This window comes from Methylobacterium dankookense, from assembly GCF_902141855.1.
GTDB classification, from domain to species: domain Bacteria; phylum Pseudomonadota; class Alphaproteobacteria; order Rhizobiales; family Beijerinckiaceae; genus Methylobacterium; species Methylobacterium dankookense.
Genome location: NZ_CABFVH010000002.1, coordinates 165,250 through 221,929, shown reverse-complemented (window position 1 = coordinate 221,929; position 56,680 = coordinate 165,250). Strand labels below are relative to the sequence as shown.

Annotated in this window: 50 protein-coding genes (2 of these 50 running past the window's edge); 32 read left to right on the top strand and 18 right to left on the bottom strand. The window is 71.2% G+C overall.

Translation table 11 applies throughout. The features are described 5' to 3' along the window. The 13 genes from MTDSW087_RS03175 to MTDSW087_RS03110 form a co-directional block, all read left to right on the top strand. Positions 1-668 carry the 3' portion of an HD domain-containing protein gene (locus MTDSW087_RS03175; RefSeq protein WP_144760084.1) on the top strand. 265 nt of this gene lie to the left of the window's left edge, so only the last 668 of its 933 coding nucleotides appear in the window; its start codon lies off the left edge, out of view; its stop codon occupies positions 666-668. A gap of 107 nt (positions 669-775) precedes the next feature. Continuing rightward, positions 776-1,960, top strand: a complete 1,185-nt coding sequence (locus MTDSW087_RS03170) for a class I SAM-dependent methyltransferase (RefSeq protein WP_144760081.1) — start codon at positions 776-778, stop codon at positions 1,958-1,960. Continuing rightward, positions 1,960-2,964 carry a Gfo/Idh/MocA family protein gene (locus MTDSW087_RS03165; RefSeq protein ID WP_144760078.1) on the top strand — a complete coding sequence of 335 codons (1,005 nt, stop codon included), beginning with the start codon at positions 1,960-1,962 and terminating at the stop codon, positions 2,962-2,964. The genes MTDSW087_RS03170 and MTDSW087_RS03165 overlap by 1 nt, the downstream gene beginning before the upstream one ends. 17 nt (positions 2,965-2,981) lie before the next feature. Further along, positions 2,982-4,571 (top strand): YcaO-like family protein, encoded by a 1,590-nt coding sequence (locus MTDSW087_RS03160; protein ID WP_144760075.1) that lies wholly within the window; start codon positions 2,982-2,984, stop codon positions 4,569-4,571. Then, positions 4,568-5,434, top strand: coding sequence for a sugar phosphate isomerase/epimerase family protein (locus tag MTDSW087_RS03155; RefSeq protein WP_144760072.1), 867 nt, complete (start codon positions 4,568-4,570; stop codon positions 5,432-5,434). Before MTDSW087_RS03160 ends, MTDSW087_RS03155 begins: the two co-directional genes overlap by 4 nt. Continuing rightward, a complete protein-coding gene (locus MTDSW087_RS03150; protein WP_144760069.1) occupies positions 5,431-6,669 on the top strand; it encodes a glycosyltransferase family 4 protein in 1,239 nt (412 codons plus the stop codon). The genes MTDSW087_RS03155 and MTDSW087_RS03150 overlap by 4 nt, the downstream gene beginning before the upstream one ends. Before the next feature lie 178 nt (positions 6,670-6,847). Continuing rightward, positions 6,848-7,621: a PIG-L deacetylase family protein gene (locus MTDSW087_RS03140; protein WP_144760246.1), complete on the top strand. Its 774-nt coding sequence runs from the start codon at positions 6,848-6,850 to the stop codon at positions 7,619-7,621. Then, complete coding sequence (locus MTDSW087_RS03135) at positions 7,608-8,249, top strand: uracil-DNA glycosylase (RefSeq protein ID WP_144760066.1); 642 nt, start codon at positions 7,608-7,610, stop codon at positions 8,247-8,249. The genes MTDSW087_RS03140 and MTDSW087_RS03135 overlap by 14 nt, the downstream gene beginning before the upstream one ends. A gap of 257 nt (positions 8,250-8,506) precedes the next feature. Continuing rightward, positions 8,507-9,547, top strand: coding sequence for a putative bifunctional lysylphosphatidylglycerol flippase/synthetase (locus MTDSW087_RS03130; RefSeq protein ID WP_144760063.1), 1,041 nt, complete (start codon positions 8,507-8,509; stop codon positions 9,545-9,547). A gap of 9 nt (positions 9,548-9,556) precedes the next feature. Next, entirely contained in the window at positions 9,557-10,813 is a 1,257-nt protein-coding gene (locus MTDSW087_RS03125) for an ATP-binding protein (RefSeq protein ID WP_144760060.1), read from the top strand. Between the two features lie 63 nt (positions 10,814-10,876). Continuing rightward, positions 10,877-13,333: a heavy metal translocating P-type ATPase gene (locus MTDSW087_RS03120; protein ID WP_144760058.1), complete on the top strand. Its 2,457-nt coding sequence runs from the start codon at positions 10,877-10,879 to the stop codon at positions 13,331-13,333. Next, entirely contained in the window at positions 13,330-13,785 is a 456-nt protein-coding gene (gene cueR, locus MTDSW087_RS03115; protein WP_144760055.1) for a Cu(I)-responsive transcriptional regulator, read from the top strand. The genes MTDSW087_RS03120 and cueR overlap by 4 nt, the downstream gene beginning before the upstream one ends. Before the next feature lie 65 nt (positions 13,786-13,850). Further along, positions 13,851-15,026, top strand: a complete 1,176-nt coding sequence (locus MTDSW087_RS03110) for a M20 aminoacylase family protein (RefSeq protein WP_144760052.1) — start codon at positions 13,851-13,853, stop codon at positions 15,024-15,026. Positions 15,027-15,204: 178 nt separating this feature from the next. Here the strand turns inward: MTDSW087_RS03110 and MTDSW087_RS03105 are convergent, their stop codons facing one another. Both MTDSW087_RS03105 and MTDSW087_RS03100 read right to left on the bottom strand, forming a co-directional pair. Next, positions 15,205-15,621 (bottom strand): DUF1236 domain-containing protein, encoded by a 417-nt coding sequence (locus tag MTDSW087_RS03105; protein ID WP_144760049.1) that lies wholly within the window; start codon positions 15,619-15,621, stop codon positions 15,205-15,207. Between the two features lie 138 nt (positions 15,622-15,759). After that, positions 15,760-16,005, bottom strand: coding sequence for a hypothetical protein (locus MTDSW087_RS03100; RefSeq protein ID WP_144760046.1), 246 nt, complete (start codon positions 16,003-16,005; stop codon positions 15,760-15,762). A gap of 520 nt (positions 16,006-16,525) precedes the next feature. On the opposite strand from MTDSW087_RS03100, the gene MTDSW087_RS03095 reads away from it, so the two are divergent. After that, positions 16,526-17,509, top strand: coding sequence for a DctP family TRAP transporter solute-binding subunit (locus tag MTDSW087_RS03095; protein WP_238179025.1), 984 nt, complete (start codon positions 16,526-16,528; stop codon positions 17,507-17,509). 20 nt (positions 17,510-17,529) lie between these two features. Next, positions 17,530-19,521, top strand: coding sequence for a methyl-accepting chemotaxis protein (locus MTDSW087_RS03090; RefSeq protein WP_144760043.1), 1,992 nt, complete (start codon positions 17,530-17,532; stop codon positions 19,519-19,521). A 113-nt stretch (positions 19,522-19,634) separates the two neighbouring features. On the opposite strand, the gene MTDSW087_RS03085 is transcribed toward MTDSW087_RS03090, so the two are convergent. The 4 genes from MTDSW087_RS03085 to MTDSW087_RS03070 form a co-directional block, all read right to left on the bottom strand. Then, a complete protein-coding gene (locus tag MTDSW087_RS03085) occupies positions 19,635-20,321 on the bottom strand; it encodes a haloacid dehalogenase type II (protein ID WP_144760040.1) in 687 nt (228 codons plus the stop codon). A 20-nt stretch (positions 20,322-20,341) separates the two neighbouring features. After that, positions 20,342-21,406 carry a tryptophan--tRNA ligase gene (trpS, locus tag MTDSW087_RS03080; protein ID WP_144760038.1) on the bottom strand — a complete coding sequence of 355 codons (1,065 nt, stop codon included), beginning with the start codon at positions 21,404-21,406 and terminating at the stop codon, positions 20,342-20,344. 88 nt (positions 21,407-21,494) lie between these two features. After that, positions 21,495-22,253, bottom strand: a complete 759-nt coding sequence (locus MTDSW087_RS03075) for an endonuclease III domain-containing protein (protein ID WP_144760035.1) — start codon at positions 22,251-22,253, stop codon at positions 21,495-21,497. Between the two features lie 53 nt (positions 22,254-22,306). Next, positions 22,307-23,071: a GyrI-like domain-containing protein gene (locus MTDSW087_RS03070; protein WP_373321947.1), complete on the bottom strand. Its 765-nt coding sequence runs from the start codon at positions 23,069-23,071 to the stop codon at positions 22,307-22,309. Between the two features lie 241 nt (positions 23,072-23,312). Here MTDSW087_RS03070 and dapF point away from each other — a divergent pair, with 241 nt between their 5' ends. After that, positions 23,313-24,200 carry a diaminopimelate epimerase gene (gene dapF, locus MTDSW087_RS03065; protein WP_144760032.1) on the top strand — a complete coding sequence of 296 codons (888 nt, stop codon included), beginning with the start codon at positions 23,313-23,315 and terminating at the stop codon, positions 24,198-24,200. Further along, the gene (gene mtaB, locus MTDSW087_RS03060) at positions 24,200-25,417 is read left to right on the top strand and encodes a tRNA (N(6)-L-threonylcarbamoyladenosine(37)-C(2))-methylthiotransferase MtaB (RefSeq protein WP_144760029.1); all 1,218 of its coding nucleotides are present in this window, start codon (positions 24,200-24,202) and stop codon (positions 25,415-25,417) included. Before dapF ends, mtaB begins: the two co-directional genes overlap by 1 nt. Positions 25,418-25,421: 4 nt before the next feature. Here mtaB and MTDSW087_RS03055 read toward each other — a convergent pair whose 3' ends face one another. Further along, complete coding sequence (locus MTDSW087_RS03055; RefSeq protein ID WP_238178915.1) at positions 25,422-25,667, bottom strand: hypothetical protein; 246 nt, start codon at positions 25,665-25,667, stop codon at positions 25,422-25,424. Between the two features lie 184 nt (positions 25,668-25,851). Between MTDSW087_RS03055 and metC the strand changes: the two genes are divergently transcribed. Continuing rightward, positions 25,852-27,024, top strand: coding sequence for a cystathionine beta-lyase (metC, locus tag MTDSW087_RS03050; protein ID WP_144760023.1), 1,173 nt, complete (start codon positions 25,852-25,854; stop codon positions 27,022-27,024). Between the two features lie 106 nt (positions 27,025-27,130). On the opposite strand, the gene MTDSW087_RS03045 is transcribed toward metC, so the two are convergent. From MTDSW087_RS03045 to MTDSW087_RS03035, 3 genes are read right to left on the bottom strand one after another with little or no spacing between them, the layout of a single operon-like run. Next, positions 27,131-27,466 (bottom strand): lipid-A-disaccharide synthase N-terminal domain-containing protein, encoded by a 336-nt coding sequence (locus tag MTDSW087_RS03045; RefSeq protein ID WP_144760020.1) that lies wholly within the window; start codon positions 27,464-27,466, stop codon positions 27,131-27,133. Further along, positions 27,460-28,194 (bottom strand): glycosyltransferase family 2 protein, encoded by a 735-nt coding sequence (locus tag MTDSW087_RS03040; protein ID WP_144760017.1) that lies wholly within the window; start codon positions 28,192-28,194, stop codon positions 27,460-27,462. The genes MTDSW087_RS03045 and MTDSW087_RS03040 overlap by 7 nt, the downstream gene beginning before the upstream one ends. After that, positions 28,191-29,900: an ArnT family glycosyltransferase gene (locus MTDSW087_RS03035; RefSeq protein WP_144760014.1), complete on the bottom strand. Its 1,710-nt coding sequence runs from the start codon at positions 29,898-29,900 to the stop codon at positions 28,191-28,193. Before MTDSW087_RS03035 ends, MTDSW087_RS03040 begins: the two co-directional genes overlap by 4 nt. Before the next feature lie 389 nt (positions 29,901-30,289). Between MTDSW087_RS03035 and serS the strand changes: the two genes are divergently transcribed. The 4 genes from serS to MTDSW087_RS03015 all read left to right on the top strand — a co-directional run bounded on the left by serS (position 30,290) and on the right by MTDSW087_RS03015 (position 34,688). Further along, positions 30,290-31,576 carry a serine--tRNA ligase gene (serS, locus tag MTDSW087_RS03030; RefSeq protein ID WP_144760012.1) on the top strand — a complete coding sequence of 429 codons (1,287 nt, stop codon included), beginning with the start codon at positions 30,290-30,292 and terminating at the stop codon, positions 31,574-31,576. Then, positions 31,576-32,340 carry a 5'/3'-nucleotidase SurE gene (gene surE / locus MTDSW087_RS03025; protein WP_144760009.1) on the top strand — a complete coding sequence of 255 codons (765 nt, stop codon included), beginning with the start codon at positions 31,576-31,578 and terminating at the stop codon, positions 32,338-32,340. The genes serS and surE overlap by 1 nt, the downstream gene beginning before the upstream one ends. A gap of 4 nt (positions 32,341-32,344) precedes the next feature. Further along, positions 32,345-32,998 (top strand): protein-L-isoaspartate O-methyltransferase family protein, encoded by a 654-nt coding sequence (locus MTDSW087_RS03020; RefSeq protein ID WP_144760006.1) that lies wholly within the window; start codon positions 32,345-32,347, stop codon positions 32,996-32,998. A 196-nt stretch (positions 32,999-33,194) separates the two neighbouring features. Continuing rightward, positions 33,195-34,688, top strand: a complete 1,494-nt coding sequence (locus tag MTDSW087_RS03015) for a peptidoglycan DD-metalloendopeptidase family protein (RefSeq protein WP_144760004.1) — start codon at positions 33,195-33,197, stop codon at positions 34,686-34,688. A 59-nt stretch (positions 34,689-34,747) separates the two neighbouring features. On the opposite strand, the gene MTDSW087_RS03010 is transcribed toward MTDSW087_RS03015, so the two are convergent. Further along, on the bottom strand, positions 34,748-35,617 hold the full coding sequence (locus MTDSW087_RS03010; protein WP_144760001.1) for an ATP-binding protein: 870 nt from the start codon (positions 35,615-35,617) through the stop codon (positions 34,748-34,750). A 232-nt stretch (positions 35,618-35,849) separates the two neighbouring features. Here MTDSW087_RS03010 and yajC point away from each other — a divergent pair, with 232 nt between their 5' ends. From yajC to MTDSW087_RS02980, 6 genes are all read left to right on the top strand, one after another. Continuing rightward, on the top strand, positions 35,850-36,182 hold the full coding sequence (yajC, locus tag MTDSW087_RS03005) for a preprotein translocase subunit YajC (protein WP_144759998.1): 333 nt from the start codon (positions 35,850-35,852) through the stop codon (positions 36,180-36,182). Positions 36,183-36,247: 65 nt separating this feature from the next. After that, positions 36,248-37,855 carry a protein translocase subunit SecD gene (gene secD / locus MTDSW087_RS03000; protein ID WP_144759995.1) on the top strand — a complete coding sequence of 536 codons (1,608 nt, stop codon included), beginning with the start codon at positions 36,248-36,250 and terminating at the stop codon, positions 37,853-37,855. Positions 37,856-37,899: 44 nt separating this feature from the next. Next, positions 37,900-38,844, top strand: a complete 945-nt coding sequence (gene secF / locus MTDSW087_RS02995) for a protein translocase subunit SecF (RefSeq protein ID WP_144759992.1) — start codon at positions 37,900-37,902, stop codon at positions 38,842-38,844. A 10-nt stretch (positions 38,845-38,854) separates the two neighbouring features. After that, positions 38,855-39,235, top strand: coding sequence for an Mth938-like domain-containing protein (locus MTDSW087_RS02990; RefSeq protein ID WP_238178913.1), 381 nt, complete (start codon positions 38,855-38,857; stop codon positions 39,233-39,235). After that, entirely contained in the window at positions 39,232-40,110 is an 879-nt protein-coding gene (locus MTDSW087_RS02985) for a phytoene/squalene synthase family protein (protein WP_144759989.1), read from the top strand. Before MTDSW087_RS02990 ends, MTDSW087_RS02985 begins: the two co-directional genes overlap by 4 nt. Positions 40,111-40,438: 328 nt before the next feature. After that, entirely contained in the window at positions 40,439-40,732 is a 294-nt protein-coding gene (locus tag MTDSW087_RS02980) for a PbsX family transcriptional regulator (protein WP_144759986.1), read from the top strand. A gap of 23 nt (positions 40,733-40,755) precedes the next feature. Here the strand turns inward: MTDSW087_RS02980 and MTDSW087_RS02975 are convergent, their stop codons facing one another. Beyond that, positions 40,756-42,330, bottom strand: a complete 1,575-nt coding sequence (locus MTDSW087_RS02975) for a putative bifunctional diguanylate cyclase/phosphodiesterase (protein WP_144759983.1) — start codon at positions 42,328-42,330, stop codon at positions 40,756-40,758. Between the two features lie 256 nt (positions 42,331-42,586). On the opposite strand from MTDSW087_RS02975, the gene MTDSW087_RS02970 reads away from it, so the two are divergent. The 3 genes from MTDSW087_RS02970 to MTDSW087_RS02960 all read left to right on the top strand — a co-directional run bounded on the left by MTDSW087_RS02970 (position 42,587) and on the right by MTDSW087_RS02960 (position 46,297). Next, positions 42,587-44,302: an L-lactate permease gene (locus tag MTDSW087_RS02970; RefSeq protein WP_144759980.1), complete on the top strand. Its 1,716-nt coding sequence runs from the start codon at positions 42,587-42,589 to the stop codon at positions 44,300-44,302. 132 nt (positions 44,303-44,434) lie between these two features. After that, complete coding sequence (locus tag MTDSW087_RS02965; RefSeq protein ID WP_144759978.1) at positions 44,435-44,971, top strand: GNAT family N-acetyltransferase; 537 nt, start codon at positions 44,435-44,437, stop codon at positions 44,969-44,971. Positions 44,972-45,181: 210 nt separating this feature from the next. After that, entirely contained in the window at positions 45,182-46,297 is a 1,116-nt protein-coding gene (locus MTDSW087_RS02960) for a DUF3616 domain-containing protein (RefSeq protein ID WP_186383715.1), read from the top strand. A gap of 2 nt (positions 46,298-46,299) precedes the next feature. Here MTDSW087_RS02960 and trmFO read toward each other — a convergent pair whose 3' ends face one another. The 6 genes from trmFO to uvrA form a co-directional block, all read right to left on the bottom strand. Continuing rightward, on the bottom strand, positions 46,300-47,721 hold the full coding sequence (trmFO, locus tag MTDSW087_RS02955) for a methylenetetrahydrofolate--tRNA-(uracil(54)-C(5))-methyltransferase (FADH(2)-oxidizing) TrmFO (protein ID WP_144759972.1): 1,422 nt from the start codon (positions 47,719-47,721) through the stop codon (positions 46,300-46,302). Between the two features lie 80 nt (positions 47,722-47,801). Further along, a complete protein-coding gene (locus tag MTDSW087_RS02950) occupies positions 47,802-47,948 on the bottom strand; it encodes a DUF1127 domain-containing protein (protein ID WP_144759969.1) in 147 nt (48 codons plus the stop codon). Between the two features lie 292 nt (positions 47,949-48,240). Further along, positions 48,241-48,549, bottom strand: coding sequence for a GCG_CRPN prefix-to-repeats domain-containing protein (locus tag MTDSW087_RS02945; protein ID WP_144759966.1), 309 nt, complete (start codon positions 48,547-48,549; stop codon positions 48,241-48,243). Positions 48,550-48,663: 114 nt separating this feature from the next. Further along, positions 48,664-49,635 carry a S1C family serine protease gene (locus tag MTDSW087_RS02940; protein ID WP_144759963.1) on the bottom strand — a complete coding sequence of 324 codons (972 nt, stop codon included), beginning with the start codon at positions 49,633-49,635 and terminating at the stop codon, positions 48,664-48,666. A gap of 181 nt (positions 49,636-49,816) precedes the next feature. Beyond that, complete coding sequence (locus MTDSW087_RS02935) at positions 49,817-50,785, bottom strand: transporter (protein WP_144759960.1); 969 nt, start codon at positions 50,783-50,785, stop codon at positions 49,817-49,819. Between the two features lie 510 nt (positions 50,786-51,295). Beyond that, entirely contained in the window at positions 51,296-54,418 is a 3,123-nt protein-coding gene (gene uvrA, locus MTDSW087_RS02930; RefSeq protein ID WP_144759957.1) for an excinuclease ABC subunit UvrA, read from the bottom strand. 567 nt (positions 54,419-54,985) lie between these two features. On the opposite strand from uvrA, the gene MTDSW087_RS02925 reads away from it, so the two are divergent. Further along, positions 54,986-56,680, top strand: partial view of a methyl-accepting chemotaxis protein gene (locus MTDSW087_RS02925; protein ID WP_144759954.1) — the 5' portion only. It continues 360 nt past the right edge of the window; the window shows 1,695 of its 2,055 coding nt (coding positions 1-1,695); the start codon lies at positions 54,986-54,988; its stop codon lies beyond the right edge, outside the window.

Below are 56,680 nucleotides of genomic sequence, written 5' to 3'. Positions count from 1 at the left end.
TCTCGGATCAGGCGGTCTCGGAGGTGCTGGTCGCCGGGTTCGATGCGGTGACCGAGGCCTTCGATCCCGGCCTGCGGGAGCGGCTGCGCACGCGGCTGCGCACCCGCTCCGAGGCGGTGCCCGGCCCGCTGCCGGGCTTCGTCGGTGCGCTGGCGCAGCAGCCGCGGGCGGGCGTCACCTGCCCGGGCCGCGCCCGCATCCTGCTGGAGCCGCCGGAGAACCATGCCGAGCACTGTCTGATGGTGGCGGTCTACGGCGTCGCGCTGAGCCCGTTCTACCGGGCCGACCCGACCACCGTGTTCTTGGCGGCGATGGCGCACCATTTCCACAATGCCGCCATGCCGGATGCCGGCTTCACCGGCGAGATGCTGCTCGGCGACCATCTCGGGCCGATCATGGCGCGCACCGCGCAATGGGCGCTCGACGAGCTCGACGCCCTCTTGCGCGAGTCGGTGGTCCGCGCCCGCGCGGTGCTGCCCGACGACGCCACCGCGGAGGGCCGCGCCTTCCACGCCGCCGACTGCATCGACCGGGTGCTGCAGATCGCCCAGCACCTGCGCGCGGCCTCCCTGACCATGGAGACCGTGTTGAACGACATGGAACTCGTCCATGCCGGGCCTGTGAAGGGCTTCCACGATCGGGTGCTCGCCGATATGCGCATCCCGTGACCGCACTCGCGGTCGGGACCGGGCGGCGCCGCGCAACCCGGGCCGGGGTCCGGACTTGTTGTCCGGTACCCGGCGCGCGGGGCGCCCGTGAGGTGGCCTGAGGCTCGATGATCCCCTTCGATCTGCGCTCGCCCGAGACCGGCAATCCCCTGCGCGCCGACCGCCCGCATTCGCTGGCGGATACGGAGACCGGGGCGCGCTGGCCGGTCATCGACGGCATCCCCTACCTGCGCATCGACCGCGCCGACACGATCGAGCGGGTGCTCGCCCATCTCGACGGGGGCGAGCCCGACGAGGCGCTCTCCATCCTGCTCGCCGATCAGGATTCGTGGTGGAACGGTCCGCCGGCCGATACCGGCGACATCCGCACCCTGATCCGCGAGCGCTCCGCTGCGACCCTGCGCGACGCCGTGCGGCTCCTCGGCTGGGGCCGGGTGGGCGACTACTTCCTCAACCGCTGGAGCGACCCGACCTTCCTGGCCGGCCTCTCCCTGCTCGAAGCCCACTGGAACGAGCCGACCTGCGTGTTCGAGTTCGCCTGCGGCATCGGCCAGTACATGCGCGAGCTGAAACGCCGCGGCTGCAAGGTGTCCGGCGCCGACGTGGTCTTCGCCAAGCTCTGGGTCGCCCGCCACTGGGTGGTTGGCGACAAGGCGCAGTTCGTCTGCTTCGACGCCGCCTCGGAGCACTGGCCGATCGCGGGCGCGCCGGTCGATCTCGTGCTCTGCAACGACGCCTTCTACTTCCTCGACGACAAGCCGCGCCTGCTCGAAGCGCTCCGCCAGAACGCGGGCGACGACGGCTGGCTCGCGCTGAGCCACATCCACAACGCCGAGAGCCCCGGCTTCTCGGCCGGCCGCGCGGTCACCGCCGAGGAGATCGCCGAGCTGTTCCCCGACGCCCTGGTCTACGACGATGCCGAGCTGACCCGGGCCCTCGTCGAGACCCGCGCGCCGGGCCCGCGCGACCCCGGCGAGCTGCGCGCCTGCGAGGCCTTCTCCGTCGTGGCCGGACCGGGCATGCGCCCCGCGCCCCGCGCCGTGGTCGACGGCCTGACCCTGCCGCCCGCCGGGATGGAACTCGTCCTCAACCCGCTCTACCGGCCGGACCCGGCCGGGGGCTTCGCGATCCACTGGCCCTCCGAGCGCTACGAGGCGGAATATGCCCGCCTCGTCACCTATCCGATGCGCTCCGACGGCCCCGAGCGCCTGACCTTCTCGGGCGAGGCGGAGGGGCCGGATGCGGATCGCGTGCGGCGGCGCGAATTCGTCGACCTGCCGGAGCGCTGGTGATGGACGCGGTCCGCTGGGGCATCGTCGGCTATGGCTGGGTCGCCCGCGACTACATGGCGCCGGGCATCCGCGAGGCCGGGCACCGTCTGGTCGCGGTCTGCGATCCGGGCGAGCGGGCGCGGGCTGCGGCGGAGGCCGAGGGCGCGCGGGCCTATGCCGACCTCGCGGGGCTGATCGCCGACCCGGAGGTCGAGGCGGTCTATGTCGCCACCCCCAACCACCTGCATCGCGAGGCGGTCCAGGCGCTCGCCGCCGCCGGCAAGGCCGTGCTCTGCGAGAAGCCGATGGCGGCCCGGCTCGACGACGCCGAGGCCATGGCGGAGGCGGTTCGGGCGCACGGCATCGTCTACGGCACCGCCTTCGACCAGAGGCACCACCCGGCCCATCGCGCCATCCGCGACCAGATCCGCGCCGGCCGCCTCGGCACGGTGACGGCGATCCGCATCGTCTATGCCTGCTGGCTGCACCGCGAATGGGCGGCCCAGGCGGGTCAGGAGAACTGGCGCATCGACCCGGCCCGGGCCGGCGGCGGCGCGCTGATCGACCTCGCGCCGCACGGGCTCGACCTCGTGGACTTCCTCCTCGACGAATCGATCGCGGACATCGCCGCGCTGACCCAGGCGCGGGCCCAGGATTACAGCGTGGACGACGGCGCGCTCCTCATCGGCCGCACCGGCAGCGGCGTGCTGGCGAGCCTCAACGTCGCCTATAACTGCCCCGAGGCCCTGCCGCGCCGCCGCCTGGAGGTGGTCGGCACCAAGGGCCAGCTCGTCGCCGAGAATACGATGGGCCAGGTCGCCGGCGGGCGCCTCACGTTCACGGACGGTACAACCGGCGCGCCGGAGGATGTCGCCTTCGACCGGGCCGCCTCGCCCTTCACCGAACAGGTCCGCGCCTTCGGCTCGGCGCTGCGACGCCCGGCGGAGCGGGAGGCCTATTCGGCACTCCGCGACCTGCACACGATGCGGCTGATCGCCCGCGCCTATGCCGGGCGCATCCCTTGAACGAGAGTGGATCGGACGTGACCGAGAACGAGCAGGACGCCCGCGCCCGCCATGGCCGCCTCAAGGCGCCGCGTCCCTACAGCTACGGCGCGGCGCGGCAGATCGAGGGTCTGCCCGAGCGCCTGCCGGATCCCGTGCGGGCCTATCTCGACGTGCTGCCGCCCGGCCGGGTCGTCGGCTTCAACATCGCGCCCCTCGACCGCACCGGCGTGCCGGTCTGGTTCGTCTCGCTCTTCCTCGACGACCCGTTCTTCGTCGGCGCGATGCCGTCGGGCATCGGCTACGGCGCGACCGACGACGAGGCGCTGATCGGCGCGGTGGCCGAGATCGCCGAGAACCTGATGCCCTCCCTCGCGGTGATGCCGCGCCGGAAGGAGCGCGGCTCCTACGACGACCTCGTGAAGGTCTTCGGCCAGAAATCCGTCGCCGACCCGCTGACGCTCTGCCTGCCCGCGGGCTCCCCCGTCGGCCGCGGCACCGTGCTCGAATGGACCCAGGCCACCCGCCGCGGCACGGGCGAGACCGTGCTGATGCCCCTCGACATCGCCGCGACCGACTATTTCGAATTGTCGGAGGGCTACACGCCCTTCACCAACCTCATCACCAACGGCCTCGGCGCCGGGCCGGACGTGGACTTCGCGCTGGGCCACGGCGTGCTCGAACTCTTGCAGCGGGACGGCAACGGCCTGCTGTTCCGCGCCCTCGACCAGGGCGTGATGCTCGACTTCTCGGACGGACTCGCCCCCGAGAACGCCGCGATGCTGGCGCGGCTGGAGAGTCTCGGCATCCGGGCGCTGCCGAAATTCGCCACCGACCAGTTCGGCCTGACCAACCTCTACGTGGTCGGCTACGACATGAACGCCGCCGACGCGCCCGCGCCGATCGCGCTCTCGGCCTGCGGCGAGGCCTGCGACCCGGACCGCGACCGGGCCCTGCGCAAGGCGCTCCTCGAGTTCCAGGCCGCGCGGGTCCGCAAGAGCTTCGGCCACGGCCCCCTCGACTTCGCCCGCACGGTGACGCCGCCGGGCTATGTCGACGCCTTCATCCAGAAGGCGCTGCCGAGCCTCGACTTGGAAGAGAGCCGGGCGCTCAAGGCCATGCTCGACTGGATCGTGCTGCCGCCGGAGGGTCTGCGCGAGGTCTTCGCCCAGACGGTCTACGCCGAGCGCTCGACCAAGCGCTTCTCGGAGCTTCCGTCGACGCCGGCCGCGGACGGGCATACGCGGGGCAGGATCGCCTGCGACCGGCTGGAGGAGGCCGGGTTCGACGTCCTCTACATCGATTGCTCGCCCCCCGGCGGCGGGGTCGGCGTGGTCAAGGCGATCGTGCCGGGCCTCGAGGTCGAGACCATGAGCTATTACCGGATCGGCGAGCGCAACACGCGCAAGCTCATCGAGCGCGATCACCCGCTGATCCGCTTCGGCACCGAGAGCGAGACCCTGAGGCCGGTGCGCCTGACCCCGGAGGCGATCGCGCGCTTCGGCGGCCAGCCGCTCTTCGACACCGCGCTTGCGGAGACGATCGTCGGAGACCACTATCCGCTCTACCGCGAGCCGGAATCGCACCACGCGCCGTTCCGGCTGGAGCAGCGAGGGCGCGCCGCATGAGCCTGCGCTTCGCCTACAACACCAATGGGGCGGCCAACCATCGCCTCGACGACGCGCTCCGCCTGATCAAGGCAGCGGGCTATGACGGCGTGGCGCTCACCCTCGACATCCACCATCTCGACCCCTTCGCCGAGGGCTGGGCGGCGGAGGCGGGGCGCGTGTCGAGCCTGCTGCAGAAGCTGGAACTCGGCTCGGTGATCGAGACCGGCGCCCGCTTCCTGCTCGACCCCACCGCCAAGCACGAGCCGACCCTGGTGACGGCCGACGCCGCCGGCCGGGCCCGCCGCGTCGGCTTCCTCAAGCGGGCCGTCGACATCGGCGCGATGCTGCATTCGGAGGCCGTCTCGTTCTGGGCCGGCGTGCCGAAGCCCGGCGTGGACCGGGAGGCGGCGCGCGGCTGGCTGGTCGAGGGGCTGCACGAGGTGGTGGCCTACGCGGCCGAGCAGGGCGTCGTCCCCTGCCTGGAGCCCGAGCCCGGCATGCTGATCGAGACGCTCGACGATTTCGCCGCGCTCGGGGTCGAGGGCCTGAGCCTCGCCCTCGATACCGGCCATTGCCTCGTCACGGGCGAGCGCGACCCGGCCGACGCGGTGCACGAATTCGCCGGCCGCATCGGCACGGTGGCGATCGAGGACATGGCCCGCGGCATCCACGTGCACCTGCCCTTCGGCGAGGGCGACATGGACGTGCCGGGCGTCCTCAACGCCCTCGACGCCGTCGGCTACGACCGGCTCGTCTGCGTCGAGCTCTCCCGCGAGAGCCACCGGGCCGACATGATGATCCCGCAGGCGCTCGACTTCCTGCGCACCTGCCGCCGCCCGGGGCCGGAGCTGCCGCCGGGCCAGGAGACGCGCGTGCAATGAGGATCTGCTTCGTCAGCCGGCGCTACTTCCCGGCGATCTCGGGCATGAGCGTCTACGCGCAGAACCTGCTGCGCGAGCTGGTCCAGGCCGGGCACGACGTCACGATGATCTCGCAATATCGCGGCGACGCCTTCGGCACCCGCGTCTATGGCGGCGGCCCGCCCCCCGCGGTGCCGGGCGTCCGCGTGATCGGGCTCGAACAGCTCGGCGAGCAGGAGGGCGGCGATTTCGAGCGCGACATCGCAACGATGGTCGAGACCATCTGCGCCGAACACGCGCGGAAGCCCTTCGACATCCTGCACGCGCAATACGGCTACCCGACCGGCTGGGCGACGCTGATCGCCTCGAAGCGCCTCGGCGTGCCGAACGTGGTCTCGATCCAGGGCGGCGACGGCCACTGGGTCGGCTCCTGCTGCGAGACGCACCGCGTCGCCATGTGCGAGGTGCTGGCCCATGCCAACGCGCTGCTGATCGGCGGCAAGTCCTTCGTGGCCGAGGTCTGCGAGCGGCTCGGCTCGGATCCGGCCCGCTTCACCATCGTGCCCGGCGCCGTCGACACGGCGCGCTTCGCGCAAGGCACCCGCGATGGCCTGCCGGAGGAGCACGACGGGCCGGTGCGCCTGTTCTATCACGGCCGCGTCGACCGCCGGAAAGGCGTGCTCGACTTCATCGAGGCGCTGGCGTTGCTGCGCGAGCAGGATACCCATTTCGCGGCCGTGATCTCCGGCATCGGGCCGGACGTGGACCCGGCCCGCGAGCTTGCCGCGCGCCTGGAGTTCACGGAGCGGGACATCCGCTTCAGCGGCTATGCCGAGTACGCCACCGTGCCGGACCTCTACCGCCAGGCCGACGTCTTCGTCTCGCCGACCTATGCGGAGGGCTTCTCCAACACGATCCTGGAGGCGATGGCGGCGGGGCTCGCCTGCGTCTCGACCCACTCGGTCGGCGTTTCGGACTGCCTGCGCGACGAGGAGAACGGCCTGCTGGTCGATCCCGGCGACGTGCCGGCGCTCGCCCGCGCGCTCACCCGCACGGTGGAGGACGACGCCATGCGCCGCCGCATCGCCGCGGCGGGCCTTGAGGAATGTCGCCGGGTCTATTCCTGGACCGCCGTCGGCCGCCAGATCATGGGGGTCTACGCCGACGTACTGCGCGAGGCGCCGCACACGGGTTTCTCCGAGGCGCTGCCGCACGATCCCACCTGCCGCTTCCGGGCCGAGCCGCATCTGCTGTGAGGCGATCCGGAATCGACGTTCTTCCCATCCAACTCCCTCATCCTGAGGTGCCGGAGCGAAGCGCAGGCCTCGAAGGAGCCCCCCAGAAGCCTATGCGATCCCTGGAGCCCTCCTTCGAGGCCGCTCGCGCGGCACCTCAGGATGAGGGCGGTGGGGATCCACGAATCCGGTGAACCACTTGCCCCTGGCCCTCGCCCTCTCGCCCCATCTCGACGACGCCGCCTTCTCCTGCGGCGGCACGCTGGCGCGGCTCGCCGCGTCCGGCTGGCGGGTGGTGATGGCGACGCTGTTCACGGCGAGCGTGCCGGATCCGCAGGGCTTCGCGCTGGCCTGCCAGCTCGACAAGGGGCTGCCGCCGGAGGTCGACTACATGGCGCTGCGCCGCGCCGAGGACGTGGCGGCCGCCCGGGCGCTCGGCATCGCGCCGCCGGTCCATCTGCCCTTCCGCGAGGCGCCCCACCGGGGCTACGCCTCCGCGCCGGAGCTCTTCGCCGGAACGCGCGCGGACGACGCGATCGTCGCCGACCTCGTCCCGGCGCTCGCCGGCCTGATCGGGGCGCAGGCGCCCGATCTCGTCCTCGCGCCGCAGGCGATCGGCGGCCATGTCGACCATGTCCAGATGGTGGGGGCCTTCCGCGAGGCGGGCTCGGCAGTGCCGGTCCTGTGGTGGCGCGACTTCCCCTACACGGTGCGCAGCGCCGCGCCGAAGCAGCCCCTCGGCCACCTCTTCGCGGACCTGCCCGAAATGACAGTGGTGCTCACGGCCGAGGATGCGGCGCGCAAGCGCGACGCCTGCGCCGCCTACACCACGCAGATCGGCTTCCAGTTCGGCGGTCGCGCGGGGCTGGAGAGCCGCCTCGCGGAGGAGGGGGCCCGCGAGCGCTTCCGCCTCGCCCGCACCCTGCCGCCGGATTTCCCACGGGATGCCGTCGCCGCGCATGACGGCGCTTGAGCCGGACCAGCCGAAATCCCTGCGCGATCAGGGCGCGCTGGCGGCCCGCCGCGCCCTGGCCGAAGCGCCCCATATCGCGCCGATCCGCGCGCTCGCGCGGCGGATCGCGGTGGAGCGGGCCGCCCCGGTCCCCGATCCCGACCCGCTCGACGGCGGGGTCGCCGCGCGCCTGCTCCTGCTCCTCGAGACGCCGGGCCCGGCGATCTTCCGCACGGGCTTCGTCTCCCGCGACAACGCCACCGGCACCGCGGCCAACCTGTTCCGCTTCCTCGCCGAGGCCGGGATCGCGCGGGCCGACACGCTGATCTGGAACGCCGTGCCCTGGGTGATCCATGCCGAGGGCGCGCTGAACCGCGCGCCCCGCCGGGCCGAGCTGCGCGCCGCCGAGCCCTATCTCGCGCCGCTCCTCGATCTCCTGCCGGATCTCGCCGTCGTCGTGCTCGCCGGGCGATTCGCTGGGGAGGCCCGCGGCGCGATCGCGCATCTGCGCCCGGTGCTCCCGGCGATCGGCGTACCGCATCCGAGCCCGACCTATGTCTGCACCGCGCCCGCCGTGCCCGCCCGCATCCGCGCAGGGTTCGCCGAGGCCGCCGTCATCCTGCGGACATCTCGGCGAGGCACCACCTGACCGGTGCATCCTCCGCCGGCCGGTGGAAGACGCGCACCGTCGCTGGCCTTCCGAGGCCGTTGGTCCTACATGCGGGGCACGGGCCACGGGTCGGACGACCCGGCGTCGCCGCGGGGCCAGCGCCCGAATCGGTCACGCCACGGCTCATGACAGAACCAGCAGGCAGGTCTCCGGGCAGGTCCGCGGATGCCGGCCCGGCGCCGGATCCCGCATCCCGGGATGCCGGCGGATCCGGAGGAAGGCGGGCAGCCATCGGCATGAACTTCCAGGGCCAGCATCGCAGGACGATCGAGGAGGCCGACGCCATCGAGGCCGATGCGGAAGCGCGGGAGGCCGGCGTCCCCGAGGTCGCGCGCCACCGCGGGCGCAGGCGCTACGCCTGGATCGGCACCGGGGCCAGCATCGTGCTGTTCGTCGTCTCCGTCTTCGTGCTGTGGCACCTGTCGCAGGACATCACCTGGGCCCAGCTCAGCGCGGCGATGTCCGCGACCACCGGGCGCCAGTTCGCCGTGGCCTTCGGCTTCGTGGTGGTGAGCTACCTGTTCCTCACCGGCTACGACGCGCTGGCGCTGCGCCAGCTCCGGATCAAGGTGCCCTACAGCGTCACCGCGCTCGCCTCGTTCACGAGCTACGCGGTGAGCTTCACCCTCGGCTTCGCCCTCTTCACTGCGGGGACGATCCGCTACTGGATCTATTCCCGCCACGGGCTCACCGCCGCCAAGATCGCCGCGCTCACGGTGATCGCGGGCTTCACCTTCTGGCTCGGCATGGGCGTGGTGCTCGGCCTCAGCCTGATCATCGAGGCGGGCCAGCTCGCGGGCCTCGCCTTCACCTCGATCCGGATCAACCAGGGGGTCGGCCTCGCGGCCCTCGCCTCCGTGCTGGGCTACCTCGCCTGGGTCTCGGCCAAGCGCCGCAGCGTGACCGTGAAGCACTGGCGGCTGGAATTGCCCGGCGCCTCGGTCTCGATCGGGCAGATGATCGTCGGCATCGGCGACGTCTGCGCCGCGGCGGCGGTGCTCTACGTGCTGATGCCGCCGGAGATGAGCCTCGGCTTCACCACCTTCCTGGCGATCTACGTGCTCGCCGCCATGCTCGGCATCGCCTCGAACGTGCCGGGTGGCGCCGGCGTGTTCGAATCGACCGTGCTCATCGCGCTGTCCTACGTCCCGCGGGAGCACGTGCTCGGCTCGCTCCTGCTGTTCCGGGTCTGCTACTACCTCGTCCCCTTCGCGGTCGCCCTGCTGATGCTTGGCGCCCACGAGATCGCCAAGCGGCTGGACGGCCGGACCGGCTGAGCCGCGCGCATGGCCCGCGACCCCTCATCGAAGGCCGCCTGGACGGGGGCCGCAGCCGGTGCGGGCCTGACGCTCGCCGCCGCCGGCCTCCACATGGACGACCTGCCCCTCGTCCTCGCGGCGATCACCGCGACCGCCCTCGGCGGGTTCGTGGGCGGGCTGCGGCGGAGCGCCGCGGCGCCGGAGCCCGTGCGCACCGCCGACCGCTACGGGGTGGCCGAGGCGCTCCTCGCTCATGTCCCCGATCCGGTCATCCTGGTCGACCGCCGGGCTGTGGTGATCGAGGCGAACCCGGCCGCGCGGGCACTCCTGCCGGCCATGCGCCTGCGCCACCCGCTCTCCTTCGCCCTGCGCGCGCCGGACGTGCTGGACGGCATCGAGGAGGTGCTGCGCACCAGCGCGCCGCTCAAGGTCTCCTACGCCGTGCGGGTGCCCACCGAGCGGGCCTTCGAGGTGCAGATCGGGCCGATCGCCATGCCGGACGGCTCCGGCTCCAGCGTGGTCCTGTTCCTGCGCGACCTCACCTCGGCCCGGCGCCTCGAGGCGATGCGGGTCGATTTCGTGGCCAATGCCAGCCACGAGCTGCGCACGCCGCTCGCCTCGCTGCTCGGCTTCATCGAGACCCTGCAGGGACCGGCGCGCGACGACGCGCCCGCCCGCGAGCGCTTCCTCGCGATCATGCGCACCCAGGCCCTGCGCATGACGCGCCTCGTCGACGACCTGCTCTCGCTCTCGCGGATCGAGCTGCGCGAGCACATGCCGCCGACCCGGACCGTCGATCTCGGGGCCCTGACCCGCCAGATGGTCGACGCGCAGGTGCCGCTCGCCGCCGAGCGGGGCGTGGCCATCACCTGCGCGGGGGAGGGCGCGTACCCCGTGCTCGGCGAGGCCGACGAGTTGCAACGCGTGGTCGAGAACCTCGTCGAGAACGCCGTGAAGTATGGCGGCCCCAACGTCGCGGTGGCGCTCGCCCGGCGGGACGGGCGCCATGGCGGCGAGATCGTGCTCACCGTGCAGGATGACGGGCCGGGCATCGCGCCCGAGCACATCCCCCGCCTGACCGAGCGCTTCTACCGGGTCGACACCGCGTCGAGCCGCCAGCAGGGTGGCACCGGCCTCGGCCTCGCCATCGTGAAGCACAGCCTGAACCGCCATCGCGGACGCCTCGTCATCGAAAGCACCCTCGGCGAGGGCACCCGCGTCCGCGTGGTGCTGCCCGAGCGGGCCGAGCGGCCGGCGGCGGGCCATCCGCAGGTGAAGGCCTGAGGCGCGACGCCTCGAAAGCCGACCCCTTGACCTTCCCATGATGGGAAGCCCCACATCCGGTGTATGACCACCGGCATCTCCGTCACCTTCCCCGTTCACGGCCTGTCCTGCGCCTCCTGCGTCGGCCGGGTCGAGCGCGCCCTGAAGGCGCTGCCCGGCGCGAGCGCGGTCTCCGTCAACCTCGCCAGCGGCCGCGCCTCCCTGAGTCTCGGGCCGGGCGCCTCGCCGGCCGAGGCCGCGGAGGCCGTCGCCGGGGCCGGCTACGACGTGCCCGAGACCGAGACCGTGCTCGCGGTCGAGGGGATGAGCTGCGCCTCCTGCGTCAGCCGCGTCGAGCGGGCGCTCGCTGCCGTGCCGGGCGTGCGCGGGGCCAGCGTGAACCTCGCCACGGGCCGCGCGAGTGTGCGCCATCTCGATGGCATCGTGCCCCGGGCGAGCCTGGAGGCGGCGGTGGCGGAGGCGGGCTACGCGGTCGCCTCCGCGCAAGGGCCGGCGCCCGCCGACCGGCGGGAGGAGGAGGCGCGGATCCTGGGCCGCGAGGTCGTCGCCGCGGCCGTCCTCGCCCTGCCCATCCTCGTCCTCGACATGGGCGGCCATCTCGTGCCGGGCTTCCACCATGCGCTGGCCGGATGGATCGGCGAGACCGGCAACGCCGCGATCCAGGCCGTGCTGGCGACCCTGGTCCTGGCCGGGCCGGGCCGGCGCTTTTTCACGCGCGGCGTTCCGGGGCTGCTGCGCGGTCATCCGGACATGAACGCCCTCGTCGCCCTCGGCTCCGGCGCCGCCTATCTCTACTCCCTGGTCTCGACGCTCGCGCCGGGCATCCTGCCCGCGGGCAGCGCCCATCTCTATTTCGAGGCGAGCACCCTCATCGTCACTCTGATCCTGCTCGGGCGGCTCATGGAGGCCCGCGCCAAGGGCCGCACCGGCGCGGCCATCGCCCGGCTGATGGACCTCGCGCCGAAGATCGCCCGCGTGATCCGGGACGGCGCGGAGACCGAGGTGCCGCTCGCGGAGCTGCGCATCGGCGATGTGGTCCGCGTCCGGCCCGGCGAGCGCGTCGCCGCGGATGGGACCGTCATCGCGGGCGCGAGCTACGTGGACGAGAGCATGGTGACGGGCGAGCCGGCGCCGGTCCGCAAGGAGCCGGGCGCCGCCACGGTCGGCGGCACGGTGAACGGGCAGGGCAGCTTCGACCTCCGCGTCGGCTCGGTCGGCGCCGACACGGTGCTCGCGCAGAACGCCCGCATGGTCGAGGCGGCGCAGGGTGCCAAGCTGCCGATCCAGGCCCTGCTCGACCGCGTGACTGGCTGGTTCGTGCCGGCGGTGATGGCGCTCAGCCTCGCGACCTTCCTCGCCTGGCTCGCCTTCGGGCCCGAGCCGGCGCTCGGCCACGCCCTCGTCAACGCCATCGCCGTGCTCATCATCGCCTGCCCCTGCGCCATGGGCCTCGCCACGCCGACCTCGATCATGGTCGGCACGGGCCGCGCCGCGCGCGGCGGCGTGCTGTTCCGCGACGGTACGGCCCTCCAGCGCCTGCGCGAGGTCCGTGCGATCGCCCTCGACAAGACCGGCACGCTCACCGAGGGGCGCCCGCGCCTCACCGACATCGTGGCGCCCGACCGCGACGCGGCGGAGATCCTGTCCCTCGTGGCCACCGTCGAGACCCGCTCCGAGCACCCGCTCGCCGCCGCCCTCGTCGCGGCGGCACGGGAGCGCGGCCTGGCGCTGCCCGCTCTGGTGAATTTCGAGGCGGCCGCCGGCCACGGCGGCTCGGGCCGCGGCGCCCGCCGCGACGGCGCCGGGGGCGCCCGCCGCCATCTCGACCGGCTCGGCATCGCCCTCGATGCCGGCCTCCTTGCCGAGGCCGACCGCCTCGCCGGGGAGGGCAGGACCCCGCTCCACGTCGCCCTGGACGGGCGCCATGCCGCCGTGCTCGCCGTCGCCGACCCCATCAAGCCCGAGGCGCGGGAGGCCGTCGCGGCTTTGCGCGCCCGCGGCCTCGTCGTGGCGATGGTGACGGGCGACGACCGGCGCACCGCTGAGGGCGTCGCGCGTTCGCTCGGCATCACGGAGGTCTCGGCGGAGGTGCTGCCCGCGGGCAAGGTCGAGGCGGTGCGGGCATTGCGCGCGACCCACGGCGCGGTCGCCTTCGTCGGCGACGGCATCAACGACGCGCCCGCCCTCGCCGAGGCGGATGTCGGCCTCGCCATCGGCACGGGCACCGACATCGCGGTGGAGAGCGCCGACGTCGTGCTGATGGCGGGCTCGCTTGGCCCCCTCGTCGCGGCGGTGGACCTGTCGCGCGCGGTCATGCGCAACATCCGCCAGAACCTGTTCTGGGCCTTCGCCTACAACGTCGCCCTGATCCCGGTGGCGGCCGGCCTGCCCGCCGCCTTCGGCGGCCCGAGCCTGTCGCCGGTCCTGGCGGCCGGCGCCATGGCCCTGTCGAGCCTGTTCGTGCTGGGCAACGCCCTGCGGCTGAGCCGGGCCGGGACCGCGTCTGAGGGCATCGCATGAGCGCGGAGACGGTCACCATCGGCGAGGCGGCGCGGCGTAGCGGCGTCTCGGCCAAGATGATCCGCTGGTACGAGGAGACCGGCCTGCTGCCGCCGGCCACGCGCTCCGAATCGGGCTACCGACATTACGGCGAGGCCGATCTCCACACCCTGCGCTTCGTCCGGCGGGCGCGCGACCTCGGCTTCAGCGTGGAGGCCATCGCCGAGCTTCTCGCGCTCTGGCACGACCGGGCGCGGCCGAGCGCCAGCGTCAAGGCGATCGCCGAGGATCAGGTCGCGGACCTGCGCCGCCGCATCGCGGAGCTGGAGGGCATGGCCCGCACCCTGGAGCGGCTGGCCGATTCCTGCTGCGGCGATTCGCGGCCCGATTGCCCGATCCTCGACGACCTCGCGGCCGGCGACGCCGCCCCGTCGCCCCGAAGACGGCGTCGGCCGGGCCTGCCCACCCGTTGACGCGGGAACTGGCCTCCCGTTTGCTGGTCCGCCTTCGGCCAAGCTGCCGAGCCCAGCAGGGACCCATGCCCGTGATCGATCGGATCCAGGATTTCGCCGACGAGATCGTCGCGTGGCGGCACGACCTGCACGCCCATCCCGAGCTTCTCTACGACGTGCACCGTACGGCCGCCTTCGTGGCGGAGAAGCTCGTCGCCTTTGGCTGCGACGAGGTCGTCACCGGCATCGGCCGCACCGGCGTGGTCGGCGTCATCCGGGGGAAGGGGGGCCGCTCGAACCGGGCGATCGGCCTGCGCGCCGACATGGACGCGCTGCCGATCCAGGAGGTGCGCGACCTGGCCTACCGCTCGACCGTGCCCGGAACGATGCACGCCTGCGGCCATGACGGGCACACGGCGATGCTGCTCGGCGCCGCGCGCTACCTCGCCGAGACTCGCGGCTTCGACGGGCAGGCCGTGCTGATCTTCCAGCCCGCGGAGGAGGGCGGGGGCGGCGGCGAGGCGATGGTCGAGGACGGCCTGATGGAGCGCTTCGGCATCGAATCGGTCTACGGCATGCACAACATCCCGGGCCTGCCGCTCGGGCAGTTCGCCATCCGCCCCGGCCCGATCATGGCCTCCACCGATCGCTTCACCCTCACCATCGAGGGCCGCGGCGGTCACGCCGCCCTGCCGCATCACGCGGTGGACAGCGTCGTGGTGGCGAGCCACGTGATCATCGCCCTGCAATCGATCGTGTCGCGCAACCTCGACCCGCTGCAATCGGCGGTGGTCTCGGTCTGCGCGCTCGATGCGGGCGAGGCCTTCAACGTGCTGCCCCAGACGGTCACCATGCGCGGAACCATGCGGGCTCTGTCGCAGCCGGTGCGCGAGGCGATCAAGGAGCGGATCACGGCCCTGGTCGAGGGCGTCGCCCGCTCCTTCGGGGCGGTCGGCACCGTCGATTTCGGCTCGAGCTACCCGGTTACCGAGAACGACCCGGACGCGGCCAGCTTCATGGCCGACGTCGCCGCGGGCCTCGTCGGCGAGGACCGGGTCGAGCGCGCCGTGGCCCCGATGATGGCGGCCGAGGATTTCTCCTACATGCTCGGCCGCCGGCCGGGCGCCTACCTCTTCATCGGCAACGGCGACAGCGCGGCGCTGCACCACCCGCATTACGACTTCAACGACGAAGCCGCCCCCATCGGCGCCGCCTTCTGGGCACGCCTCGTGGAGACCGGGCTGGCGAAGCGGAGCGACTAAGCAGCCCGGATTGCTTCCGCAGGTCGCAGCGCCTCGCCCACCCCAGACCTCGACCTCATCCTGAGGTGGAACACCGGAGAAGCGTCGTTCGAACAGGCGACACATCAGACAGCGACGAGCCCGCCGCGGCGGGTGCCGGGCGGGCTCGCAGGGTCGGACGGCGCTGTATCGCCCCGGTCTAATCGACGATCTCGACGATGCGGTGCCCACGATCGACGAGGACCGGCTGCTCGTTCACGATGGTGTAGCGGTAGCCGGGCCGTACGCGATACTCGGTCGGCACATCGTAATAGGTTACGCCGTCATCCGGCAGCACGGTGCCGACGCGGACCGGGCCGCCCCAGCGATAGGAGTTGACGTTGCGCTCGCGCACATAGGTGCGGAAGCGCGGGCGGTCGTCGATACCGAGGATGCCCCCGACAGTGCCCGTGGCCGCACCCACCGCGCCGCCGACGATCCCGCCGATCGGACCGGCCGCGTCCGCACCAACCTCGGCACCTTCGGCCGCGCCGCGCAGGGTCCCTTGCGCCTGGGCGGCGGCGGGCAGGGCGAGGGCGGCGGCGGTGGCCAGGGTGAGAAGAAGCTTGTTCGTCATGATGGATCGGCTCCTCTTCAGAGCGGGCCCACGGGCCGGGCCGGATTCCGGCTCGGCGATCGAGGGCGTGTTAGGGCGAGGGTTCGCGCCTGCGCCGGCGTCCAAGTCGCGGCCAGGCGCTGCTCCGGGGGAGGCCGCTCAGTTGCAGCCTTCCTTGTGGACGGTCTTCGAATTGCCCATGCCGTCCTCCTTGTGGACGGTTTTCGAGCCGCAATCGACGGTGCCGGTGGTGATGTCGCGATGCTCGACGACGCCCTCGCGGCGCTCGACGGCGACGCTCGGGCCGCTGTCGCGGCGGACCACGGTCGTTTCCTCGGCACTCGAAGCGGTCGACAGTCCGGCGAGGCCCACGAGAGCGGCGCCGGCGATGAACAGCATGCGCATGAATGATCTCCTCTGATGGCGTCGCGATGGGTGCGACACAAGCTGCGGCAAGAACGCCATCCCGCTCGCTTCCGTTCCGCACTTTTTCTTCAAGCGACGCGAAGTCGATTTGCGCACAACTGAACCGCGCTGGACCTATTCGTGCGAGATCACGGATTCGTGTTCGTACACAATGAGCGCGGCTTCTTGCGCGGGCTGTCTGTGATGCGGCTGGACGACGGGCCGAATCCAGGGCGGGCGGACCGGCATCCGCATGGGGCGGGCCTCTCTACTGATTTCACGGCCCCGTGATCGAGAACGCACCCGCTCGGTCGTTTTGAATTTGTGCGAATGCTTCCGCAACATGCACCGCATTACGCAGCCCGATCCGACCATTTACTGGATCACATCCAGATGGGGCGGACATCCTGCAAGCAGCGCGGCGACCTCGCCCGCTATTGGCCGGCCCAAGCTCCGAACGACAACGCTCCCTTAATCAACGTCTGGCATTCAAAATGCGAAACACACAGAGGATCGCACGGTGTCCGGACGCTTGAGAGTTGCTGCCGCCATAATCGGGCTCTGCTCGATCCTTGCGGCACCCCAGGCCGAGGCACAGGAACGGGTCCTGCGGCTTGGCTACCTGTTCTCGCAGAGCTCGCAGCTCGGGGCGGGGGCGGAGCGGTTCGCCAGCGAGGTCGCCAAGCGCACCGGCGGCGGCTTCCGGATCGAGCTCTATCCGAACGGCACGGTGGGCGGCGAGGTCGAGACGGCCGAGGAGCTCCGCCAGGGCCATCTCGACATCGCCTTCATCACGAGCGCGCCGTTCTCCGGCATCATCCCGGAGTTCGGGGTGTTCGACATCCCGTTCCTGTTCCGCGACGCGCGCCACGCGCACGCGGTCTTCGACGGCCCGATCGGCCAGGACTACCTGAGGAAGTTCCAGCAGAAGGGGCTCGTCGCGCTCGCCTGGGGCGAGAACGGCATGCGCCACATCACCAACGGGAAGCGCGCCGTCACCGGGCCGGAAGACCTCAAGGGCCTCTCGATGCGGGTGCCCCAGTCCGACATCATGCTGGCGGGCTTCCGCGCCTTCGGCGTCAAGGCCGAGCCGCTCGCCTTCCCGGCCCTCTACGGCGCCCTGCAATCGGGCCGGTTCGACGGCCAGGAGAACCCGATCGCGGTGATCACGGCCTCGCATTTCGAGAAGGTCCAGACGCATCTGACCCTCAGCGGCCACGTCTATTCCTGGGCCGCGATGATCATGTCGAAATCCGCCTGGGAGGCGCTCGGCCCCGCCGAGCAGAAGGCCTTCGTGGAGGCGGCGAAGGCCGCGGGCCAGGTCTCCCGTGAGGTCGCCGGCCGCGCCGAGACCGAGGGCGTCGAGGCCCTGCGCAAGGCGGGGATGAGCGTGGTCGCCTCCGTCGACCGCGCCGCCTTCGAGCGTAGCCTCCAGGCCACCACGGCCGAGTTCAGCAAGACCTTCGGCGCCGAGACCATTCGGCAGATCAAGTCCGTCCGTTGAGACGCAAAGAGGCTTCGCCGATGACCATCGTCCGTCTCGACCGTCTCACGGTCGCGCAGCGCATCCTGGCCGGGTTCGGCGTGGTGCTGCTGCTCCTCACCGCCTCGGCCCTCCTGACCTTCCGCAGCGTCAGCGCGCTCAACGGCGAGATCGAGGGCGCAAATGCCCGCGTGCAGGCTGCCGAGAGCGCGAGCGCCTTCGAGCTGCAGCTGAACGGCGTGCGCCGCCTCGTGCTCAACTACATGCGCACCGAGCAGGGCGAGATGCTGGCCGACCTGAAGGCCGGCCTCGCCAAGCTCACCGCCGAGGGCGACCGCAACGCCGCCGCGGGCGGCGCGGAGGCCAAGGCGATCCAGGCCAAGGCCCACGAATACGCGCGCAGCGCCGAGGCGATGATGGCTGTGGTCCAGGCGCGCAAGACGGCGCTGTCGGACCTCGCCAAGCACGGGATCGCCCTCTCGAACGCGGGCTACGCCATGGCGACGCTCGCCGGGCGCGACCCGGCGCTGGCGGCGGCCGCCTTCCGTGCCGACCGCGCCCTGCAGAGCAGCCTCGTGGCCGTGCAGACCTTCCGCTCCAGCAGCAACCCGGCCGATGCCAACACCACCACCGTCGAGTTCGCCCGCTACGGGCGCGAGCTGGCGGCGCTCGCCCGGCTCGACGGCGAGGGCGTGCTCCAGGCCTCGCTCAAGGTGGCGAACGCCAAGCTCGGGCCGCTGAAGACGGCGCTCGACGGCGTCCTCAGCGGCGCGGGCGCCTTCGCCGCCGCCGACCAGAACCTGAAGCAGATCGGCGATTCCCTCGTCGGCATGGGCAGCGCCATGCGCGAGGCCGCGGTCGGCGAGCAGCGCCAGATCATGACCTCGATGACCGAGAATGCCGGCCGGCTGCGGGTTCTCGTGGTCGCCATCGGCGCGGTCGCCCTCGTCATCGGCGGCCTGCTCGCCTGGCGCGTCGGCCGCGGCGTCTCCCGCCCGCTCTCCGCCATGACGGCGACCATGGAGCGGCTCGCGGCGGGCGACTACGCCGTGGCGGTGCCCGGCGCCGACCGCGGCGACGAGCTCGGCGCCATGGCCCGGACCGTGACGGTGTTCAAGGAGGCGCTGATCGCCAAGGAGCGCGCCGACGCGGAGGCCGCCGGCGAGGCAGACGCCAAGATGCGGCGCGCCAACCATCTCGACGCCCTGACACGGGCCTTCGAGGCGAATGTCTCGGTGCTGACGCAGGGGCTTGCCGGCGCCGCCACCGAGATGGAGGCGACCGCCCAGGCGATGGCGAGCACGGCCGAGCAGACCACGCGCCAGTCGGCCACCGCCATGCGGGCGGCCGAGCACACCTCGGCCAACGTGCAGACGGTCGCCGCGGCGAGCGAGCAGATGTCGGCCTCGATCACCGAGATCACGCAGCAGGCCGGCCAGTCGGCCCGCATCGCCCAGCAGGCCGCGGATGCCGCGAGCCGCACCGACGGCCTCGTGCGCCAGCTCGCCATCGCGGCCGAGCGCATCGACACGGTGATCGCCCTGATCAACTCGATCGCCGGCCAGACCAACCTGCTCGCGCTCAACGCCACCATCGAGGCCGCCCGCGCCGGCGAGGCGGGCCGGGGCTTCGCCGTGGTCGCGGCCGAGGTGAAGGAACTCGCCGGCCAGACCACCCGGGCCACGGAGGAGATCGCCGGCCAGATCGGCGCGATCCAGCAGGCGAGCCACCAGTCGGTCGAGGCGATCCGCAGCATCGGCCAGACCATCGCGGAGATGGCCTCCGTCTCGAACGCCATCGCCGCCGCGATGGAGCAGCAGGGCGCCGCGACCCACGAGATCGCCCGCAACGTCCAGGAGGCCGCGAGCGGCACGGGCGAAGTCGCCGGCAGCATCGCCGACGTGCGCCACGGCGCGGGCTCGACGGGCGCCGCCGCGGCCCAGGTGCTCGGCGCCGCGCAGGAGCTGTCGCGCCACTCCGAGAACCTGCGCCAGGAGGTCGGGACCTTCCTGATGGGCGTGAAGGCCGCCTGATCCCGGGGATCCCGACGGGACAAGTCCCTTCGGTGGGGTGCCGGTGCGACGCCCCGGCGTCTTCCGGGCTCTGCCCGGACCCGCGAGAGGGATGACCCCTCTCGACACCCGGATCAGCGGGCGAGCTGGTCGGCCAGGTCTGCGAGATCGCCCGCCGCGTAGGTGACGGGGACGCGGGGCGCCGTCTCGCCGCCCGCCGGGCCGTGCTCGCGGGGGCGGGCGATATGGGCGGTTGAGAGGCCCTCCGCGGCGGCCGCGGCGAGGTCGCTCGAATGGGCCGCGACCATCAGCGTCTCGGCCGGCGCGAAGCCGAAGGCCGCGACCGCATCGCGATAGACCGCCGGCATCGGCTTGTAGGCACGGGAATAGCCGGCGCCGAGGATCGCGTCGAAGGGCAGGCGGTTGCGCCGGGCGAGGTCGACCGCAAGCCGCACATGCCCGTTCGAGGCCGGTGCGAGGAGATGGCGCTCGGCGAGCCGCGCCATCGCGGCGGGCACCTCCGGCCAGGCGTCGAGCCGGTGCCAGGCCTGGACCAGCTCCGCGGCCACCGGCTCCGACAGGGGCGGCAGGTTAAACTGCGCGACGACATCAGGCAGCGATTCGGCGTGCAGCACGTCGAGATCGACGTAAGGGCGCGCGCCCGAGCGCACGGTCTCCAGGGACGGCTGGTAGCGGGCCCGCCACGCATCGGCGAAGGCGCCCCCGTCGACACCGGGGATCAGACGCTCCGCCTCGCGCGCGACGCCGGAGCGCCAGTCCACCAGCGTTCCGAAGACGTCGAAGACGAGCGCCCTGATCATGGCTTCCTCCGGCAGGCTTCCTATCCGACCGCGCTCAGCCGCGGCCCGCGCCGCACGAAGCCAACGATGTCCTTCACAGCATCGAGCGTCGGGGCCGCGATGGCCTCGGCGCGCTCGGCCCCGTCCGCCAGCACCGCGTCGATATGGGCGGGGTCGGCGCTGAGCCGCTTCATCTCGGCGTTGATCGGCGCGAGCTTCTCCACCGCGAGATCGACGAGCGCGCCCTTGAAGGCCGAGAACTGCGCGCCGCCGTATTGCTGGAGCACGGCCTCGCGCGTCGTCTCGGAGAGCGCCGCGAAGATGCCCACGAGGTTGTCGGCCTCCGGGCGGCCCTTCAGACCCTCCGTCTCGGAGGGCAGGGCGTCCGGATCTGTCTTCGCCTTGCGCACCTTCTGGGCGATGAGGTCGGAATCGTCGGTGAGGTTGATGCGCGAATTGTCGGACGGGTCCGACTTCGACATCTTCTTCGAGCCGTCGCGCAGGGACATCACGCGCGCCGCGGGGCCGCCGATCAGCGGCTCGGTCAGCGGGAAGAAGCCGTCGCCATGGCCGTGGGCGCGGATGGAATCGCCGAAATCGGTGTTGAACTTCTGCGCGATGTCGCGGGTCAGCTCGAGATGCTGCTTCTGGTCCTCGCCCACGGGGACGTGCGTCGCCCGGTAGGCCAGGATGTCGGCGGCCATCAGCACCGGATAGTCGTACAGGCCGATGCTCGCGTTCTCGCGGTCCTTGCCGGCCTTGTCCTTGAACTGGGTCATGCGATTGAGCCAGCCGAGGCGGGCGACGCAATTGAAGATCCAGGCGAGTTCCGCGTGCTGCGGCACCTGGCTCTGGTTGAACACGATGCTCTTCTTCGGGTCGATGCCGGCGGCGAGGAAGGCGGCCGTGACCTCGCGGATCTGGCCGCGCAAAGCCTCCGGATCCTGCCACAGGGTGATCGCATGCATGTCGACCACGCAGTAGAGGCACTGCGCGTCACGCGCCTGCATCTCCACGAAGCGCTTGATGGCGCCGAGATAGTTGCCGAGATGCAGGTTCCCGGTCGGCTGGACGCCGGAGAACACCAGTTCCTTGAACGCGGCCATCGCGTGGCTTTCCCCGCCTGACAGGCCCGCGGATCGCCGCGGGATCCGGCTTCTGAACCGGCGGCGCCGGTGGGGTCAAGGCTGGGGCTCAGCCGGTGCGCGCACTGGGGCAGATGTCGGCCAGCACGCAGCGGGTGCAGGCCGGGTTGCGGAAGTGGCAGACCTTCTGCCCATGCAGCATCAGCACCTCGTGGTTGTCGTAGAGGTCCTGCGCGCTCCAGTCGGCAGGCAGCTGCGCCCGCAGGATCGGGTGGGCGGGGCCGACATCGACCTTCGGGCCGATCAGGCCGAGGCGTTGGGCGACGCGGTGATGGTGGCTGTCGACCGGCAGCGCCGGCATCCGCAGGGTCGAGAAGGAGAGCACCGCTGCGCTGGTCTTGGGGCCGATCCCGGGGATCGCCTGGAGCCAGGCGCGGGCCGCCTCCACCTCCATCCCGGCCAGGAAGCCGAGATCGAGGGAGCCCGCCCGCTCGGCCACCGCCGCGAGCACAGCCTGGATCCGCGGCGCCTTCAGCTCCGGCCAGGTGACGCCCGCGATCGCCGCCTCGATCTCCGGCGTCGGCGCCGCGATCACCGCCTCCCAGTCGGGGAAGAGGGCGCGCAGGCGCTTGAAGGCGCGGCCCGAATCGGCGTTGCGCGTCCGGTGGGAGAGCAGCGACGAGACCAGCTCGCTCACTGGGTCGAGCGCGTGGAAATACGGGATCGGGCAGCCATAGACCGGGCAGAGGCGCCGGTGCACGGCGAGCGCCTTCTCGGCGAGGTCGGGGGCCGCCTCGGAGGCGGCGTTCGGTGCGGGCCTGGACGGGCGCGCGGTCCCGGGGGCCTCGTTGCGGAGGGGAAGAGCCATGCGGGCTCGAATCCGCGGAGCGCCCCCGCGGTTCCGGGCCCGGCAGCGGCGCGTCAGCGCACCAGCGCGTAGATGTTCACGTCGAGCTTGTCGTCGGCGCCGTCCTTCAGGTCGGTGACGTATTCCTCGATGAAGCGGTCCTGGACCATGATGTCCTTGGCATCGAGATAGGCGGTCAGCGTCTCGTAGGTGCCGTCGATGCCCTCGTAGGACCCGTTATGGGCAAACCGCAGGGCCTTGCCGCTCGGCGTGGCGCCGAAGCGGATCTCGCCCTCCGGCTTCGGCTCGGGCGCCTGTGCCACGGGGATCATGGCCTCGTACTGGAAGCCGTCGTCGTCGGTGCGGGTGAAGACCGCGATCGGCCGGCCGGCGGGCGTGATGCCGGCCTTGGCGAGCTCGGATTCGATGCGGGCGAAGCTCTGGCGCAGGCTCGGCACCGCCTCCTCCCACTTCGCCTTGCCGGCGAGGATCGCGGCGGGCTTGGCCGGCAGCGAGACCTCGTCCACGTCGCTGGCGTCGCCCTTGGTCTCGACGAGGGTCGGGCGGGCGGTGGCCGCGTTGGGCTTGGCGTCGGCCGGCGGGACGGTCGGCGGGGTCAGCGCCTTGTCCGGCTGCGGCGCGCTCGATTTCTCCGGGTCCTGCGGCGGGTTCGGCGCGGTGGTGGTCGGCAGCGGGTTGGTCTGCGCGGGCGAGGGCGCGGTGGAGGGCGGCGGCGGGGGCTGCTGCTGCGCGAAGGCCGGGCCGGCGAGCGCGAGGCCGAGGGCGGCCAGCAGCGTGGGCGGCAACATGGCCGGCAACTTGGGACGAAGGCGGATCACGAAGTCGCTCCGGCAGGTTCTCGGGCCGGCCCGGGACGAATCGGCCGGGCGGGCGCGGCGCCAAGGTAGTGACGAACCCGGCCGCCTGCGAGGGCACGCGCGCCTCACACCAGCCCCGACATGCGGGGCCTCGCGCCTCGGGCGCGGGTTTGCCATATAGCCCCCGCGCAACCCCTCCGTCGCGGCCCGCCGGTCGGCACCCGGCCGCTTCCCCTTGAGAGAACCGCTAAGCCCCGAGCTGATGAGCCCCCTCACGAACCGACGTTTCCTGAAGATGCACGGCGCCGGCAACGCCATCGTCGTGCTGGACCTGCGCGGCACCGAGATCCGCGTGACGCCCGCGGAGGCCTGTGCCATCGCGGCCGATCCGGCCTCGCGCTTCGAACAGCTCATGGTCGTGCACGATCCCGTGAGCGTGGACACCGACGCCTATATGCGGATCTACAACACGGACGGCTCGGAATCCGGCGCCTGCGGCAACGGCACGCGCTGCGTCGCCTATGCCATGTTCGACGATCCGGCGATGGCGCGGCCCGCCGAGAACGGGCGCCTCACCCTGGAGACGATGGCCGGCCGCGTCGCCGTGCGGCGCGTGGCCGACCGCTCTTTCACCGTCGACATGGGCCAGCCGCGTCTGCTCTGGAACGAGATCCCGCTCGCCGAGCCCTTCCCCGACACGCGGCGGATCGAGCTTCAGATCGGCCCGATCGACGATCCCATCCTGCACTCGCCGGGCGCGGTCAGCATGGGCAACCCGCATGCGGTGTTCTTCACCGAGCGCGACCCGGACACGTTCGACCTCGCCCGGATCGGGCCGCTCCTCGAGAACCATCCGATCTTCCCGGAGCGGGCCAACATCTCCGTGGCGCAGATCACCGGCCGCGAGGCGATCAAGCTCCGGGTCTGGGAGCGCGGCGCGGGCCTGACGCTCGCCTGCGGCACCGCCGCCTGCGCCACGGTGGTGGCGGCCTCGCGGCTCCGGATGATCGGCCGGCAGGCCACGGTGAGCCTGCCCGGCGGCGACCTCTTCATCGAGTGGCGCGCCGACGACCATGTGCTGATGACCGGCCCCGTCTTCCTGGAGGCGGAGGGCACCTTCGCGCCGGAGCTGTTCGCCGGTTCCGACTGATGGCGGTCGAGACCCTCACCTTCGGCTGCCGCCTCAACACCGTCGAATCGGAGGTGATGCGCGAGGCCGCCGCCGGGGCGGAGGGCGATCTCGTCATCGTGAACACCTGCGCGGTGACGGCAGAGGCCGGGCGGCAGGCCCGCAAGGCGATCCGCCGCCTGCACCGGGAGCGGCCGCACGCGACGATCGCGGTGACGGGCTGCGGCGCGCAGGTGGAGACGGCGGCCTATGCCGCGATGCCCGAGGTCGCCCGCCTCGTCGGCAATGCCGAGAAGACCGAAGCGGCGGCATGGCGCGCAGCGCCCGCCCGGAGCGTGCCCGACGTGATGGCGGCGCGCACCGCGCCGGGTACGCGCATCGGCGGCATGACGGGCCATACCCGGGCCTTCGTGCCGGTGCAGAACGGCTGCGACCACCGCTGCACCTTCTGTGTCATCCCGTTCGGGCGTGGGAACTCGCGCTCGGTGCCCGTCGCCGCAGTCGTGGCGCAGGTGGCGCGGATCGTGGAGCAGGGCGGGCGCGAGGTCGTGCTGACCGGAGTCGACCTCACCGCCTACGGGCGCGACCTCGGCGCGCCGACGCTCGGCACCCTGGTGCGGACGATCCTGCGGGCGGTGCCGAACCTTCCGCGGCTCAGGCTCTCCTCGATCGATTCCGTCGAGGCCGATCCGGATCTGGTCCGCGCGCTCGCCGAGGAGACGCGGCTGATGCCGCATCTCCACCTGTCGCTGCAGGCCGGCGACGACCTCGTCCTCAAGCGGATGAAGCGGCGCCACGCCCGCGCCGACGCCATCCGCTTCTGCGCCGAGATCCGGCATCTCCGCCCGGACATCGTGTTCGGGGCCGACCTGATCGCAGGCTTTCCCACCGAGACCGAGGCGCAGTTCGCCCGCAGCCTCGACCTCGTGGCGGAATGCGGGCTGACGCATCTCCACGTCTTCCCCTATTCGGCCCGCCCCGGCACGCCGGCCGCACGGATGCCGCCGGTTCCGCAGGAGGCGATCCGCGAGCGGGCGGCAGCCTTACGCGCGGCGGGGGAGGCGGCGCTCGTCCGCCATCTCGACGGGGAGGTCGGCCGTACCCACCGGGTCCTCTCCGAGCGCGGCGGCACCGGCCGCACCGAGGGCTTCACAGCCGTACGCCTCGACGCGGAGCCCGGCACGATCCGCACGGTGCGGATCGCCGGCCATGACGGGCGCGTGCTGCTGACGGCCTGAACTGCTACCGCTTGCTCGGCGGCAGGATCGGGTCGCCGCGCATCAGGGCGTTGAGGCGCTCGGTGTCGAAGCCGTTCGGGATCTTGGGCGGAGCCTTCACCGCGGCGACGGGCGCCACCGGCTTCGGCACGGCGATGGAGCCGGTGGCCGAGGGCTCGGGCATCACCTTCGCGACGACGGGCGGCGGGGCCAGATGGCTCAGCCGGTCGGCGGCGACGAAACCGATGGTGAGGATGCTGAGGCCGGCCACCGAGGCTCCGGCCAGAAAACGCAGGATACGCAACGCGACGGACCCGGTGACGCGACAGTACCGTGTCAGGATAGGCCGAGGCCCGTTAACGAAGCGGAACCCGTGATCCGGCTCGCTTGACCTTGCCTCCACCCTTGGGCTTCGTGCGGCGCGACCATTCCCCGAACAATCCGAGCGAGCGACGTTGAGGAAGAACCCGAACCACGGCCCCGCCACGCGCCTCGTCCATGCCGGGCGCGACCCGTCCGAGCAGCACGGCTTCGTCAACACGCCGATCTATCGCGGCTCGACGGTGCTCTACCCGACCTATGACGCGATCAAGCACCGGCGCGGGCGCTACAATTACGGCACCTCGGCGACGCCGACCATGGACGCGCTCACCGAGGCCTGGACCGAGCTCGCGGGCGCGGCCGGCACCGTCGTGACGCCCTCGGGCCTCGCCGCGCTCACCGTGGCGCTGATGGCCGCGGTCTCGGCCGGCGACCACCTCCTCGTCACCGATTCCGCCTACCGACCGACGCGCCAGTTCTGCGACGGCGTGCTCAAGCGTTTCGGCGTCGAGACCACCTATTACGACCCGACCGTCGGCGCTGGCATCGCCGAGCTGATGCGCGAGAACACCCGCGCCGTGCTGGTCGAGGCACCGGGTTCGCAGAGCTTCGAGATGCAGGACATCCCGGCCATCGCCGAGATCGTGCATGCGCGCGGCGGCACCGTGATCATGGACAACACCTGGGCGACGCCGCTGCTGTTCCCGCCCCACGAGCGCGGAGTCGACATCGCGGTGGAGGCCGGCACCAAGTATCTCAGCGGCGGCTCGGACCTGCTCCTCGGGCTCACCTCGGCCAACGCGAAGCACTTCCCGGCGGTGCGGCGGACCTTCGACCATTTCGCCATGTGCGCCGGGCCGGAGGACATCTTCCTGGCGCTGCGCGGCCTGCGCACCATGAACCTGCGATTGCGCGAGCACGGCCGCGCCGGCCTGGAGATGGCGCGCTGGCTCCAGAAGCGGCCCGAGGTGCTGCGCGTGCTGCATCCGGCGCTCCCCGAGGATCCCGGCCACGCCATCTGGAAGCGCGACTTCTCAGGCGCGTCCGGCCTGTTCGGCGTCATCCTGAAGCCCTGCCCGGAGCCCGCGCTCGCCGCCATGCTCGACGGGCTGGAGCTGTTCGGGATGGGCTTCTCCTGGGGCGGCTTCGAGAGCCTCGTGATCCCCTTCGACTGCGCGCCCTACCGCACGGCCACCACCTGGGCGCCGGGCGGCTGGGGATTGCGCTTCCATATCGGCCTGGAGGAGGTCGCCGACCTCAAGGCCGACCTGGAGGCCGGATTCGCGCGGCTCCGGTCGGCGAGCTGACGGCTTTGTCCGAGTGTGCCGATCCCGACCACGGGTCGGGATCGGCACGTCCGGCGGACGACCGCCGCCGCGCAGTCGCGCGGCCGAACCGCAGCGCGGTTCGGTCTTATCGCCCCGCCTGCCGGGTCTTCCGCCGCTCGCGGAAGATCAGGGCGAGGTTGCGCAGGTAGATCCCCGTCGAGAGGCCCTGGCCGATGATGATCACCGGCTCCTTGCGCACGAAGCCGTAGACCAGGGTCATCAACCCGCCGAGGATCGACAGGAACCAGAACGAGAGCGGCATCACGCTGCGCCCGGCCCGCTCGCTGGCGAGCCATTGCAGGATGAAGCGCGAGCCGAAGACGAGCTGCGCGACGATGCCGAAGACCAGCCAGAAATCGAAGCGGGTGACGAAGACGTCGTAGAAATAGGCCGGCAGGTCCTCGGCGAGCTGGATCAGCACGGTTCCACCTCCGCCACCTCGGGCGTCGCGCGCTTGCGCCGGATCAGCCACCACACCCCGGCGAGGTCGAGGATGCCGACCCAGAGCCGGTCGAACAGGCCGTAATTCGAGGTGCCCGAGAAGCGCGGGCGGTCGACCACGTCGCGGTGGACGACGACGTAGCCCTCGCGGGCGACGAGGGCCGGCATGAAGCGGTGCAGCGCGTCGAAATAGGGCAGCCGCAGGTAGACCGCGCGGCGGAACACCTTGAGGCCGCAGCCGGTGTCGCGGGTCGAATCGTTCAGGATGCGCCCGCGCACCCCGTTGGCGATGCGCGATTGCAGCATCTTGAAGGCGCCGTCCTTGCGGCCCTGGCGCTGCCCCTGGGCGAGGCCGGCCCGGGGCCCGCCATCCTCGAGCGCCGTGAACAGCGCCGGGATGTAGGCCGGGTCGTTCTGGCCGTCGCCGTCGAGGGTGGCGATGATCGGCCCGCGGGCCGCGGCGACGCCGCTGCGCACGGCTGCCGACTGGCCGGCGCTGCGCTCGTGGCGCAGCACGCGCAGCCAGGGCCTGTCCCGCCGCTCGTCCGCCAGGATCTCGGGCGTGGCGTCGGTGGAGCCGTCGTCCACGTAGATCACCTCGAAGGGGGCGAGCGGCGCGCAGGCCTGCTCCAGCTCGGCCACCAGAGCCGCGACGTTGCCGGCCTCGTTCCGGACCGGCACCACGACGCTCAGAAGGATCGCGCTCACGGGACCACCGCGTAGGCGGTGAGGCCGATGCGCCGTCCGCCATTGATGTTGAAGCCGTCCACCCGGCCGACCTCGGCCGACGCCGGGGCATCGCCGCGGGCGGCCGCGAACTCGGCCGCGAGCCGGTCCTCCACGAAGAGCAGGCGGCAGCCGCCCGCCCGCAGGAAGTCCGCCCCGGCCGCGCCCGAGGGCGGCGTGGCGAGATCGGTGCCGATCAGGAAGACGAGGCTCGGCTCGCGATAGCCGAGGCTCGCCACCTGCGGATCCCGGCAGGGCAGGGCATCGCGGATCGCGGCAAGCCGCGGCGAGACCTTGAGGGCCGGGATCTCCCGCTGCGCGAGGCCGAACAGGCCGGGCGCCAGCAGCAGACTCGCGAGCACCGCGAGGACCAGGGCGCGCTCCGGCGCAGCGGCACGGAAGGCCGACCAGCTCGCGAGCGCCAGGCCGCAGGCGCCGAGGAGGAGCGGCAGCGCAGCCCAGGGGATCCGATGGTCGAGCTGCCAGCCCGCAGCGACGAGGCCGATCGTGATCCCCACGGGAATCGCCCAGACGAGGGCGGCGACCGCGCCCGCGCCGCGCCGGGCCGGATCGAGCACGCCGGCGCGCAGGCCGAGAACCGTGAGGATCGCGAAGGCCGGCATCAGCGGCAGCACGTAATGGGGGAGCTTCGTCGGCACGGCCTCGAAGATCAGCCAGGCCGGCAGCACCGCGGCGATCAGGAAGGCGACCGCGTCGTCGCTCCGCATGCGCCACGCGAAGGGCAGGCTCAGAGCCGCGAAGGCCGCGCCCGGCCAGAAGGTGGCGAAGAAGGCGATGGTGTAGGCGCCGGGCGGGCCCCAGTGCTTCTCCTTCGCGCCGCCCACCTTGCCGAGCATGTCGTGGCCGACCGCCTCCGAGAAGAAGGCGCCGCCGCTCTTCCAGGCGATGGCGAGGAACCAGGGCGCGACGGCGAGCGCCACCACGGCAAGGCCGAGCCCGGGCCGCAGGCGCGCCAGCCAGTGCCAATCCCGCTCCCGCACGGAGAGGGCGATGGCGGGCAGGCCCACGAAGAGCGGCACCATCGGGCCTTTCACCAAGACCCCGAGGGCCAGCCCGCCCCAGAAGGCGACGAGGCTCGAGCGCGGCAGCGGCACCAGGGTGCCCCGCGAGAGCCAGGCCCGGGCGAGCGCCCCGAAGCTCGCCACCGCGCAGGCGGTGAGCACCGCGTCGGTCTTGGCGAGGCGCGCCTCCGCCGAGAGCATCAGGCAGGCGCCGAACAGGGCGGCAGCGAGGAGCGCGCCGCGCCGGTTGAGGAAGGCCAGCGCCGCCCAGTAGCTCAGGAGCAGGGCCGCGCAGGCGCCCAGCAGCGAGGGGATGCGGTACAGGGCGATGGTGGTGCGCGCGGCCGGCACGCCCAGCGCCTCGCCCGCCGCGACGCTCGCCGCCTGCAGCCAGTAGATGCCGACCGGCTTCTTGTGGCGCGCCTCCCCCTGGAAGCGGATGTCCACGAGGTCGCCCGTCTCCAGCATCTGCTTCGAGGCTTGCGCGAAGCGCGGCTCGTCGCGGTCCATGGGCTGGAGCGCGATCTGCCCCGGCAGGAACAGGACGAGGGCGAGGAGGAGCAGGGCGGCGCAGGCCCGGGCATGCGTCAGAGCGGCGAGGCCTGGCAGACGGTCGATCAGATCGGGGTCCGCGGTCCCCGCGCGGCCTGCGGACAGGCTGGTCATGCGTGGTCCGTCATCGAGGAGCGCCATCCCGGCCGCGGCGGATCCGCCCCGGCGCGGCGTCGCGGCGGGCCGTGTCGGTGATCGGGCGGGGATTGTCAAATGCGGCAGGGTTCGGCCTTGGGCATCGCGTCCTTCCTCCGCGGCCCCGGGATCGGGGAGGGCAGCGACGGCTCAGGATGGTTCGCGGGTCCCCTCTCCCGTTCGGGAGAGGGGGCCTGTCGCGGTTCCTGCGAAAGCCCGGAAGCCGAGCTCCCCATTCCCGACCCTCGCTGACGCGAGGGTCACCCTCTCCCGCAGAGGGGAGAGGGAGGGCGCGCCGCGCCCGCAAACCTTGTCGGCCCGGCCGTCATGCTGCAAAGCGGGCGCGGACACGTCCCGAGCCTGAAGCCATGCACGACATCCGCGCCATCCGCGAGAACCCGGCCGCGTTCGACCGCGACCTCGAACGCCGCGGTCTCGCGCCCCTCTCCGCCGAGCTGATCGCGCTGGACGACGCGCGCAAGGCCGCGATCTCGGCCGCGCAGGCGAACCAGGAGCGGCGCAACGCGCTCGCCAAGGAGATCGGCGGCGCCAAGAAGGCGAAGGACGAGGCCCGCGCCACCGAACTCATGGCCGAAGTCGCCCGCCTGAAGGACGAGGCGCCGGGGCTCGACGCGGCGCAGGGGGAGGCCGGCAAGGTCCTCGACGAGCGCCTCGCCGCGATCCCGAACCGGCCGAAGGACGATGTGCCGGAAGGCGCCGACGAGCACGGCAACGTGGAGTACCGCCGCTTCGACGCGAGCCGCGAGCGCCTGACCGCCGGGCGCCAGCATTTCGAGCTCGGCGAGGCCACTGGGCTGATGGATTTCGAGGCGGCGGCCAAGCTCTCCGGCTCGCGCTTCGTGGTGCTCAAAGGTCAGCTCGCGCGGCTGGAACGGGCACTCGGCCAGTTCATGCTCGATCTGCACACGCAGGAGCACGGCTATATGGAAGTGGTGCCCCCGGTCCTCGTGCGCGACGACGCGATGTTCGGCACGGCCCAGTTGCCAAAGTTCCGCGACGACCAGTTCGCGGCGGGCGACGGCTTCTGGCTCATCCCCACCGCCGAGGTCCCGCTCACCAACCTCGTGCGCGAGTCGATCCTCACCGAGGACGAGCTGCCGCTCCGCTTCACTGCGCTGACCCCCTGCTTCCGCGCCGAGGCTGGCGCGGCGGGGCGCGACACCCGCGGCATGCTGCGCCAGCACCAGTTCAACAAGGTCGAGCTGGTCTCGATCACCGCGCCCGAGAAGTCGGAGGAGGAGCACGAGCGCATGCTCGCCTGCGCCGAGGCGGTGCTGAAGAAGCTCGACCTCACCTATCGGGTGATGACCCTCTGCACCGGCGACATGGGCTTCGCCTCGCGCAAGACCTACGACATCGAGGTCTGGGTGCCGGGCCAGGAGACCTATCGCGAGATCTCGTCCTGCTCGGTCTGCGGCGATTTCCAGGCGCGGCGGATGAACGCACGCTACCGCCCCAAGGAGGGCAAGGGCGTGCATTACGTCCACACTCTCAACGGCTCGGGCGTCGCGGTCGGCCGCGCGCTCATCGCCGTGATGGAGAACTACCAGAACCCGGACGGCAGCGTCACGATCCCGTCCGTCCTCCAGCCCTATATGGGCGGCCTGAACCGGATCGAGGGGCCTGCCAGCTGATGCGCATTCTCGTCACCAACGACGACGGCATCCACGCGCCGGGCCTCGCCATCCTGGAGGAGATCGCCCGCGAGATCTCGGACGACGTCTGGGTGGTGGCGCCGGAGAGCGACCAGTCCGGCGTGTCGCACTCGCTCTCGCTGAACGATCCGCTTCGCCTGCGCCAGGCCTCCGAGACGCGCTTCGCCATCAAGGGCACGCCCTCGGACTGCGTGATCATGGGCGTGCGCCACATCCTCGGCGACCATCCGCCGGACCTCGTCCTGTCGGGGGTCAACCGCGGCCAGAACGTCGCGGAGGACGTGACCTATTCCGGCACCATCGCGGCGGCGATGGAGGGCACCATCCTCGGGGTGAAGTCGATCGCCATGAGCCAGGCCTACGGGCCGGGCGGGCGCGGCAACGTCCGCTGGCACTGCGCCCGCACGCACGGGGCGACGGTGGTGCGAAAGATCCTCGATGTCGGCTTCGATCCCGGCATCCTCGTCAACGTGAACTTCCCCGATTGCGAGCCGGAGGACGTCGCCGGCATCGCAGTGGCGGCCCAGGGGCAGCGCAACCAGGCGCTGCTCGCCATCGACGCGCGCACGGACGGGCGCGGCAACCCCTATTTCTGGCTGGCCTTCGCCAAGGCGCGGTTCGAGCCGGGCAACGGCTCCGACCTCAAGGCCATCGCCGAGAAGCGGATCTCGGTGACCCCCCTGCGCCTCGACCTCACCGACGAGCCGACGCTGACCCGCTTCGCCCAGGCCTTCGCCGGCTGAGCGCGTGGAGGCATCGGAGCCGGGAGCCGGGGAGGGCGACGCGCAGGCGGTGGAGAACGCCGCCTTCGTGCTGGCCCTGCGCGGTCGGGGCCTGCGCGACACCGCCCTGCTGCGCGCCTTCGAGCGGGTGCCGCGCGCCCGCTTCGCGCTGCCCGAGCACCGGGATCTCGCCCGGCGGGACATCGCCCTGCCGCTGCCCTGCGGCGCGGCGATGACGGCGCCGGCCACGGTCGCGGCCATGCTGGCGCTGCTGCGCCTCGCGCCGGGCCAGAGCGTGCTGGAGATCGGCACCGGCTCCGGCTACGTCACCGCCCTCATGGCCGATCTCGGCGCCGCGGTGACCAGCCTGGAGCGCTACGCCGCGCTCGTCGGCCATGCGCGCGCGCGGCTCGGGAGCGCCGGCCCGCGCGTGCTGCATGCGGACGGCCTCGCGCCGGTGGAGGGCAGCTACGACCGCATCCTCGTCCACGGCAGCGTGCCGGCGCTGAAGCCGCACTGGCTCGCGGCGCTGAAGCCGGGTGGGCGCCTCGTCACCGGGCTCGCGGAAGCCGAGGGCGGCTGCCGGCTCGCCGCCTATCTGCGCGACACCGATGGCTGCGACGCCGGCCCCCCGGCGCGCCTCGCCGCCCTGGTCCCGGGGCGCTCGCTCGCCACCTGATACCCGATCCGATGAATCGCTTCGCTCGTGAGCGGGTCTCTCCTCCCTGCAAGGAGGAGGGGACAGGCGCGCGCGGCAGGCGGGGCCGCCCGAAAGGTTCCGCGGGACGGCCGAACGTGGTTTACGAGAACACTTGTTTAACCTGAATCCGGTTTGAATGGTCGCATCAAGTTGCGTCAGGCAAACGGGTGCGTCGATGCGGGGTCGCGGTGCGGGACTGGGGGTTCGGGCGCTGTCGCGCGTCGCCCTCATCGGGATCATAGGCGGCGGCACCGCCGCCTGCTCGTCCGACACGATGCGGTTCGGCGAGCCCTTCAGCAATCCGTTCGCCTCGAACCATGCGAGCGAGCCCGCGGCCACCGGCAGCCTGCCGGACGGCGACCTGCCGCCCGCGCCCGCGTTGCGCACCGGCCGGATCCAGTCCGAGGCGCTCGGCGCGCCGTCCGCGCCGATCACCCCGCGCGCCGCCCCGGTGGCGAGCGCGCATGGGCCGGCCGCCCCGGCGCCCACCCGCGTCGCCTCGACGGGCGCCGCCGGCTGGAGCACCAACGGCGGCACCACGATCACCGTCTCCCAGAACGACAGCCTGAACCAGATGTCGACCCGCTTCGGCGTGCCGGCCTCGGCGATCCTCCAGGCCAACGGCCTGACGAGCGCCAGCCAGGTCACCCCCGGCCGCCAGCTCGTGATCCCCGTCTACAACGCGTCGGGCATGAACCCGTCCGCGTCGCCCGCCCCGATGTCCGCCCGCGCCGTGCCGGCCGCCCCGTCCGAGCGCGTGAAGGCCGCCGAGGCCAAGCGCCAGGACGACGCCCGGCGCCAGGAGGAGGCCGCCAAGGACTCCGCGAAGAAGGCGGCGGAGGCCAAGCGCGAGAAGGAGGCCGAGGCGCGCCGCCTCGCCGAGAAGCAGGCCGAAAAGCAGGCTGAGGAGAAGGCCCGCAAGGAGGCCGCCCTGAAGGAGGCCGACAAGAAGAAGCACCTCCGCCCAGGCCAGACCGCCAAGGCCGACGCTAAGCCCGATCCGAAGGTGGATGCCAAGGCCGAGGCGAAGGCCCGGGCCGAGGCCGAGGCCAAGCTCGCCAAGGCCGAGGCCGCCAAGGAGGCCGCGAAGAAGCTCGCCGAGGCCAAGGCCGCCAAGGCCAATGCCGAGAAGGCCGCGAGCGCCGAGAAATCCGCCAAGACCACGGCCGAGAAGACCGCCGAGAAGGTCGCGGCGGAGAAGAAGGCCGAGGCCAAGCCCGAGAAGGTCGCCGCCAAGGCTCCGGAGAAGCCCGAGCCCGCCAGCACCGGCTCGGTCGCGGCCGCAGCGCCCGCCGCCGCGGACCAGAACTTCCGCTGGCCGGCCAAGGGCCGCGTGATCTCGGGCTACGGCACCTCGGGCAACGAGGGCATCAACATCGCGGTGCCCGAAGGCACGGCGGTGAAGGCCGCCGAGGACGGCACGGTCGCCTATGCCGGCTCCGACGTGAAGGGCTACGGCAAGCTCGTTCTGGTGCGGCACTCGAACGGCTACGTCTCGGCCTACGCCCATAACGGCGAGATCGACGTGAAGCCCGGCGAGAAGGTGAAGCGCGGCCAGACGATCGCTAAGTCCGGCGCCTCGGGCAACGTGACCTCGCCGCAGCTCCACTTCGAGATCCGCAAGGGCGGCGCGCCGGTCGACCCGATGAGCCAGCTCGCCAGCAACTGAGTATTGCGGACGTGATCGAGGACGGCGGCCCGCGAGGGCCGCCGTTCGCGTTTGCGGCCTCAGCCGAGCGTCTGCCCGAGCCGTCCGGCGAGGTCCTGGATGAACTGGAAGGCGGTGCGGCCCGAGCGCGAGCCGCGCGTGGTCGCCCATTCCAGCGCCTCGGCGCGCAGGCGCTCCGGCTCCACGGCGAGCTTGTGGTGGTCCACATAGGCGCGGATCATGGCGAGGTACTCGTCCTGGCTGCACTTGTGGAAGCCGAGCCAGAGGCCGAACCGGTCGGACAGGGAGACCTTCTCCTCCACCGCCTCGCCGGGATTGATCGCGGTGGAGCGCTCGTTCTCCACCATCTCGCGGGCGAGCAGGTGGCGCCGGTTCGAGGTCGCGTAGAACAGCACGTTGGCGGGGCGCCCCTCGATGCCGCCGTCCAGCGCCGTCTTCAGCGACTTGTACGAGGTGTCGTCCGCGTCGAAGGAGAGGTCGTCGCAGAACACGATCCAGCGGTGCGGGTCGGGCCGGAGCAGGGCCATCAGGTCGGGCAGGGCCTCGATGTCCTCGCGGTGGATCTCGACGAGCTTCATCGGCAGCGCGCCCGCGGACCGCTTCGCGTTGACCTCGGCCTGCACCGCCTTGACGAGGGAGGACTTGCCCATGCCGCGCGCGCCCCAGAGCAGGGCGTTGTTGGCGGGCAGGCCCTTCGCGAAACGCTCCGTATTCTCGCTCAGGATGTCGCGGTTGCGGTCGATCCCGGTGAGCAGGCCCATCTCGACGCGGTTCACCTGCGGCACCGGCTGCAGCCGTCTGTCCGGCCCCCACACGAAGGCATCGGCCTGCGTCACGTCGGTGGGCGTGCGCTCGCGCGGGGCCGCGCGCTCCAGCGCCGTGGCGATGCGCTCCAGGAGCGGCAGGAGGGTATCGAGGGTTGTGGTCATGGGACGCGCTTGAGCCGGGTGGCGGATCGGGGACGATCCGGCGCTTACACCCGGCGCGCCACCGGGATCCAGGGCGAAGGCGTACCGGCCGGGGCGGGCGGGCGTGGACGCGGCGTCGCGGAGCCCAGGCCGCCGTTGCTTTCGGGTCGTCCCTGGCTATAGTCCGCGCGCTTTTCGAGGGGACCGGCGCCGCGAGCCAGCGCGCCGGCCTTCGCTTTTTGAGGAGATGCGCTTGATCACCCCCGCCTTCGCGCAAGGGGCCGCCGCCGCAGGCGGTGCGGAGATCGCCTTGCAGGTGGTTCCGTTCGTCCTCATCTTCGTGATCATGTATTTCCTGATCCTGCGACCCCAGCAGAAGCGGGTCAAGGATCACCAGGCCCTGATCAAGAACGTGCGCCGCGACGACACCATCGTCACCACCGGCGGGCTGATCGGTCGCGTGACGAAGGTGCAGGACGACGCCTCCGAGATCGAGGTGGAGATCGCGCCGAACGTGCGGGTGCGCGTCGTCCGCGCCATGATCTCCGAGGTCCGCGTCAAGGGCGGCCCGGTCAAGGCCGCCTGACGCGATAGTCCCGCGCGACGCCCGCCCCTCGCGGCGGGCCTTGAGACAACAAGAGACGACGGCGGATGTTGCGCTTTTCCCGTTCGAAGATCATCGCGACGCTCGCCGTCATCCTGATCGGCCTCAGCCTGGCCGTGCCGAGCTTCTTCCCGGCCGACAGCCGGAAGTCGTTCATGGCCTCGCTGCCCTCGTGGTTCCCGAGCTGGATCGTGCCGACGCGCGCCATCGTGCTCGGCCTCGACCTCCAGGGCGGCTCGCAGCTCCTGCTCGAAGTCGACCAGAACGAGCTCGTCGCCTCGCAGGCGAAGGGCCTGCGCGACGATGTGCGCCGCATCCTGCAGCAGGAGAGCGTCCGCGCCGACGGCGGCATCGCCCTCCAGCCCCGCGGCGTGCAGGTCCGCATCGCCGATGCGAGCGCCCGCGCCAAGGTGATGCCGAAGCTGCGGGAGCTTGCGCAGCCGATCTCCAACGCGCTGGTCGGCCAGACCGGCGCCCGCACCCTCGACATCACCGAGCAGCCGGACGGGCTGATCCGCCTGACGCTCACCGATGCCGGCATCACCGACCGCACCCGCCGCGCGGTGAGCCAGGGCATCGAGGTCATCCGCCGCCGTCTCGACTCCACCGGCACCACCGAGCCCTCGATCCAGCAGCAGGGCTCCGACCGCATCCTCGTCCAGGTGCCGGGTGAGCAGAATCCGGAGCGGCTGGAGAAGCTGCTCGGCTCCACCGCCAAGCTCGAATTCCGCATGCTGTCGGATTCGGCCTCCGGCGACGTCGACCTGCTGCCCTCCCGCGACGAGAAGGGCGCCAAGGTGCCCGTCGAGCGCCGCATCATGGCCGATGGCGGCGACCTCACCGACGCGCAGCCCGCCTTCGATCAGCAGTCCCACGAGCCGATGGTGAGCTTCAAGTTCAACCTGAAGGGCGCGCAGCGCTTCGGGCAGGCCACCGCCGAGAACGTCGGCCGCCGCATGGCGATCGTGCTCGACAACGAGGTGGTCTCGGCCCCGGTGATCCGCACCGCGATCACCGGCGGCTCCGGCCAGATCACCGGCAACTTCTCGGTGCAGCAGGCCAACGACCTCTCGGTGCTGCTGCGCGCCGGCGCGCTGCCCGCGAAGTTCACGGTGGTGGAGCGCCGCGTCGTCGGCCCCGGCCTCGGCCGCGACTCCATCGAGGCGGGCAAGATGGCGACCCTGGTGGCCGCCGCCCTCGTCATCGCCTTCATGTTCGCGACCTACGGCACCTTCGGCTTCATCGCGAACATCGCCCTCATCGTGCATGTGGGCCTGATCCTCGGCCTGATGTCGGTGCTGGAGGCGACGATGACCTTGCCCGGCATCGCCGGCATCGTGCTCACCATCGGCACCGCGGTCGATTCGAACGTGCTGATCTACGAGCGCATGCGCGAGGAAGCCCGCGCCGGACGCTCGCTGATCTCGGCGCTCCAGGCCGGCTTCGACCGGGCGTTCGCCACCATCATCGACTCGAACTCGACCATGGCGATCGCCGCCCTGATCCTGTTCTTCCTCGGCTCCGGCCCGGTGAAGGGCTTCGCCGTGGTGTTCATCCTCGGCATCCTGACGACCGTCATCACCGCCGTGACGCTGACCCGGATGATGATCGCCGTCTGGTACAATACCTTCCGGCCCAAGGCCCTGCCGTTCTGACCCTTTAACTGGGGAGCCCGACCTTCCCGAGCACGAGACCGACCATGCGCCTGCTCCGCCTCTGGCCCGACGAGTCGCACTTCGACTTCATGCGCTACCGGCGCTTCAGCTTCCCGCTGTCGGCGATCCTGTCGGTCGCGACCGTGGTGCTGTTCGTCACGATCGGGCTCAACTTCGGCATCGACTTCAAGGGCGGCACCCTGGTCGAGTTGCAGGCGAAGTCGGGCAAGGCGGATGTCGCCGCGGTGCGCCACACGGCCAACGGCTTCGGTTTCGGCGAGTCTGAGGTGCAGGAGCTCGGCGGCGAGGGCCAGATCCTCGTGCGCTTCCCGCTCCAGCCCGGCGAGCAGGGCCAGACGGCGGTGATGAACAAGGCGCATGCCGCCTTCGACGCCGATTACGACTTCCGACGCACGGAGACGGTGGGCCCGCGCGTCTCGGGTGAGCTGGTCCAGTCCGGCACGCTCGGCGTCGTGCTCTCGGTGGTGGCGGTGCTGCTCTACCTGTGGTTCCGCTTCGAGCGGGAGCTGGCGCTCGGCGCCATCGTCGGCACGCTGCACGACATCGTGCTGACGGTGGGGATCTTCATCATCAGCCGGATCGAGTTCAACATGACCTCGATCGCGGCGATCCTCACCATCGTCGGCTACTCGCTCAACGAGACGGTGGTGGTGTTCGACCGGACCCGCGAGCTGATGCGCCGCTACAAGACCATCCCGACCGTGGAGCTGCTCAACCTGTCGATCAACTCGACCATGTCGCGCACGGTGATGACCTCGATCTCCACCGCCCTGTCGCTGCTGGCGCTGGTGCTGTTCGGCGGCGAGGCGATCAAGGGCTTCGCCGTGGTGATGCTCTGCGGCGTCGTCATCTGCACCTACTCGGCGATCTTTGTCTCGACCCCGGTGCTGATCTATCTCGGCCTGATGCTGTCCGGGGTGAAGCGCGCCCAGGAGGGCCGCGGCGGGCTGCCCCAGGCCGCGGAGTAGGGGGGGCTTCGTGGCGGGGTTCGAAGCCGGCTTCCTGCCGGGGCGCTGGCCGATCGACGCCTACGGCAATGGCGGCTTCCGTTTCGCGGACATGTCGCACCGCGGCTCGATCCTGGTCCTGCCCTCCGGCATCCGCGCCTGGGACGTCGCCGACCCGCGCGCCGTCGACCGTAACGCCCTGCGGCCGGTCCAGGCCGAGGCCGAGACGATCGACCTGCTCCTCGTCGGCACCGGGGCCGAGATCGCCGCGCTGCCGTTCGATCTGCGCGCCTGGCTCAAGGGCTTCGGCGTCGGGCTCGACGTGATGCAGACGGGGGCGGCAGCGCGCACCTACAACATCCTGGTGGCCGAGAACCGCAAGGTCGCCGCTGCCCTGGTCGCGGTGGCATGACCGACCGGATCAGCGAGGAGGCCGCGGCGGCCGGTCTCGACTTCGCCTTCCGGCACTGCGAGGCGCTGGTGCGCGAGGGCGACCCGGACCGCTATTTCGCGACGCTGTTCGCGCCGGCCGCCTACCGGCCGCACCTCTTCGCCCTCTACGCCTTCAGCCTCACCGTGGCGCGGGTGCGCGAGGCGGCCTCGAACCCGATGGCCGGCGAGATCCGCCTGCAATGGTGGCGCGACGCGCTCCAGGGCGAGGCCCGCGGCGACGTGAAGGCGAACCCCGTCGCAGCAGCGCTGGAGGACGCCATCGTCAAGCGCCGCCTCGGTCGCCAGCCCTTCGTGGACCTGATCGACGCCCGGGTCTTCGACCTCTACGACGACCCGATGCCGCGCCTGAACGATCTGGAGGGCTATTGCGGCGAGACCGCCTCCAGCCTGTTCCGTCTGGCGAGCCTCGTCCTCGGCGACGGGGCCGAGCCCGGCGGCGCGGCGGCGGCGGGCCATGCCGGCGTCGCCTATGGGATCACCGGCCTGCTGCGGGCGCTGCCCTGGCACGCGCGCTCGGGCCAGGTCTACCTGCCGGGCGACATCCTGCGCACGCACGGCGTCACCCGCGAGGACATCGTCACGGGCCGCGGCGGACCGGGCCTGCGCGGCGCCTGCGCGGACCTGCGCGCCATCGCCCGGCGCCATCTCGACGCCTGCACGGCGGCGCGCCCCACCATCGCGCCGGCCGCCCGCACCGCCTTCCTGCCGCTCGCCCTGGTGCCGGACTACCTCGCCCGGATGGACCAGGCCTCCTACGACCCGCTCAACAGCCCGGTCGAGATCCCGCGCTGGCGCCGCCTGTGGCGGCTGTGGCGGGCGGCCCGGGCCGCCTGAGCTTCTGATTGGTCGGCATCACCGGCCTCTCCCATCCTCCATCTCATCCTCAGGCGCCGGAGCGAAGTGTCGGCCTCGAAGGAGCCCTCCAGATAGCACGGCAATCCCTGGAGGCCTCCTTCGAGGGCCGCTGCCGCGGCCACCTCACGATGAGGTCGGGAAGGGATCGGTCGAGTTCCGGCGGATTGTTGAAATATTGATTGAGCAGGCCCTGAGACTTCACGGACCCGACCATCACGGACCGAAACCTCGCCCCTGTCCTGTCCAAACGTTACTTTCGTAGCGCTTCGAGCGCGGGATCAGGGATGGGGAGCCCGAACGATAGCCCATGCCGAGGATTGTGAAGGTGCGCATGCGGGAAGGCGCCCGCGTCATCAACCTGCGAAGTGCGTCGCTCGACGGAGTCGGCGCCGATGTCAGGACGTCACCGGCTCTGGAAGTCCGCGGCGGCGGGATTACTGCGACACCAGCACATGAGTCTCCTCCCGAGACCAGGCGGCGCTATACGCTTGCCGAGCTTCTGGACGGTGCGCAGCACCTGCCGGATCTCTACACTGAAGTGGCAGGTGCTTTGGATGCACCAGCCGCCAGCGACGAGATCGGCGCCGGCGTCGTTAGGTAGCGGATCCGATCAGCTGACCCGTCTCACGCCACCTTGCGCGGCGCGACCGATTCCATCCCGTGGTCGGATGGCGCCTGGAGGAGGGCGGTGAGCGCCTCCTTCGGCATCGGCGCGCCGAACAGGTAGCCCTGCCCGAAATCGCAGCCCTGGCCGGAGAGCCAGTCGACGCTGGCATCCGTCTCGATGCCTTCCGCCGTGGTCACGAGGCCGAGGCTGGCGGAGAGCTTGATGATCGCGTCCACGAGCTTCGCCCGCTCCTCGCTCATGGTGATGGTGTCGACGTAGGAGCGGTCGATCTTCAGCTTGTCGAACTTCAGCTCGCGCAGGTGGTAGAGGCTCGAATAGCCGGTGCCGAAATCGTCCAGGGCGATGCGCACGCCGAGATTCTGCAGCGAGGTGAGCGTGGTCCGGGCAGCCTCGAGATCCTGCACCAGGGCGGTCTCGGTGATCTCGACCTCCAGGCGTCGGGGCGAGAGCCCGGTCTCGGTGAGGATGCCGAGGATGCGCTCGCACAGCCAGCGGTCCTGGAACTGCTGGGGCGAGATGTTGATCGCGATCTGGAGGTCGCCCGGCCATTCGCGCGCATCGAGGCAGGCCTGGCGCAGCAGGCGGTAGCTGAGGTCCGAGATCATCCCGGTCTCCTCGGCGATGCCGATGAAGGCTGCGGGCGCCAGCAGGCCGCGGGTCGGGTGGCGCCAGCGGGCCAGCACCTCGACGCCGATCAGGGTCTTCTCCGGTAGCGACACGACGGGTTGGTAGAAGGGCTCGATCTCGCCGCGCTGGATCGCCTCGCGCAGCTCGATCTCGAGCTGCGCCCGGGCCTTCAGTTCCAGATCCATCGCGCTCTTGAAGACGCGGTAGGTGCCGCGGCCGTCCTTCTTGCCCTGGTACATAGCGAGGTCGGCGGCGTGGAGCACCGCGTCGGCATCCACCGTCTCCGCGGAGATCAGCGCGATGCCGATGGTCGCGCCGACCTTCAGCTCGTTGCCGTTCCACAGGACCGGCGCGCTGATCGCCGCGATGGCGGATTGGGCGAGGCGCACCAGCCCCTCGCTGCCGCCTTCGAGCGGCACCAGCACCGAGAACTCGTCGCCGCCGAGGCGGGCGGCGAGGCCCGTGGAGGGCGTCAGGCCGCGCAGGCGCTCGGCGACCGCGCAGAGCACCGCGTTGCCGGCAGCATGGCCATAGATGTCGTTGACCGGCTTGAACCGGTCGAGATCGACCAGCAGCACCGCATGGGCCGGAGTCTGCCCGGCCTCGGCGCGGCGGCGCTCGACGGATTCGAGGAACAGGCGCCGGTTGGCGAGCCCCGTGAGCACGTCGTGGCGGGCAATCGACTCGGCATGGCGGGCCGCTGCGTCCCGCTCGCGCAGGGCCGAGCGCAGCAGCAGCGACTTGCGCAGGCTCGCCACGAACATCGCGAAGCCCATGAGGGCGAGCAGCATGAACTGGTCGGACAGGCCGTAGCGCGTCACGAAGGCGTTGAGCTCCTCGAAGACGTGGAACTGCGCGCCGATGATCCAGAGGCAGGCCCCCGTCATCAGCAGGCAGAGCGCCTCGTAGAACTCGCCCTCGCCCCAACTGCCCCGCTTCGCCATCAAGCCGCTCCCAACCGCTCGCGCGCACTGAGCCATGCTCGGCCTTAAACGCGGGTAAGAGGCAATGCCGCGCGGACTCGGACAGGCGCACAGGGTGAACCCGGACTTAACCGGGCCGGGACGCCACGCATCCCGGGTCCCTGCATGCAAGGTTGTTGAATCCGTTATTCCAATGCGTTGAGCGGAATTCCCGGCTCTGTTAGAGGCGACTCAACGGGCCCTCAAAGAAAGGCGGCCCGACCCGAGGAGTGCGCCCGTGCAGACCTGGAACCAAGTCTACGATCCATTCGGGAATCCGTGGCTCTCGACATTGGCCGCGTCGATCCCGGTCATCGCGCTGCTCGGCATGATCGCGAGCGGCAAGGTACAGGCGCATATCGCCGCCGTCCTGTCCCTGGTCATCGCGCTCTGCGTGGCGATCTTCATCTTCGGCATGCCCTCCGGTCTTGCCGGCCGCGCCGCTCTGCTCGGCATGGTCACGGGCTTCTTCCCGATCGGCTGGATCATCCTCAACGTGATCTTCCTCTACCGCCTGACGGTGGAGAAGGGCTGGTTCGCCACGCTCCAGCAATCGGTGGCCGGCATCACGCAGGACCGCCGCATCCAGCTCCTGCTGGTGGCCTTCGCCTTCGGCGCCTTCTTCGAGGGCGCGGGCGGGTTCGGCACCCCGGTGGCGGTGACCGGCGCGATCCTGATCGGGCTCGGCTTCTCGCCGCTCGCCGCCTCGGGCCTCTCGCTCATCGCCAACACCGCGCCGGTGGCCTACGGCGCGCTCGGCGCCCCGATCCAGGGCCTCGCCTCGGTGACGGGCTACGACCCCTACATCCTCGGCGCGATGATCGGGCGGCAGCTGCCGTTCTTCTCCATCCTGGTGCCGTTCTGGCTGATCTGGGTGTTCGCGGGCTTCCGCGGCATGATCAAGATCTGGCCGCCGATCCTGGTCTGCGGCGCGTCCTTCGCGGCGGCGCAGTTCCTGATCTCGAACTACGTGAATCCCTGGATCGTCGATATCGGCGCCTCGCTGGTCTCGATGGGCGCGCTCGTCCTGTTCCTGAAGTTCTGGCAGCCCGCCCAGATCTGGACATCGCCGGCCCTGCGCGGCCACGATCCCTCGGTCGGCTACGGCCAGCCGCGCCCGGTCTCGGTCGGCGCCGCGGTGCCCGGCGACCTGCCGAAGGTGCATGTCGGCGGGCGCACCGCCACCTCCCGCGAGATCATGATGGCCTGGGTCCCGTGGATCATCCTCTCGGTGGTGGTCGCGATCTGGGGCACCGGCTGGTTCAAGGGCTTGGTCAACCCGATCTTCACCTGGAAATACGAGGTGCCGGGCCTGCACAACGTGATCATGAAGGTGCCGCCGGTCGAGGCGCATCCGAAGCCGGAAGCCGCGATCTTCCTGTTCACCTACATGTCCTATACCGGCACGGGCGTGCTCATCGCCGCGATCATCTCGGGTCTGATCATGCGCTTCTCGCCGGTGCGCCTGGTCACCGCCTATATCGAGACGATCTGGGTGCTGCGCTACTCGCTCATCACCATCGCGGCGATGCTCGCGCTCGGCGTGCTCACCCGCTACGCCGGCGTCGACGCGACGCTGGGCCTCGCCTTCGCCGGGACGGGCATCCTCTACCCGTTCTTCGGCACGCTGCTCGGCTGGCTCGGCGTGGCGCTGACCGGCTCCGACACCGCCTCGAACGTGCTCTTCGGCGGCCTCCAGAAGATCACCTCGGAGCAGCTCGGCCTGTCGGGCATCCTGATGGCCTCGGCCAATTCCTCGGGCGGCGTCATGGGCAAGATGATCGACGCGCAGTCGATCGTCGTGGCCTCGACGGCGACGGGCTATTTCGGCCAGGAGGGCAAGATCCTGCGCTTCGTGTTCTGGCACTCGATCGTGCTGGCGAGCCTCGTCGGCCTGCTGGTGATGCTCCAGGCCTACGTGCACCCGTTCAGCGCGATGGTGATCCACCCGTAACCCGCGCCGCAGCGCCGGCTCTGCGAGCCCGCCCCGGATACCGGGGCGGGCTTTTTCATGGCGTCCCCGGGATTAAGCCGGCCTCGCGAGCCGTGCCTTTCCCGGAGGTCGCACAGCCCCACATCCAGTTGCATGTTCACCCTCGCCTCCCGGGACAGCCTCGCCGACCTGCCCGGCCTGAGAACCGAGCGGCTCTCGATCGGCGCGCTCCTGCCCGACGACGCGGAAGCCCTGCGCCGCCTCACCGACGACCCGGCCATCACCGGCGCCGTCGATTTCCTCTCCAACCCCTTCACCCTCCAGGACGCGCACGACCTGATCGGCTGCGCCCGGCGCGGGCGCGACCGCTTCCTCGGCGCCTGGACGCAGGACGACCAGACCCTCGTCGGCGTGGTCGGCACGCATCTGCGCGGGGAGGGGGCGGTGGAGATCGGCTACTGGATCGGCGGCGCCGCCCGCGGCCGCGGCTACGCCACCGAGGCGGTCAGGGGCGTTCTCGGGCTGCTTGCCCGGCGCTTCCCCCACCGCACCGTCGTGGCGGAGTGCCGCCCCGCCAACATCGCCTCCTGGGGCCTGCTGACCAAGCTCGGCTTCCGCGATACCGGCGACGATGGCCACCGGCCGGGGCGGAGGGTGATGGTGTGGAGCGTTCGAGGCGCCGGGGCGTGACAGCAAGGCCCAGGCCTCGGACCGGGCATGATTCGACATCTGCCACGAGATACCTCAGGACTGAATTCAACATCAAACTTGCCGTCCAAGTCGACATATTGCGATTTCAAGTTAAAGGTCGTATCCAAATCAATATCTGAGATTCGCTCCTGCCGGCAATCCAAAGCTGGCTTGGCTGGCGTTACAGGTCCTCCGGAAGCGAGCCGCCCGATGACCGACCGTCGTTCCGCTCAAGCACGTTCTCCTGCGCGAAGCTTCGCCCAACTTGCACTGGCATGCCTTGTGGCGCTTGCCGCGCCAGCATCGGGATCCCTTGCGGCGGAGCGCGAGGCGACGTGGAAGGTCTCAGGTAAGCTGTACGGCGAGCCCGACGAGGACGAGCCAGAGAAGCCTAAGGAGAGCAAGAAGGCCAGGGACGTCAGCGGTATCGCCTGTGCGACCGATACGGGCTTCCCACGCGTCTGCCTCGTAGCGGACGACGAATCGCAGGGCGCGCAGGTGGTGATCCTGCGTGAGGGCGAGCTTATCGCCGGGCGCTTCATCCGGCTGATCGACGCATCCCATAAGGACAAGCCGCTGGAACTGGACGCGGAGGGTGTCGCCTACGCCGACGGCGCATTCTACGTGATCGGCTCGCACGGGCGCCCGCGGCACGAGAAAGGCCATAAGGAAGCGAAGAACGAGGCCAGTACGAAGGCGACGCGGCACCTGTTCCGGATCCGCCTTGATGTGAATTCAGTCAATCTGGAAACAGGCAAATTCGAGGGCAAGCCTGAGATCGAAGGCACGTCTGCGCTATTTCCGATCATTGCGGACATTCCAGCACTGAAAGCCTTTTACGATAAGCCCCTGGAAGACGGAGGCCTCACCATCGAAGGCGTCGCTGTGCGGGACGGCCGCCTGTATGCCGGACTGCGCGGGCCCGTCCTGAATGACGGCAATGCATCAATCGTGTCGGTTCCACTGGCCGGCCTGTTCGAGGGCAAGCCGAGCTCGGGCACGCTCGCCAAGGTGCCACTCGGCGCCGACAGCCGCGGCCAACCCCGCGGCGTGCGCGACCTTGTTGCCGTGCCCGATGGCTTCCTGGTCCTCGCCGGGCCGATGCTCGACCCGGACAACGACGAAGTGGCCACGGCCGACTACACGATCTTCTCTTGGAACGGCCGGGACGGCCTCCACAAGCGGCGCGATCTCGATGCGGGCTGCGACGCGGTCAAGCCGGAGGCGTTGCTCCCCCTCGACCAGAAGGATGGCCGCCTGCGGGTCCTCCTGCTCTTCGACGGGCCGAAGGAGGGTGCGCCGCGCACCGTCACATTGAACCCGTAAGACTACTCCGCCGCCGCCCGCGGCGCGTCGCCGGCGATCCAGGCAGCGAGGTCGGCGCGGGCGCGGTCGGTCAGGGCGCGCTTCTTCAGGGCCGCCTTCTCTGGGCCGCGCAGGCGGCGGCCAGTCTCGTTGCGCGGCATGCGCTCCAGGGGCGGGAACAGGCCGAAATTCACGTTCATCGGCTGGAAGGAGCGCGGCGCGCCCGCATCCTCCGCCGCCACGTGGCCGCCGGTGATGTGGGCGATCAGGGCGCCCAGCGCCGTGGTCTGCGGGAGCGGCGCCAGGGCGCGCCCCTCGGCCTCGGCCACCGCGAAACGTCCGGCCATCAGGCCGATCGCGGCGCTCTCCACATAGCCCTCGCAGCCGGTGATCTGCCCGGCGAAGCGCAAGGACGGCCGCGCCTTCAGGCGCAGGGTCGCGTCGAGGAGGCGCGGGCTGTCGAGATAGGTGTTGCGGTGCAGCCCCCCGAGCCGGGCGAAGTCCGCGTTCTCGAGGCCCGGAATGGTGCGGAAGATCCGCACCTGCTCGGCATGGCGCAGCTTCGTCTGGAAGCCGACCATGTTGTAGAGGGTGCCGAGCGCGTTGTCCTGGCGCAGCTGCACGATGGCGCAGGCCTTCACGGTCGGGTTGTGCGGGTTGGTGAGGCCGACCGGCTTCATCGGGCCGTGGCGCAGGGTCTCGGGGCCGCGCTCGGCCATGACCTCGATCGGCAGGCAGCCGTCGAAATAGGGGGTCGAGGCCTCCCACTCCTTGAAGCTCGTCTTCTCGCCCGCGATCAGCGCGGCGATGAAGGCGTCGTACTGCTCCCGGTCGAGGGGGCAGTTGATGTAGTCCGCCCCCGTGCCGCCGGGGCCGGCCTTGTCGTAGCGCGACTGGAACCAGGCCTTGCCCATGTCGATCGAGTCGCGGTGGACGATGGGCGCGATCGCGTCGAAGAAGGCGAGCGACTCGGCCCCCGTGAGCGCGCGGATCGCCTCGGCGAGGCCGGGATCGGTGAGCGGGCCGGTGGCGACGATGGTCGAGCCCCAGCTCTCCGGCGGCAGATCGTCGACCGCCTCGCGCCGGATCTCGACATTGGGGTGGGCTTCGAGGGCGGCCGTCACCGCCGCGGAGAAGCCGTCGCGGTCGACGGCGAGCGCGCCGCCGGCCGGCACCTGATGCGCGTCGCCCGCCCGCATGATCAGCGAGCTCAAGGAGCGCATCTCCTGATGCAGCAGGCCGACGGCGTTGCCGTTCGGGTCGTCGGAACGGAAGGAATTGGAGCAGACGAGCTCGGCGAGACCCTCGGTCCGGTGCGCCTCGGTCGGGCGCAGGGGCCGCATCTCGTGGATCACCGCGCGGTGGCCGCTCTCGGCGATCTGCCAGGCGGCTTCAGAGCCCGCGAGCCCGCCGCCGACGACATGGATGGTGTGAACCTCGGTCATGCGCCGGCATACCGGAGGGAGGCGGCCCGGATCAATGAGATCCGGAGCCGCGTGCCGGGATCGCGCCGGCGTGTCCGGGATCAGACGCGGGCGATGCCGTTGATCTCGTAGCGGCTGATGCCGAGATCGGCGAGCTCGCGGTCGGACAGGCGGGAGAGCTGCTGGACCGTGTCGCGGTAGCGGAGATAGGCGCGGAAACGGCTCAGGACGCTGCGGGCGGCAGACATGGAAATGGACCTCTCTTGCAGCAGCGCCGACCACCGCTTGGGCAGCGCTGCCTCTTGTTGATGCAATGCATATATAATCGTGCCGCAGCGCAGCAGGAGCGCCGAAGCGGAACGGCAGACATGTCTTAAACGCATGTTCGGCTTAAGCTTTCGGCAAGCCGCCGGGATGCCCTCGTCTTCATCGCGGTGCGGCGGGGGCACGGCGTCGCCTGCTGCCCGGGATTTGTACGTGCAAAAAAAAGAGGCGCCCCGCCGCAGCGAGGCGCCTCGGGCGCCGGTCCGTTTCGGATCGCTACCAGCGCGGTCCGTAGAAGCCGTAGGGCCGGTAATACGGGCGCGGGCCGTAGACGACCGGGCGGCGCCAATAGGGCCGCGGCCCGCCCCAATAGGGGCGCGGCCCATAGTTCGGGCGGCAGACGCCCCAGGGGTTGGGGTGGAAGCCGGGGCCGCAGCCGCCGGCCACGGTCTGCACCATGGCGTCCCCTGCGAGCGGGGCCACGGCGAGAGGTGCCGCGCCGGCCGGGCCGGCCAAACCGAGACCGCCTGCGACGAGGGCGGCCAGACCGAATGCGCGCGCGGGCAACGCGGTCACATGCGTCATGACGGGATCTCCTTCGCTGTCCGGCCGGCCGAAGGCCATCCGGGTGTCGTGATCCTGAGACCCGCCAGATGAACGTTGGCTGATGGGCGCGAGGCCGCCAGGAGTGCTCGCGGATCAGTGAAGAGGCGGCGACATCAGGAAGCTGTCGCGGTCAGCCGAGGCCAGAGTCGGGCTCAGGATCCGGCCATCCCGGCGCAGGGTCAGCGGCACCGCGACGCCGGCCGAGCCGAGCGCCCAGACCCGCCGGAAGAACGTGGCGAGGTCGGCCACCGGTTCCCCTGCCACCGTCTCGATCAGGTCGCCGACCTGCACGTCCGCGACCTCGGCCGGGCCGTTATCGGCGAGGCCCATCACCACGACGCCCACCTCGCTCTCGGTGGCGTAGAGGCCGAGCCAGGGTCGCGGCGGCCGGTCGGGCCGGCCGCGCCGGGCGAGGTCGTCGAGGATTGGCAGCAGCAGCTCGATGGGCACCACCATGTTGATCGCCCGGGCGCTGCCGCCGCCCTGCTGGAGTTGCAGCGAGCCGATGCCGAGAAGCTCGCCCTCGGCCCCGATCAGGGCGGTGCCGCCCCAATGGGGATGGGCGGGGGCGGTGAAGAGGGCCTCGTCGAGGACGTATTCCCAGTAGCCCGCGAATTCCTGGCGGGCGATCAGCTCCACGGCGACGCTGTGCGTCGGGCCACCCGCCCCCGCGAGGACGGCGCGGTCGCCGATATGCAGGCTCCGCGAATCGCCGAGCGGCAGGGCAGGCAGGCCGAGCGGCCACAGTGCCTGGACGAGGCCGAACCCGGTCGCGGCATCGAAGCCGAGGACATGGCCCTGCACCGAGCGCCCGTCCCGCGTGGTGAGCCACACGCTGTCCGCCTCGGTGATCAGGTAGCCGATGGTGAGGACGAGGCCGTCCACGTCGATCACGACGCCGTTGCCCGCCCGCTCGGTGCCCAGCACCTCGGCGGTATAGGCGGATTCGGGGATGCGTGCCGAGAGCGTGACCACGGCAGAGAGCGCGCGGTCGAGATCGTAGCGGTAATCCCCGGCCTGCGGCTGCGCGGAAGCCGGGATCTTCCAATCGCCGTGCGCGGTCATGCGGTCCTCGCCGGTTCAGCCCCGGCCGGGGCGATGCCGGCCGGAACATCCGGCAGAGATAGGTCGGCGGCTCCGGGCTGACAGTTGCGCTCGGGGAGGGCCCGACAGCAAAAAACCGCCCGGCCGCGAGGCCGGACGGTTTCTGGAGCGGCCGGGCGTCCGAGGACGCCCGAACCGGCGATCAGTACTTGCGGATGATCGGCTGCGCCGCAGCGGCGGCCGGGGCGGCAGCCGTGTAGAGCGGGGCGATGATGCGGAACCAACCGCGGGTCTCGTTGGCGAAGGCGCCGACGCCGCGATCCGCAACCGTGCGGGTCACCATGACCTGGGCCTTGAAGAGCCCGAAGTCGTAACCGAGGAGACCACCGGCCGCGAACGTGCCGACGCGGGCGTAGTTCACGTAGAGGGCGCGGTTCCGGTTCACCGGCAGGTCCGTGTAGCCGTAGGCCACGGCACCGATCTCGAACTTGCCGAAGGTCTTGGTCGCGGTCAGGTCGAGGTAGAGGCCGTCGGCCTGGGCCTGCGGGCCGAGGAAGGCGCCGACCCGGCCGCCGAAGCGGGCCGCATCGTCCACGGTCAGGTTGTAGGTGAGGGCCGCGGTCAGGTTCCAGCCGTCGCCGGTGTACGAGATCGCGCCGGTCTGACGGATCGTGGTGGAGGCGAGGTTGGCGAGGACCGGGGTGCAGCCCGTGACGATCAGCGCGCCGTTGCAGAGCGAGCCACGGTCACCGACGCCAATATAGGCGCCGACGAGGTAGGCGGCGCTGATCTTGTTGCCCAGATCCCAGGCGAAGATGTTACCGACGAAGGGGTTGTAGAAGTAGCTCTGGCTCTGGTTGCCGAGCGGGGCCGGGTTGTTGGTGTTCACGAACACCGACGGAATGGCGATGACCGGGATCAGCTGCGCGCCGAGCACCTTCCAGGGGGTCGCCCAGGCGAGGATCGGAATGTTCACGCCGACATCCGGAGAACCGGCGGCGTCGCCGCGGCCCCAGCTGAAGGTGTTGATCGCGTACACGCCCTCGGGCAGCGGCCCGTAGGCGAGGCCGACCTGCTCACCCGGCTGGGTGACGGGGGCGGCCTGAGCGATCGTGGCAGTCATGCCGACGGTGAGGGCAACCGCTCCCGCGGCCAGCCAGGTCTTCATCATTTTCTCGTTCCTTCCCAAGGATTTCAGGCTTCCGTCCCGCAGCCCTGGCACTTCCTTGCCGGTTTGCCGCCGAAGCGGCTCCCCATCCGACCGGTGCCAGTGAGCCCCCTACGGCGCCACCCCAAGTCTCAACGTCTGGGACTATTCTACAGGACGCGTCCGAAAGACAGTGGAATGCCTGGCTTCTCGGCAGAACGGGTCGAACCGTTGCGCAAAAGCCGCATTTCTGCCGCGGTGCGAAAGCCTCGTACCTTGGTTGATCTTGACCTAGATCGTGGGCCGGCCCGGCAAAATAACGCAGAACGGTCAAGCTCTTGCCACGCGTCCAAACCCGGGACGATCCGGCAACCGGGACAGGGCCGATGAGCCCTTCACAGGCTCTTCAGGGGCCATGCGGCGGCCTCGTCCGGGGGGTGTCGCGGCTTGCTCCGGGTGCCGGGCGCGCCCGAGCCCGCTCGAATCATGGGCGCAAGCGGGGAGGGCGGGGCAGAATCGCCCCGCCGGACCCGTTTATTCGGCCGCGTTCGCCCGGGGGGTGGCGAGGGGGCGGCGGTCGAGCACCTCGCGCAAGAATCGGCCGGTATGGCTCGCAGACGCGCGGGCGATCTGCTCCGGCGTCCCCTGCGCGACCACCATGCCGCCGCCGCTGCCGCCCTCGGGGCCCATGTCGATCACCCAGTCGGCGGTCTTGATGACCTCGAGGTTGTGCTCGATCACTACGACGGTGTTGCCCTGGTCGACGAGTTCGTGGAGCACCTCCATGAGCTTGGCCACGTCGTGGAAGTGCAGGCCCGTGGTCGGCTCGTCGAGGATGTAGAGGGTGCGGCCCGTGGCGCGCTTCGACAGCTCCTTCGACAGCTTCACGCGCTGCGCCTCGCCGCCCGAGAGCGTGGTCGCCTGCTGGCCGACATGGACGTAGTGCAGCCCGACGCGCTTCAGGGTCTCCATCTTGTCACGGATCGCGGGCACCGCTTTGAACAGCTCGGCCGCCTCCTCGACGGTCATGTCGAGCACGTCGGCGATGGACTTGGCCCTGTACTTCACTTCCAAGGTTTCGCGGTCGTAGCGCTTGCCCTTGCAGACGTCGCAGGTGACGTAGACGTCCGGCAGGAAATGCATCTCGATCTTGATGACGCCGTCGCCCGAGCAGGCCTCGCAGCGTCCGCCCTTCACGTTGAAGGAGAAGCGCCCCGGCTGGTAGCCACGCGCCTTGGCCTCGGGCAGGGCCGCGAACCAGTCGCGGATCGGGGTGAAGGCGCCGATATAGGTCGCCGGGTTCGAGCGCGGGGTGCGGCCGATCGGCGACTGGTCGATGTCGATGACCTTGTCGAGATGCTCCAGCCCCTCGAGCCGCTCGTAGGGCGCGGGGTGCTCCAGGGCGCCGTTCAGCTTCTTGGCCACCGCCTTGTAGAGCGTGTCGATGATCAGCGTCGACTTGCCGCCACCCGAGACGCCGGTGATGCAGGTGAAGGTGCCGAGCGGGATGTCGACGGCGACGTTCTGCAAGTTGTTGCCCCGCGCGCCGACGAGCGAGAGCTTGCCCTTGCGGCCCTTGCGGCGCACGCTCGGCGTGCGCACCGCCATCTCGCCGGTGAGATACTTGGCGGTGAGCGAGGCGGGGTTGGCGAGCACCTCGGCCGGCGTGCCCTGCGCGATGATCTGCCCGCCATGGATGCCGGCGCCCGGCCCGACATCGACCACGTAGTCGGCCTGGAGGATCGCGTCCTCGTCGTGCTCCACCACGATCACCGAATTGCCGAGGTCGCGCAGGCGCTTGAGCGTGCCGAGCAGGCGCTCGTTGTCGCGCTGGTGCAGGCCGATCGAGGGCTCGTCGAGGACGTAGAGCACGCCCGTGAGCCCGGAGCCGATCTGCGAGGCGAGGCGGATGCGCTGGCTCTCGCCGCCGGAGAGCGTGCCCGAGCCGCGGGCCAGCGTCAGGTATTCGAGGCCGACATCGACGAGGAAGGTCAGCCGGTCGCGGATCTCCTTGAGGATCCGCACCGCGATCTCGTTCTGCTTCGATGTCAGCTTCTCCGGCAGGTCCGCGAACCAGGCCTGCGCGTCGGCGACCGAGAGGGCCGTGACCTCGCCGATATCCTGCATCGCGATCTTCACGGCGAGCGCCTCGGGCTTCAGCCGCTTGCCGGAGCAGGCCGCGCAGGGCGTCTCGCTCATGAAGCGGCCGATCTCCTCGCGGGCGGCGTCGCTGTCGGTCTCCTTGTAGCGGCGCTCCAGGTTCGGGATCACGCCCTCGAAGGGCTTGGTCACCGCGTAGGCGCGGCTGCCGTCGTCGTACTCGAAGCGTACGGCCTGGGAGCCGGTGCCGTAGAGGATCACCGCCCGGGCCGCGGCGGGGAGCTGGTCCCAGGCGAGCGTGGTCTTGAAGCCGTAATGCTTGGCGAGCGCCTCCAGCGTCTGGCCGTAATAGGGCGAGGTCGACTTGGCCCAGGGCGCCACCGCGCCGCGCTTCAGGCTGAGCGCCCCGTCGCCGATGACGAGCTCGGGGTCGATCCGCATCTCGTGGCCGATGCCGCCGCAGGTCGGGCAGGCGCCGAACGGGTTGTTGAACGAGAACAGCCGGGGCTCGATCTCGGGAATCGTGAAGCCCGAGACCGGGCAGGCGAAGCGCGACGAGAAGGTGATCTTGCGCGGCGCCTCGCCCTCGGGCGTGTCGGCGAACTCGATGTCGGCGATGCCGTCGGCGAGTTCCAGCGCCGTCTCGAAGCTCTCGGCCAGCCGCGAGCCGATGTCGTCGCGCACGACGATGCGGTCCACCACCACGTCGATGTCGTGCTTGAGCTTCTTGTCGAGCTTCGGCACGTCGTCGATCGGGTAGTACTCGCCGTCGATCCGCAGGCGCTGGAAGCCTTTCTTCTGGAACTCGGCGATCTCCTTGCGGTACTCGCCCTTGCGCCCGCGCACCACGGGGGCGAGCAGGTAGAGCCGCGTCTTCTCAGGCAGAACCAGCACCCGGTCGACCATCTGGCTGACCGTCTGGCTCTCGATCGGCAGCCCGGTGGCCGGCGAGTAGGGGATGCCGACCCGCGCCCAGAGCAGGCGCATGTAGTCGTAGATCTCGGTGACGGTGCCGACCGTCGAGCGCGGGTTCTTCGAGGTGGTCTTCTGCTCAATGGAGATGGCCGGCGAGAGCCCGTCGATCTGGTCGACATCGGGCTTGGCCATCATCTCCAGGAACTGGCGCGCATAGGCCGAGAGCGATTCGACGTAGCGGCGCTGGCCTTCCGCATAGATCGTGTCGAAGGCGAGCGACGACTTGCCGGACCCCGAGAGGCCGGTGAACACGACCAGCCTGTCGCGCGGGATCGTCAGGTCGACGTTCTTGAGGTTGTGCTCGCGGGCGCCCCGGACCGCGATCACGCGCTGGTCGGGGGCGGGCGCGGAATCGAACAGCCTGTCGAACCGCGCCTCGGCCTGCGCCGCCGCGGTGGGCTTCTTGCGCGGGGCGGCGGAGCCACCGGACGTGTCGGCGGCCTTCCCGGCTGGAATCGCCTTGGCGGGAATCGCCTTGGCCGGCGCAGCTTTCGCGGCTGCCTTCGTCGGGACAGCCTTCGCTGCTGCCTTCGTCGGGGCTGACTTGGCTGCGGTCTTCGCTGCGGTCTTGGCTTCGGCCATGTTCGGACAGTCTTCCGGGCGGCGGCTCGTCGCGTTCCGGCCGGACCGGAACGCTCGCGTCGGGCGATGCGGCGGGAGAAGGGCCGCGCCCGACATGTCGGCCGTTCCGCGCCGGGGACAAGGCGGGGCGACGCGGGACCCGCACCTCGCCCTTGCCCGCCCATCCTCAGGAGGCGGGCACGCGGCGCTCTCTCCTAGAACGAAAAGGGTACGGCGGCAAGCCCGCCGGCCCGCCCTCGGGGAGGGCCCGGCATGCGCCGGGAGCGCGTCCGGCAGCCGGAACGGAGGCCAGCATTCGCTCCGCCGGGACATGGCCGCGCCGGCCATATCGGAGTCATCCGCAAGTACATGTCCTGTATCGCAGCGCATTCTCGCACGCTGACACGATGGACCGGAGCGCCGGATGCACGACCCACCTGAGAAAGGCTGGCCGGCTCAGGAAAGTCGACAGATCGCCGAAGAATTATGCAAGTTGCGCAATCGGAAAGCATCTCGGGAAGAGGCAAGGCTTCCTTTACCGGGCATTCGGCACTTCTGCTCGCTACAACAAAAAGGACCGGCCGACTGATGTTACCCAGGTTTCTCGGCTCGCTGCGCGGACGCATCGTCGCCGTCGCGCTGGCGCCCTGCCTCGCCTTCGGCGCCGTCACCGGCATCGCGATCTCGGAGCGCTCGGCCGAGCGGGCGGAGATGACCCGGGTGGAGCATCTCGCCGAGCTCGCCACGCGGATCAGCGTCTTCGTCCATGAGGCCCAGCGCGAGCGCGGCGCGTCGAGCCTGTTCCTCGGCTCGAAGGGCAGCCAGTTCAAGGCAGAGCTCGCCGCGCAGCGCACCCTCACGGACCGGGCCGCCCAGGGCCTCGGCGAGGCGGTGACGGATCCCCGGGTGGCGGGGACCGGCGGCGCCGACGCCCCGCGCGGCCGGGCCTTCGCGCAGGCGCTCGGGCGCCTCGCCGAGCAGCGCAGGACGGTGGACGCCCTGGAGACGCCGGTCGCCCAGGCGGCCGCCTACTACACGGCGACGATCGGCGAGGGGCTCGCGATCGTGCGCGAGATGGCGGGCGCCGCCGCCCATGCCGGCATCGCCGCCCGGGCCTCCACCTATGCGGCCTTCCTCGCCATGAAGGAGGCCGCCGGCCAGGAGCGGGCGACGGCCTCGGCCGCCTTCGCCGCCGGCAGCCTCGACCTCGCCGGGCTCGGGCGCTTCGCCGCCCTCTCGGCGAACCAGGCCACCTTCGCCACCCTGTTCCGCGCCGGCGCGAGCGCGGCGCAGGGCGCCCTCCTCGACGCGGCGGAAGCCACTGACGCGGCCCGTGAGGTGGCGCGCCTGCGCAAGCTGGCGCTCGGCACCCTGCCGGGAGAGACGCTGTCGTTCCGCGACGCGCCGCTCTGGTTCAAGCTCTCGACCCAGCGCATCGACGGGCTGAAGGGCGTCGAGGACCGCCTCAGCGCCGATCTCGTCGCGGCCGCGCAGGCGGTGCGGGCCGAGGCCGATCGCGCTCTTACCATCTGGACGCTCGCGGGCCTCGCCACCTTCCTGATCTCGGGCGCGCTCGCCTTCGGGCTCGGCAGCGCCATCGCCCGGCCGCTGGTGCGGATGTCGCAGGTGCTCGGCGCGATCGGGCGCGGCGAGGAGGACGTGGCGATCCCCCAAGGGGGCCCGCGCGAGGTGCGCGCCATCTCGGAGGCCGCCGCCACCTTCCGCGAGAGCGTGGCCGAGGGCCGCGCCCACCGCGCCGAGCAGGAGCGGCTCGGCGCCGAGACCGCCGCCGCCCAGCGCCGGGCGGTGCTGAGCCTCGCCGACGGCTTCGAGGCGCAGGTCGGCGGCATCGTCGAGACGGTCTCGGCCGCCGCCACCCAGCTCCAGGCCGCCGCCGACGGGATGGCCCAGGCCGCCGAGGAGACCACTTCGCTGAGCCGCCAGGTGGCGAGCGCCTCGCAGGAGGCCGCCCTCTCGGCCGACACGGTCGCCGCGGCGACGGAGGAGCTCTCGGCCTCGGTGCGCGAGATCGGGACCCAGGCCACAGCCTCGGCCGACCTCTCGGCCTCGGCCACGCGCGACGCCGAGGCGATGGCCGCCGAGGTGCGCCGCCTCGCGGCGGCGGCCGGCAGCATCGGCCAGATCGTCGGGCTGATCTCCGAGATCGCCAGCCAGACCAACCTTCTGGCGCTCAACGCCACCATCGAGGCCGCCCGCGCCGGCGAGGCGGGCCGGGGCTTCGCCGTGGTCGCAGCCGAGGTGAAGAACCTCGCCGGCCAGACC

Excerpts from the sequence above, each read along its gene's own strand:
- MTDSW087_RS03170 (WP_144760081.1), top strand. The coding sequence starts at position 776 with ATGATCCCCTTCGATCTGCGCTCGCCCGAGACCGGCAATCCCCTGCGC.
- MTDSW087_RS03165 (WP_144760078.1), top strand. The coding sequence starts at position 1,960 with ATGGACGCGGTCCGCTGGGGCATCGTCGGCTATGGCTGGGTCGCCCGC.
- MTDSW087_RS03155 (WP_144760072.1), top strand. The coding sequence starts at position 4,568 with ATGAGCCTGCGCTTCGCCTACAACACCAATGGGGCGGCCAACCATCGC.
- MTDSW087_RS03150 (WP_144760069.1), top strand. The coding sequence starts at position 5,431 with ATGAGGATCTGCTTCGTCAGCCGGCGCTACTTCCCGGCGATCTCGGGC.
- MTDSW087_RS03135 (WP_144760066.1), top strand. The coding sequence starts at position 7,608 with ATGACGGCGCTTGAGCCGGACCAGCCGAAATCCCTGCGCGATCAGGGC.
- MTDSW087_RS03130 (WP_144760063.1), top strand. The coding sequence starts at position 8,507 with ATGAACTTCCAGGGCCAGCATCGCAGGACGATCGAGGAGGCCGACGCC.
- MTDSW087_RS03125 (WP_144760060.1), top strand. The coding sequence starts at position 9,557 with ATGGCCCGCGACCCCTCATCGAAGGCCGCCTGGACGGGGGCCGCAGCC.
- MTDSW087_RS03120 (WP_144760058.1), top strand. The coding sequence starts at position 10,877 with ATGACCACCGGCATCTCCGTCACCTTCCCCGTTCACGGCCTGTCCTGC.
- cueR (WP_144760055.1), top strand. The coding sequence starts at position 13,330 with ATGAGCGCGGAGACGGTCACCATCGGCGAGGCGGCGCGGCGTAGCGGC.
- MTDSW087_RS03110 (WP_144760052.1), top strand. The coding sequence starts at position 13,851 with ATGCCCGTGATCGATCGGATCCAGGATTTCGCCGACGAGATCGTCGCG.
- MTDSW087_RS03105 (WP_144760049.1), bottom strand. The coding sequence starts at position 15,621 with ATGACGAACAAGCTTCTTCTCACCCTGGCCACCGCCGCCGCCCTCGCC.
- MTDSW087_RS03100 (WP_144760046.1), bottom strand. The coding sequence starts at position 16,005 with ATGCGCATGCTGTTCATCGCCGGCGCCGCTCTCGTGGGCCTCGCCGGA.
- MTDSW087_RS03090 (WP_144760043.1), top strand. The coding sequence starts at position 17,530 with ATGACCATCGTCCGTCTCGACCGTCTCACGGTCGCGCAGCGCATCCTG.
- MTDSW087_RS03085 (WP_144760040.1), bottom strand. The coding sequence starts at position 20,321 with ATGATCAGGGCGCTCGTCTTCGACGTCTTCGGAACGCTGGTGGACTGG.
- trpS (WP_144760038.1), bottom strand. The coding sequence starts at position 21,406 with ATGGCCGCGTTCAAGGAACTGGTGTTCTCCGGCGTCCAGCCGACCGGG.
- MTDSW087_RS03075 (WP_144760035.1), bottom strand. The coding sequence starts at position 22,253 with ATGGCTCTTCCCCTCCGCAACGAGGCCCCCGGGACCGCGCGCCCGTCC.
- dapF (WP_144760032.1), top strand. The coding sequence starts at position 23,313 with ATGAGCCCCCTCACGAACCGACGTTTCCTGAAGATGCACGGCGCCGGC.
- mtaB (WP_144760029.1), top strand. The coding sequence starts at position 24,200 with ATGGCGGTCGAGACCCTCACCTTCGGCTGCCGCCTCAACACCGTCGAA.
- MTDSW087_RS03035 (WP_144760014.1), bottom strand. The coding sequence starts at position 29,900 with ATGACCAGCCTGTCCGCAGGCCGCGCGGGGACCGCGGACCCCGATCTG.
- serS (WP_144760012.1), top strand. The coding sequence starts at position 30,290 with ATGCACGACATCCGCGCCATCCGCGAGAACCCGGCCGCGTTCGACCGC.
- surE (WP_144760009.1), top strand. The coding sequence starts at position 31,576 with ATGCGCATTCTCGTCACCAACGACGACGGCATCCACGCGCCGGGCCTC.
- MTDSW087_RS03015 (WP_144760004.1), top strand. The coding sequence starts at position 33,195 with ATGCGGGGTCGCGGTGCGGGACTGGGGGTTCGGGCGCTGTCGCGCGTC.
- MTDSW087_RS03010 (WP_144760001.1), bottom strand. The coding sequence starts at position 35,617 with ATGACCACAACCCTCGATACCCTCCTGCCGCTCCTGGAGCGCATCGCC.
- secD (WP_144759995.1), top strand. The coding sequence starts at position 36,248 with ATGTTGCGCTTTTCCCGTTCGAAGATCATCGCGACGCTCGCCGTCATC.
- secF (WP_144759992.1), top strand. The coding sequence starts at position 37,900 with ATGCGCCTGCTCCGCCTCTGGCCCGACGAGTCGCACTTCGACTTCATG.
- MTDSW087_RS02985 (WP_144759989.1), top strand. The coding sequence starts at position 39,232 with ATGACCGACCGGATCAGCGAGGAGGCCGCGGCGGCCGGTCTCGACTTC.
- MTDSW087_RS02980 (WP_144759986.1), top strand. The coding sequence starts at position 40,439 with ATGCCGAGGATTGTGAAGGTGCGCATGCGGGAAGGCGCCCGCGTCATC.
- MTDSW087_RS02975 (WP_144759983.1), bottom strand. The coding sequence starts at position 42,330 with ATGGCGAAGCGGGGCAGTTGGGGCGAGGGCGAGTTCTACGAGGCGCTC.
- MTDSW087_RS02965 (WP_144759978.1), top strand. The coding sequence starts at position 44,435 with ATGTTCACCCTCGCCTCCCGGGACAGCCTCGCCGACCTGCCCGGCCTG.
- MTDSW087_RS02960 (WP_186383715.1), top strand. The coding sequence starts at position 45,182 with ATGACCGACCGTCGTTCCGCTCAAGCACGTTCTCCTGCGCGAAGCTTC.
- trmFO (WP_144759972.1), bottom strand. The coding sequence starts at position 47,721 with ATGACCGAGGTTCACACCATCCATGTCGTCGGCGGCGGGCTCGCGGGC.
- MTDSW087_RS02950 (WP_144759969.1), bottom strand. The coding sequence starts at position 47,948 with ATGTCTGCCGCCCGCAGCGTCCTGAGCCGTTTCCGCGCCTATCTCCGC.
- MTDSW087_RS02945 (WP_144759966.1), bottom strand. The coding sequence starts at position 48,549 with ATGACGCATGTGACCGCGTTGCCCGCGCGCGCATTCGGTCTGGCCGCC.
- MTDSW087_RS02940 (WP_144759963.1), bottom strand. The coding sequence starts at position 49,635 with ATGACCGCGCACGGCGATTGGAAGATCCCGGCTTCCGCGCAGCCGCAG.
- MTDSW087_RS02935 (WP_144759960.1), bottom strand. The coding sequence starts at position 50,785 with ATGATGAAGACCTGGCTGGCCGCGGGAGCGGTTGCCCTCACCGTCGGC.
- uvrA (WP_144759957.1), bottom strand. The coding sequence starts at position 54,418 with ATGGCCGAAGCCAAGACCGCAGCGAAGACCGCAGCCAAGTCAGCCCCG.